General features: G+C 57.0%; 53 protein-coding genes and 7 tRNA genes (1 of these 60 running past the window's edge). 46 read left to right on the top strand and 14 right to left on the bottom strand.

The window, feature by feature from the left end:
- From lon to AEAC466_RS30795, 3 genes are all read left to right on the top strand, one after another.
- On the top strand, positions 1-531 hold the 3' portion of the coding sequence (lon, locus tag AEAC466_RS30805) for an endopeptidase La (protein WP_023457650.1). Its footprint begins 1,863 nt before the window's first position; the window shows 531 of its 2,394 coding nt (coding positions 1,864-2,394); its start codon lies off the left edge, out of view; the stop codon is at positions 529-531.
- A gap of 377 nt (positions 532-908) precedes the next feature.
- A complete protein-coding gene (locus tag AEAC466_RS30800; RefSeq protein ID WP_081714588.1) occupies positions 909-1,187 on the top strand; it encodes an HU family DNA-binding protein in 279 nt (92 codons plus the stop codon).
- Positions 1,188-1,330: 143 nt separating this feature from the next.
- A tRNA-Val gene (locus AEAC466_RS30795) sits at positions 1,331-1,406 on the top strand.
- 231 nt (positions 1,407-1,637) lie between these two features.
- Here the strand turns inward: AEAC466_RS30795 and AEAC466_RS30790 are convergent.
- A complete protein-coding gene (locus tag AEAC466_RS30790; protein ID WP_023457648.1) occupies positions 1,638-4,883 on the bottom strand; it encodes an autotransporter outer membrane beta-barrel domain-containing protein in 3,246 nt (1,081 codons plus the stop codon).
- Between the two features lie 399 nt (positions 4,884-5,282).
- Positions 5,283-5,359: transfer RNA gene (locus AEAC466_RS30785), tRNA-Asp, on the bottom strand.
- A gap of 349 nt (positions 5,360-5,708) precedes the next feature.
- Here AEAC466_RS30785 and ndhC point away from each other — a divergent pair.
- The 20 genes from ndhC (at position 5,709) to AEAC466_RS30685 (ending at position 24,762) form a co-directional block, all read left to right on the top strand.
- Entirely contained in the window at positions 5,709-6,086 is a 378-nt protein-coding gene (gene ndhC / locus AEAC466_RS30780; protein WP_023457647.1) for an NADH-quinone oxidoreductase subunit A, read from the top strand.
- Entirely contained in the window at positions 6,056-6,637 is a 582-nt protein-coding gene (locus AEAC466_RS30775) for a NuoB/complex I 20 kDa subunit family protein (protein ID WP_162148937.1), read from the top strand. Before ndhC ends, AEAC466_RS30775 begins: the two co-directional genes overlap by 31 nt.
- Before the next feature lie 11 nt (positions 6,638-6,648).
- A complete protein-coding gene (locus AEAC466_RS30770) occupies positions 6,649-7,251 on the top strand; it encodes an NADH-quinone oxidoreductase subunit C (protein WP_023457645.1) in 603 nt (200 codons plus the stop codon).
- A 24-nt stretch (positions 7,252-7,275) separates the two neighbouring features.
- Complete coding sequence (locus AEAC466_RS30765) at positions 7,276-8,490, top strand: NADH-quinone oxidoreductase subunit D (RefSeq protein WP_023457644.1); 1,215 nt, start codon at positions 7,276-7,278, stop codon at positions 8,488-8,490.
- Positions 8,487-8,846: a hypothetical protein gene (locus AEAC466_RS30760; RefSeq protein ID WP_023457643.1), complete on the top strand. Its 360-nt coding sequence runs from the start codon at positions 8,487-8,489 to the stop codon at positions 8,844-8,846. Before AEAC466_RS30765 ends, AEAC466_RS30760 begins: the two co-directional genes overlap by 4 nt.
- Positions 8,846-9,277, top strand: a complete 432-nt coding sequence (locus AEAC466_RS30755) for a hypothetical protein (protein ID WP_235074212.1) — start codon at positions 8,846-8,848, stop codon at positions 9,275-9,277. The genes AEAC466_RS30760 and AEAC466_RS30755 overlap by 1 nt, the downstream gene beginning before the upstream one ends.
- An 85-nt stretch (positions 9,278-9,362) precedes the next feature.
- On the top strand, positions 9,363-10,043 hold the full coding sequence (gene nuoE, locus AEAC466_RS30750; protein ID WP_023457641.1) for an NADH-quinone oxidoreductase subunit NuoE: 681 nt from the start codon (positions 9,363-9,365) through the stop codon (positions 10,041-10,043).
- 1 nt (position 10,044) lies between these two features.
- Entirely contained in the window at positions 10,045-11,358 is a 1,314-nt protein-coding gene (nuoF, locus tag AEAC466_RS30745) for an NADH-quinone oxidoreductase subunit NuoF (protein ID WP_023457640.1), read from the top strand.
- Positions 11,359-11,372: 14 nt separating this feature from the next.
- A complete protein-coding gene (locus AEAC466_RS30740) occupies positions 11,373-11,807 on the top strand; it encodes a TM2 domain-containing protein (RefSeq protein ID WP_023457639.1) in 435 nt (144 codons plus the stop codon).
- 72 nt (positions 11,808-11,879) lie between these two features.
- Complete coding sequence (nuoG, locus tag AEAC466_RS30735) at positions 11,880-13,940, top strand: NADH-quinone oxidoreductase subunit NuoG (RefSeq protein WP_023457638.1); 2,061 nt, start codon at positions 11,880-11,882, stop codon at positions 13,938-13,940.
- 51 nt (positions 13,941-13,991) lie between these two features.
- Entirely contained in the window at positions 13,992-15,011 is a 1,020-nt protein-coding gene (gene nuoH, locus AEAC466_RS30730; protein ID WP_369794500.1) for an NADH-quinone oxidoreductase subunit NuoH, read from the top strand.
- Positions 15,008-15,499 carry an NADH-quinone oxidoreductase subunit NuoI gene (gene nuoI, locus AEAC466_RS30725; RefSeq protein WP_023457636.1) on the top strand — a complete coding sequence of 164 codons (492 nt, stop codon included), beginning with the start codon at positions 15,008-15,010 and terminating at the stop codon, positions 15,497-15,499. Before nuoH ends, nuoI begins: the two co-directional genes overlap by 4 nt.
- Before the next feature lie 24 nt (positions 15,500-15,523).
- A complete protein-coding gene (locus AEAC466_RS30720; RefSeq protein ID WP_023457635.1) occupies positions 15,524-16,138 on the top strand; it encodes an NADH-quinone oxidoreductase subunit J in 615 nt (204 codons plus the stop codon).
- Positions 16,135-16,443, top strand: coding sequence for an NADH-quinone oxidoreductase subunit NuoK (nuoK, locus tag AEAC466_RS30715; RefSeq protein WP_023457634.1), 309 nt, complete (start codon positions 16,135-16,137; stop codon positions 16,441-16,443). The genes AEAC466_RS30720 and nuoK overlap by 4 nt, the downstream gene beginning before the upstream one ends.
- Before the next feature lie 86 nt (positions 16,444-16,529).
- The gene (nuoL, locus tag AEAC466_RS30710; RefSeq protein WP_023457633.1) at positions 16,530-18,590 is read left to right on the top strand and encodes an NADH-quinone oxidoreductase subunit L; all 2,061 of its coding nucleotides are present in this window, start codon (positions 16,530-16,532) and stop codon (positions 18,588-18,590) included.
- Between the two features lie 18 nt (positions 18,591-18,608).
- Positions 18,609-20,111, top strand: a complete 1,503-nt coding sequence (locus AEAC466_RS30705; protein WP_031238498.1) for an NADH-quinone oxidoreductase subunit M — start codon at positions 18,609-18,611, stop codon at positions 20,109-20,111.
- A 12-nt stretch (positions 20,112-20,123) separates the two neighbouring features.
- A complete protein-coding gene (gene nuoN, locus AEAC466_RS30700; RefSeq protein WP_023457631.1) occupies positions 20,124-21,551 on the top strand; it encodes an NADH-quinone oxidoreductase subunit NuoN in 1,428 nt (475 codons plus the stop codon).
- A 6-nt stretch (positions 21,552-21,557) separates the two neighbouring features.
- Positions 21,558-22,316 (top strand): biotin--[acetyl-CoA-carboxylase] ligase, encoded by a 759-nt coding sequence (locus AEAC466_RS30695; protein WP_023457630.1) that lies wholly within the window; start codon positions 21,558-21,560, stop codon positions 22,314-22,316.
- On the top strand, positions 22,300-23,079 hold the full coding sequence (locus AEAC466_RS30690) for a type III pantothenate kinase (protein WP_023457629.1): 780 nt from the start codon (positions 22,300-22,302) through the stop codon (positions 23,077-23,079). Before AEAC466_RS30695 ends, AEAC466_RS30690 begins: the two co-directional genes overlap by 17 nt.
- Positions 23,080-23,091: 12 nt before the next feature.
- Positions 23,092-24,762 carry a ribonuclease J gene (locus AEAC466_RS30685; protein WP_023457628.1) on the top strand — a complete coding sequence of 557 codons (1,671 nt, stop codon included), beginning with the start codon at positions 23,092-23,094 and terminating at the stop codon, positions 24,760-24,762.
- A gap of 237 nt (positions 24,763-24,999) precedes the next feature.
- Here the strand turns inward: AEAC466_RS30685 and phaC are convergent, their stop codons facing one another.
- Positions 25,000-26,895, bottom strand: a complete 1,896-nt coding sequence (phaC, locus tag AEAC466_RS30680) for a class I poly(R)-hydroxyalkanoic acid synthase (RefSeq protein ID WP_235074211.1) — start codon at positions 26,893-26,895, stop codon at positions 25,000-25,002.
- A 19-nt stretch (positions 26,896-26,914) separates the two neighbouring features.
- Between phaC and AEAC466_RS45000 the strand changes: the two genes are divergently transcribed.
- The 11 genes from AEAC466_RS45000 (at position 26,915) to AEAC466_RS30625 (ending at position 33,286) form a co-directional block, all read left to right on the top strand.
- Positions 26,915-27,091 carry a hypothetical protein gene (locus AEAC466_RS45000; RefSeq protein ID WP_235074208.1) on the top strand — a complete coding sequence of 59 codons (177 nt, stop codon included), beginning with the start codon at positions 26,915-26,917 and terminating at the stop codon, positions 27,089-27,091.
- 163 nt (positions 27,092-27,254) lie between these two features.
- The gene (locus tag AEAC466_RS30670; RefSeq protein ID WP_023457625.1) at positions 27,255-27,665 is read left to right on the top strand and encodes a hypothetical protein; all 411 of its coding nucleotides are present in this window, start codon (positions 27,255-27,257) and stop codon (positions 27,663-27,665) included.
- 133 nt (positions 27,666-27,798) lie between these two features.
- Positions 27,799-28,806 (top strand): class II fructose-bisphosphatase, encoded by a 1,008-nt coding sequence (gene glpX / locus AEAC466_RS30665; RefSeq protein WP_023457624.1) that lies wholly within the window; start codon positions 27,799-27,801, stop codon positions 28,804-28,806.
- A 77-nt stretch (positions 28,807-28,883) separates the two neighbouring features.
- On the top strand, positions 28,884-30,731 hold the full coding sequence (gene recJ / locus AEAC466_RS30660; RefSeq protein WP_023457623.1) for a single-stranded-DNA-specific exonuclease RecJ: 1,848 nt from the start codon (positions 28,884-28,886) through the stop codon (positions 30,729-30,731).
- A 132-nt stretch (positions 30,732-30,863) separates the two neighbouring features.
- Positions 30,864-30,938 (top strand) — tRNA-Glu (locus AEAC466_RS30655).
- 259 nt (positions 30,939-31,197) lie between these two features.
- Positions 31,198-31,764 (top strand): cold-shock protein, encoded by a 567-nt coding sequence (locus tag AEAC466_RS30650; RefSeq protein ID WP_023457622.1) that lies wholly within the window; start codon positions 31,198-31,200, stop codon positions 31,762-31,764.
- Positions 31,765-31,877: 113 nt separating this feature from the next.
- Complete coding sequence (locus AEAC466_RS30645) at positions 31,878-32,405, top strand: DUF192 domain-containing protein (RefSeq protein WP_023457621.1); 528 nt, start codon at positions 31,878-31,880, stop codon at positions 32,403-32,405.
- A 122-nt stretch (positions 32,406-32,527) separates the two neighbouring features.
- A tRNA-Pro gene (locus AEAC466_RS30640) sits at positions 32,528-32,604 on the top strand.
- 28 nt (positions 32,605-32,632) lie between these two features.
- Positions 32,633-32,709: transfer RNA gene (locus tag AEAC466_RS30635), tRNA-Pro, on the top strand.
- A 181-nt stretch (positions 32,710-32,890) separates the two neighbouring features.
- The gene (locus tag AEAC466_RS30630; protein ID WP_031238495.1) at positions 32,891-33,196 is read left to right on the top strand and encodes an ETC complex I subunit; all 306 of its coding nucleotides are present in this window, start codon (positions 32,891-32,893) and stop codon (positions 33,194-33,196) included.
- Positions 33,197-33,209: 13 nt separating this feature from the next.
- Positions 33,210-33,286 (top strand) — tRNA-Arg (locus AEAC466_RS30625).
- 16 nt (positions 33,287-33,302) lie between these two features.
- Here the strand turns inward: AEAC466_RS30625 and sseA are convergent.
- Together sseA and AEAC466_RS0122290 are read right to left on the bottom strand one after the other, a co-directional pair.
- A complete protein-coding gene (sseA, locus tag AEAC466_RS30620; protein ID WP_023457619.1) occupies positions 33,303-34,145 on the bottom strand; it encodes a 3-mercaptopyruvate sulfurtransferase in 843 nt (280 codons plus the stop codon).
- Between the two features lies 1 nt (position 34,146).
- Complete coding sequence (locus AEAC466_RS0122290; RefSeq protein ID WP_031238494.1) at positions 34,147-35,604, bottom strand: cryptochrome/photolyase family protein; 1,458 nt, start codon at positions 35,602-35,604, stop codon at positions 34,147-34,149.
- Positions 35,605-35,656: 52 nt separating this feature from the next.
- On the opposite strand from AEAC466_RS0122290, the gene AEAC466_RS30615 reads away from it, so the two are divergent.
- The 3 genes from AEAC466_RS30615 (at position 35,657) to AEAC466_RS30605 (ending at position 38,570) form a co-directional block, all read left to right on the top strand.
- Positions 35,657-36,439, top strand: a complete 783-nt coding sequence (locus AEAC466_RS30615) for a glycosyltransferase family 2 protein (RefSeq protein ID WP_031238493.1) — start codon at positions 35,657-35,659, stop codon at positions 36,437-36,439.
- A gap of 3 nt (positions 36,440-36,442) precedes the next feature.
- The gene (locus tag AEAC466_RS30610) at positions 36,443-37,360 is read left to right on the top strand and encodes a lysophospholipid acyltransferase family protein (protein ID WP_031238492.1); all 918 of its coding nucleotides are present in this window, start codon (positions 36,443-36,445) and stop codon (positions 37,358-37,360) included.
- Between the two features lie 97 nt (positions 37,361-37,457).
- Complete coding sequence (locus AEAC466_RS30605; RefSeq protein ID WP_023457615.1) at positions 37,458-38,570, top strand: DUF3089 domain-containing protein; 1,113 nt, start codon at positions 37,458-37,460, stop codon at positions 38,568-38,570.
- On the opposite strand, the gene recG is transcribed toward AEAC466_RS30605, so the two are convergent.
- Complete coding sequence (recG, locus tag AEAC466_RS30600) at positions 38,567-40,633, bottom strand: ATP-dependent DNA helicase RecG (RefSeq protein ID WP_023457614.1); 2,067 nt, start codon at positions 40,631-40,633, stop codon at positions 38,567-38,569. The two genes, AEAC466_RS30605 and recG, sit on opposite strands and share 4 nt — an antisense overlap.
- Positions 40,634-40,699: 66 nt before the next feature.
- On the opposite strand from recG, the gene AEAC466_RS30595 reads away from it, so the two are divergent.
- Both AEAC466_RS30595 and mfd read left to right on the top strand, forming a co-directional pair.
- The gene (locus AEAC466_RS30595) at positions 40,700-40,993 is read left to right on the top strand and encodes an FAD assembly factor SdhE (protein WP_023457613.1); all 294 of its coding nucleotides are present in this window, start codon (positions 40,700-40,702) and stop codon (positions 40,991-40,993) included.
- Entirely contained in the window at positions 40,994-44,482 is a 3,489-nt protein-coding gene (gene mfd, locus AEAC466_RS30590) for a transcription-repair coupling factor (RefSeq protein ID WP_023457612.1), read from the top strand. It abuts the gene before it with no gap.
- Between the two features lie 8 nt (positions 44,483-44,490).
- On the opposite strand, the gene AEAC466_RS30585 is transcribed toward mfd, so the two are convergent.
- Complete coding sequence (locus tag AEAC466_RS30585) at positions 44,491-45,819, bottom strand: GGDEF domain-containing protein (RefSeq protein ID WP_023457611.1); 1,329 nt, start codon at positions 45,817-45,819, stop codon at positions 44,491-44,493.
- Between the two features lie 124 nt (positions 45,820-45,943).
- Positions 45,944-46,213 carry a sulfurtransferase TusA family protein gene (locus AEAC466_RS30580; RefSeq protein WP_023457609.1) on the bottom strand — a complete coding sequence of 90 codons (270 nt, stop codon included), beginning with the start codon at positions 46,211-46,213 and terminating at the stop codon, positions 45,944-45,946.
- A 42-nt stretch (positions 46,214-46,255) separates the two neighbouring features.
- Here AEAC466_RS30580 and AEAC466_RS30575 point away from each other — a divergent pair, with 42 nt between their 5' ends.
- The gene (locus AEAC466_RS30575) at positions 46,256-46,930 is read left to right on the top strand and encodes a hypothetical protein (protein ID WP_023457608.1); all 675 of its coding nucleotides are present in this window, start codon (positions 46,256-46,258) and stop codon (positions 46,928-46,930) included.
- Here the strand turns inward: AEAC466_RS30575 and AEAC466_RS30570 are convergent.
- Complete coding sequence (locus AEAC466_RS30570) at positions 46,927-47,832, bottom strand: LysR family transcriptional regulator (RefSeq protein WP_023457607.1); 906 nt, start codon at positions 47,830-47,832, stop codon at positions 46,927-46,929. The genes AEAC466_RS30575 and AEAC466_RS30570 overlap by 4 nt on opposite strands.
- A 108-nt stretch (positions 47,833-47,940) precedes the next feature.
- Here AEAC466_RS30570 and AEAC466_RS30565 point away from each other — a divergent pair, with 108 nt between their 5' ends.
- Complete coding sequence (locus AEAC466_RS30565) at positions 47,941-48,795, top strand: pirin family protein (RefSeq protein ID WP_023457606.1); 855 nt, start codon at positions 47,941-47,943, stop codon at positions 48,793-48,795.
- A gap of 69 nt (positions 48,796-48,864) precedes the next feature.
- On the opposite strand, the gene AEAC466_RS30560 is transcribed toward AEAC466_RS30565, so the two are convergent.
- The 4 genes from AEAC466_RS30560 to AEAC466_RS30540 all read right to left on the bottom strand — a co-directional run bounded on the left by AEAC466_RS30560 (position 48,865) and on the right by AEAC466_RS30540 (position 52,908).
- Complete coding sequence (locus tag AEAC466_RS30560; protein WP_023457605.1) at positions 48,865-50,244, bottom strand: glycoside hydrolase 5 family protein; 1,380 nt, start codon at positions 50,242-50,244, stop codon at positions 48,865-48,867.
- 336 nt (positions 50,245-50,580) lie between these two features.
- On the bottom strand, positions 50,581-51,471 hold the full coding sequence (locus AEAC466_RS30555; protein ID WP_023457604.1) for a class I SAM-dependent methyltransferase: 891 nt from the start codon (positions 51,469-51,471) through the stop codon (positions 50,581-50,583).
- A 330-nt stretch (positions 51,472-51,801) separates the two neighbouring features.
- Positions 51,802-52,515, bottom strand: coding sequence for a hypothetical protein (locus AEAC466_RS30545; RefSeq protein WP_023457602.1), 714 nt, complete (start codon positions 52,513-52,515; stop codon positions 51,802-51,804).
- Between the two features lie 303 nt (positions 52,516-52,818).
- A tRNA-Ser gene (locus AEAC466_RS30540) sits at positions 52,819-52,908 on the bottom strand.
- A gap of 238 nt (positions 52,909-53,146) precedes the next feature.
- On the opposite strand from AEAC466_RS30540, the gene AEAC466_RS30535 reads away from it, so the two are divergent.
- The 5 genes from AEAC466_RS30535 (at position 53,147) to AEAC466_RS30515 (ending at position 57,182) form a co-directional block, all read left to right on the top strand.
- Positions 53,147-53,830: an SPOR domain-containing protein gene (locus AEAC466_RS30535; RefSeq protein WP_023457601.1), complete on the top strand. Its 684-nt coding sequence runs from the start codon at positions 53,147-53,149 to the stop codon at positions 53,828-53,830.
- Positions 53,831-53,905: 75 nt separating this feature from the next.
- Entirely contained in the window at positions 53,906-54,562 is a 657-nt protein-coding gene (tmk, locus tag AEAC466_RS30530; protein WP_023457600.1) for a dTMP kinase, read from the top strand.
- Positions 54,562-55,563: a DNA polymerase III subunit delta' gene (locus AEAC466_RS30525; RefSeq protein WP_023457599.1), complete on the top strand. Its 1,002-nt coding sequence runs from the start codon at positions 54,562-54,564 to the stop codon at positions 55,561-55,563. The genes tmk and AEAC466_RS30525 overlap by 1 nt, the downstream gene beginning before the upstream one ends.
- Positions 55,564-55,581: 18 nt before the next feature.
- Complete coding sequence (locus AEAC466_RS30520) at positions 55,582-56,373, top strand: TatD family hydrolase (protein ID WP_023457598.1); 792 nt, start codon at positions 55,582-55,584, stop codon at positions 56,371-56,373.
- Entirely contained in the window at positions 56,370-57,182 is an 813-nt protein-coding gene (locus AEAC466_RS30515; RefSeq protein WP_023457597.1) for an MBL fold metallo-hydrolase, read from the top strand. Before AEAC466_RS30520 ends, AEAC466_RS30515 begins: the two co-directional genes overlap by 4 nt.
- A 64-nt stretch (positions 57,183-57,246) precedes the next feature.
- Here AEAC466_RS30515 and AEAC466_RS30510 read toward each other — a convergent pair whose 3' ends face one another.
- Positions 57,247-57,480, bottom strand: coding sequence for a hypothetical protein (locus AEAC466_RS30510; protein ID WP_023457596.1), 234 nt, complete (start codon positions 57,478-57,480; stop codon positions 57,247-57,249).
- Positions 57,481-57,671: the final 191 nt, after the last annotated feature.

Raw genomic sequence — 57,671 nt, 5'->3', positions numbered from 1 at the left:
ACCGGAAACCTGAAGGAAGTGATGAAGGAATCCGTCTCCGCGGCCAATTCCTACGTCAAGGCGCTCGCGCCCAGGTTCGGCATCCTGCCGCCCGTATTCGACAGAACGGACGTCCACGTGCACGTTCCGGAAGGCGCAACGCCAAAGGATGGCCCTTCGGCCGGCGTCGCCATGGTCACGGCCATGGTCTCGGTCCTGACGGGTATTCCGGTTCGCAAGGACCTCGCCATGACGGGCGAAATCACCTTGCGTGGTCGCGTGTTGCCGATCGGCGGGCTTAAGGAAAAGTTGCTGGCAGCTCTGCGCTCCGGCATCAAGACGGTACTTATCCCGAAGGAAAACGAGAAGGATCTCGTCGACCTGCCGGCAAACGTCAAATCCGGCCTGGAGATCATTCCGGTCAGCCAGGCGGAAGAGGTGCTTAAGCATGCTCTGACAAAACCATTGACCCCGATTGACTGGATAGAGCCGGTCATAGCGGCAGGAACGACGGCTCCGGCCGATGATTCGGATGCCGCCACCGCTCACTGAGCGGCTATGTGACGAAATGAAGCGCCCCGGTGATAAAAGTCACCGGGGCGTTTGTTTGTGTGCCAGTTGCATTTCAGCGACTCACCTGGTTGAATCAGTTCCTTTATCCACAAGGCTTTGCGGAGCATCGGTTCGTTTTTACCGTACAGTCTGGTTCAATTTTGGGTGGCAAGCGGTTTTAGGCCGGTCAAAAGGCCGTGAAAATGCGCAAACCCTTTAAAAAACACGGTTTGCAGTGCAAAAAACGGCATTTATTGCTTTGACGCACGTGTGTTTTTGTAGTCTCTATCTGGCTCACCCGTTAACGAGTCATGGCCAGAGTGCCTGCCGTTAGGGGTAAGCTTAGCAACTGACCCCAAGACGGGTAAGGGAGAGAGATTATGACGAAAGCTGAACTCGTGGCCGCCATCGCCGATCAGGCCGGTCTGACCAAGGATCAAGCCAAGAAGGCCCTCGACGCCTTCACAGACAGCGTGGTAGGCGCCCTGAAGAAGGGGGACGACGTGCGCCTCGTTGGCTTCGGCACCTTCCTGGCCGTCAAGCGCGAAGCCGGCACGGCCCGCAACCCGCGCACGGGTGAAACCGTCCAGCGCCCGGCTTCAGTGACCGCGCGTTTCCGCGTCGGCGAAGGCCTGAAGGGCGCGCTGAACGGCTAATAGCCGCTCAAAGGCATACAAGGGTGCTATCGCAACCTTGAAGACGTTAGAGGCGTTTCCGTGTCAGGTATTTTTATGCCAGGACATGGAAACGCCTCTTGACTTATAGGAGCAGTCTTGGCACATGAGGCGCTCCCTGGAAGGGGCGATTAGCTCAGCTGGCAGAGCGGCTCGTTTACACCGAGTAGGTCGGCGGTTCGATCCCGTCATCGCCCACCATTTTTTCCACACTTGTATTCCCCTAACGGACGCGGTTTCAGCGCCTGCCGGAGCGCGTACGGCACCACGTCTTACATCTCGATGCGAGTGGGGGCGAATGGCCTTGTAGAGCGCTGCCTGGAGCCTATAGAGAATAAGGGCCTTTCCTAGGACACCCAATAACAAAAGCCGCCCCGGACAACGTCCGAAGCGGCTTTCATTTTGCAATCCACACAGATCAAACCATCCAGATCAGAACTGGAAGCGAGTCCGCAAACTGACTGAGTAGTTGGTGTAGGCATCCTGCTTTTCGTATTCACCTTCGAGCGAGAAGTAGCTGTACTGGTTATCTGCCGAAATGCGGAAGCCTGCCACAGGACCGCCGCCCTCGATATTTCCGCCATTGAGCGTGAAGGGCGTCACACCCTTGAAATTGGACACCGTGTCGGCGATCTGTGCCGATACATTCTGCTTATAGCCAACCCAGACTTCCGGCTTCACGAAGAAGCGGCTGTAGCTGACATTCAACAAGGCTGAAGAGGTCAGCAGATGGCTGTCGCGCTTGCCTACAGTCAGGTCGAAATAATCACCGCCCCCCGTTTCCGTGTGCGCATTTTCCTTCAAACCATAATAGCTGGCCATGATCTGAGGCGTAACACCGAAATAGCCGGCCTTGAAGTCATAGGATGCGCCGAGGCCCGCGCTGTACGAATAGCCATTCCATTTGGCCGTGGCGATGTGATTAACGGTCGACGTCAGTATGTTACGTGTCGTCTCGAACGAGGTGTAACCGGCACCGGCCTGAGCCCAGCTCTTCAGGGCACCGGTACGCAGGCGCCAGTAGCCCCCCAACGTCAGGTCGGAGTTGACCATATCTTCCTTGGCGATGGCGAAGGTATCCAACGGCGATGACGAGTTATAGGACAGATACAGGCCGAGCATCTGATTGCCATATACTTCGCGTTCGCGGCCGCCGGCAAAATTGAAGCCAGTGGCCTTGAAGCCGGCGGTTTCGCCGTAATCACGCTGCACTTGGTAGCCATGCTCCTGGAACCACCACTGGCCCTGATTGTTATCCGGAACGAGGGTCAAGGACCCAAGCGTACGGTTCAGGGCTGAGGGGCCTTGTGCCAGCGCCAGCAGGTTTTCACCCGAATAGTCAGGCAGGTATTGGTTGTATATCTGATCGAACCCGGCCTTGGTCAACTGCACCATTAGCGACGCCGTAGCACCGGAATCCTTACCGACAACGGACAGCACAGGCGCAAGCGCCGAATACTGGTTATCCGACAGCTGAGCTTCCTGCTGATTCTTCAGGCGGAAATTAGCATAGAGTTCGGTTTTGCCGGCATTGGTGGCCAAATCGGCATGGTAGAGATAGGGTATCTTGCCATCCAGGCTGGTCGTCGCGAGATTACCCAGGCTGATATTCGAGGCCGTCATGACGGTGAAAACCGTAGGCGTAACAATCAGGTTGTTGAGCGCCAGATTCACCGCCGCGCCGTCGTCGAAGATGGCTGTCCCCGAGTTGGTGAAGATCGGCGTCGTCGGGTGAGCGGTATCCAGCGTCAAAGACAAGGTGCTGGTCGCGCCGACGTGCAGATTGGTCAGGTTGAGTTGCGACCCTGAATATAGAGCCAGGTTTCCAGAAGCGATATCCATCGCAACCGTGCCGCTACCGGTCATCTTGCCTATATAGGACGCTTTGTCAGTCAGCGTGAAGCTGTTGGCACCGCCGCCAAAATCGATATTCCCGGAGATCAGACCACCCGACGAGGAAATAGAATCGTTCCCCGAACCGAGCAGGATGTCGCCGAGTATATAGGGCGCAGGGATGGCCAGATCGGCGGCGCTATCCGTAGGGGCGGTATCGACCTGTGTAATCGTCAGACCGACTGAATTGGTCCGCGTATCAATAGCGATACCGCGGTTGACAATCGTATCGGCAACGCCGTCGCCATTGTCGTCTGACGCCGTGATCGTGGCGCTGATGATATTCTTGTTGGTGATCGTCGTCAGGGTGTTGGATTGGTCCTGAATGGCGATGGCATTTTGTGTCGATCCCGTCGCGGACGCCGCGATAGTGCCCCCCACGGCGACGTTGATGGCCGGCAGGCTGGCGCCCGACTGAATACCAAGCGCCAACGCCGTCTTGTTTCCGACCGTGGAATAGGTGGTCGTACCGTTGGTCGTCGTCGAGGTTGTGGCGGAGTTCGAGACGCCACGGAGCGTACTGCTGACATCAAGCAGCGGCGTAGAGGCTCCCGATTGCAGCGACAAGGCCGTTCCGTTGCCGCCAAAACCGGTGGACGTCACCACACCTTTGATGCCGATACCGTTGGCTATGTTGACCGCGTGCCCCAGACCGCCCAGTTGGATCGCCACACTATCGATGTTCTGATATACGCCAACGCCGGACACATTGCCGCGAATCAACAGTCCATAATTGATGGCCGGCGGGCTAAGCGCCGTCGAACCGTAAACCACGCCACCCAGTGTGATATCCTGGCTGGCGGAGCCGACGAGGAGTGCAGGGGCCGCGCCGTAATTGGTCAGGGTCGCGGTCTTTTGTGTCGAGTCAGGATTGCCATCGCCATCCTGGTCCGTATTGTTTTTGTTGGCGTCGCTGGTGTCTATGGTAACCGCCGAACCGATCAGCAAGCCATGCGCCAGATTGCCGCCAACCGTAATCAACGGCCCAGCCTGATACATGTCTTCCGGCGTTGCCAAGACTTTCGTCAGCGCATCGCTTGTCAGGGAATTGACCGTGGCGTAGCCCGTACCTGTATAGGTACCGTCGATGACGACATTGCCATCGAAGTTGCCGGTCAGATTAACCGCCTTGGAATTTTGGCCGCGCGCGTTGATGGCCCCGGACAGATACACATTACCCGATGCGCCGTTTTCCAACGAGACGGCCGTGCTGTTATTGCCGTTGAGCGTAATGGTCCCCGCCATCGAGACATTGCCCTGGACCCGATTCTCAAACCGGATGCCGTAGGAATTGTCGCCGTCCACGGCAATCGTGCTTGTACTGGCTATGGCTACATTACCGATAAACGGCGTTGTACCCGTGGAGTGGATGCCGTAGCGCGTCTTACCATCAGAGAACGGCCCGTCCAAAATGCCGTCAGCGTTTTTGGTGTCCGTTTCCGTATAGTCATCCGTCACAGTGATATTGGCGGCAACGGTCAGATTTCCGGTGTGGCCTCCGCTGATCAGTACGCCCGTTGATCCATCGGTAGACTTCAGCATGTCTACTTTACCGTTCAGCGTTACTGAATTGTCCGAATCGACCGTGATGGCGTTTCCGCTGGTGACCGCAATAGAACCGGCCGAATCAACCGTCAGATCCCCCGTTACGGACGTCTTGACCGGCGCAGTCGTCGCCGTCGAAATCGTGGTGGCGGCAAATGCCTGACTGCCCGCGCCAACGGCGGCGATTACCCCCATAGTCAAGGTGAGGGCGGTAGCGGTCAGAAGTTTGTTTTTGCGCATTTGGTAAGCTTCCTGGGATGCTTTGGATCACTGTGGATGGAGGCGGGACCAGACGGCCCTCGATTATATGCAGTTCGCTTGGACTCTCGTCACCTATTAACCTTTATTTCAACGGGCGAAAAGGTGGCAAACCTGTTTAACAAGCGCCAAAATCCCCCAAAGCGGACACATGTTCCCCATTTGGGCCGCAAACTCAGAAACAAAGAGGGCTTTATTATGTCCGCAGACGTCGGCAACGCCACGATTCCCAACCGTTGGTGATGGCGAATGAGGGGTGAGACGGGGCGCAGGCACGAAAAAAACGACGAGCGTAAAACCGCTGCGCCGCAATCGTGTAATTAAGTTCTACAGAAAGGAAAAAGGGAGAAATGCGGTGCCACCTTTGCTTTAAAGCAAGGGTGGCGCGAGTGACGGGGCTCGAACCCGCGACCTTCGGCGTGACAGGCCGACACTCTAACCAACTGAGCTACACCCGCATTCCCTTATCTTCGCTGGCCGCCCGTTGCCGTGTGGCCGTTGAAGAGGTGCGCTTAGTAGTTCGGCAGGCAGGGGGGTGTCAACACATAAAAACACGAAAACATCGAAATTATGGGCAAACCTCTGGATAACTTCGTCTGCACCGCAAATATCTGCGAACGATTTTCATTGTCTCAATTCTATGCCTTTAAAGTGAAAGAAAGTGGGCAAAAGAAGGCATTTTTGCGCTGCAAAGGTTTGAAGCTTTCAACAGACTGGTCTAATAGCCATGTGAAACGAGTCCCTTTCCGTAGTTAATGGCGACGGACGCGTTCTGTGTCTTATTAGTGAGGGGTTGAGGCGAGCCTTATGAACGCATTTCTTTTGCAATATCTCCCCGTCATCATCTTCATAGTCATAGCCACCGTCCTGGGGCTGGGCTTTATGATCGGCGCCCTGGTTATTGCGCCCAAGGCGCCGGATACGGAAAAGCTGTCCGCCTATGAGTGCGGCTTTAATGCTTTTGACTCGGCGCGCCAGAAGTTCGACGTACGTTTTTACCTGGTGTCGATTCTCTTTATCATTTTCGACCTGGAAGCCTCCTTCCTGTTCCCATGGGCCGTGTCATTGTTCGACATGCCTAATGGCGGCATGCACGTGGCCTTCTGGTCGATGGTCACCTTCCTGGTCGAACTCGGCCTTGGTTATATATATGTGTGGAAAAAGGGAGCCCTCGAATGGGAATAGTCCTTCCTGCCGGATCCGCCGGGCGTTCTTCGGTTGAAGGCTACGATCCCGCGGTCCACGACAAGTTTTTCGAGCAGGTCTCGATGGAGCTCAATGAAAAGGGCTTTCTCGTCGCTTCGGCCGATGACGTCATCACCTGGGCCCGTACGGGCTCTCTGATGTGGATGACGTTCGGCCTGGCCTGCTGCGCCGTCGAAATGATGCAGGCGTCGATGCCGCGTTACGATATGGAACGCTTCGGCATGGCTCCGCGCGCCAGCCCACGCCAGTCCGATCTGATGATCGTCGCCGGCACGCTGACAAACAAGATGGCGCCCGCCCTTCGTAAGGTCTATGACCAGATGCCGGACCCGCGTTACGTCTTGTCCATGGGCTCGTGCGCCAACGGTGGCGGTTACTATCACTATTCATATAGCGTCGTACGCGGATGTGATCGCGTGGTGCCCGTGGATGTATATGTCCCTGGTTGCCCACCGTCCGCTGAAGCGCTTTTGTACGGTCTTCTGCAATTGCAGAAGAAAATTCGCCGTACCGGCAGCATCCGTCGCTAAGGGGAGGGGTTATGAGTATCGAAAAACTACAAGCCCTGGCCGAACGCGCCGCCGGTGATTTCAAGGAAGCGATTCTGGAATCGGTTCTGGCCTTTGGTGAACTGACCCTGACCGTCGATCGCGAACGCATCGTCGAGATCATGACCTGGCTTAAGGCCGAGCCTTATCGTTTCCATCAGCTGATCGATGTGTGCGGGGCCGATTACCCGAAGCGCGCGGAGCGCTTCGACGTCGTCTATCACCTGTTGTCGCTCACGCAGAATATTCGTCTACGCGTTAAGGTTCGCACGGACGAGATTGTTCCCGTGCCGTCGATTCGCAGCGTCTATCCGAATGCCGACTGGTACGAACGCGAAGCGTTCGACATGTATGGTATGCTTTTCTCGAACCACCCGGACCTACGCCGGCTGCTGACCGATTACGGTTTCGAAGGCCATCCGTTGCGCAAAGACTTCCCGATGACGGGCCATGTCGAGGTCCGTTACGACGAAGAGCAAAAGCGCGTGATCTACGAACCCGTAAAGTTGGTTCAGGAATATCGTAAGTTCGACTTCCTGTCGCCGTGGGAGGGCGCGCAGTACGTGCTCCCGGGCGACGAGAAGGCGAAAGTTTAAGTTTACCTCTAAAGGTTTGATTTCATGGCAGATGGTATGACGCCGCCTCCGGTCGAAAAAGGCGATGATGATCGCAAGTTTACGATCAATTTCGGTCCGCAGCACCCTGCGGCCCACGGGGTTCTGCGCCTTGTGCTCGACCTCGATGGTGAAATGGTCGAGCGCGTAGATCCGCACATCGGGCTTCTCCATCGCGGCACCGAAAAATTGATGGAGTCGCGCACCTATCTTCAGAACGTGCCCTACTTCGATCGCCTGGACTACGTCGCGCCGATGAACCAGGAGCACGCTTTCGTGCTGGCCATCGAAAAGTTGCTGGGTCTCGAAGTCCCCAAGCGCGCGCAATATATCCGCGTCCTGTTTTCCGAAATCGGCCGTATTCTGTCGCACATCCTCAATGTCACCACTCAGGCGATGGACGTCGGCGCTTTGACGCCACCGTTGTGGGGCTTCGAAGAACGCGAAAAGCTGATGGTGTTCTACGAACGCGCCTGCGGCGCGCGCCTGCACGCCAACTATTTCCGTCCAGGCGGCGTTCACCAGGATCTGCCGCCGGAATTGATCGCGGACATGGTCACATGGTGCCGGGAATTCCTGCCGGCTCTGAAAGACATTGAGTCGCTTGTCACCGAAAATCGGATTTTCAAGCAACGTAACGTCGACATCGGCGTGGTGTCGAAACAACAGGCTTACGACTGGGGCTTTACCGGTGTTATGATCCGTGGGTCGAACATCGCATGGGATCTGCGCAAGAGCCAGCCCTACGAATGCTACGCCGAACTTGAGTTCGACATCGTTCTGGGCAAGAACGGCGACTGCTGGGACCGGTATCTGTGCCGCGTCGAAGAAATGAAGCAGTCCGTCAAGATCATGGAACAATGTCTTGAAAAGCTTAAGACAACTTCTGGACCAGTGCTGTCGACAGACCACAAGGTAACACCGCCGCGCCGCGCTGAAATGAAGAATTCGATGGAAGCTTTGATCCATCACTTCAAGCTGTATACCGAAGGCTTCAAGACGCCGGAAGGCGAAGTTTATGCCTGCGTTGAAGCGCCCAAGGGTGAATTCGGCGTCTATCTCGTGTCCGATGGCACAAACAAGCCGTACCGCTGCAAAATCCGCGCGCCGGGCTTCCCGCACCTTCAGGCTATGGACTGGATGAACCGCGGGCACCTGCTGGCCGACGTCTCTGCCATCCTTGGCTCGCTCGATATCGTGTTCGGGGAAATCGACCGATGAGTGACAGCCCACTCATTGGCGTCCTGATCGCCTCGGCTCTGCTCATCGCCATGCTGGCCTTGAGCATCGGGATGTCGCGGCCGAACTGGCCGTTTCATCCCAGGGGCAGCCGCGGCTTCATTACGGACATGCTGATCTATTTCTTTCTGCCTGTCCTGCCCATGCTTATCTGTGTCGCCGGCTTCAGTATTGCGACAACTGTCAATCCTGCGCTTGAAAATGAAACCGCACGTTACGTCCTTCTCGGCATCGCTGTCATGGGCCTGCTCGGTATGCGACGACTGCCGTTCGTGGCGGCAGCGCAAAACCGCGTTCGCGCTGCCCGTAATGCGCGTTACGAATCGATGAGGCCGTGATGCAGCACATGACCCCAGCACAACAACAGGCGGCCTCGCTAGCTTGGCAACACAGTCACCCGCTATTGATGGTGTTGTTTTCCACCATTGGCACCCTGGTCGTTGTCACCTTCATCGTCATGATCCGTTGGCTGGTCAGTCAATCCGCCTGGAAATACCATCCCGGCGGCGCCGGCGGCTTTCTGAAAGATGAATTTGTGCGCTGGGGCGCCATTTTGATCCCGTACCTGGCCTTGTCTATCGGTTTCAAAGTTTTTGTCTACGATCTGCACCCCGAGCTCAATAAGCCGGAAGTGTGGGGTGGTTTTGTCATTTGCGCTATCGCTTTCCGTATGGTTTTGCGGCGGCTGCCTTTCGTCGTGGCCATGGGGCGCCATATTGACGCCGCCAAGGCGCAGGCGCGGGCCGCCAAAACGGGGGCTGCACGATGAAACCTGTGAAGTCCGTATTTTTTCGACTGTCTTTAATCGGTTTCGGGTGTAAAGCCCGGCCGGTCTGTAATTGTAGAGGGGTCTGATGGCTGTTCGTCGTCTCGCCAAGGAACAACCGGCCAGTTTCACTTTTTCCGCTGAAACGCTGGAAAAGGCCAACTGGTGGATTGCCAAGTATCCGGTATCGCGCCGCCAAAGCGCGGTCATCCCAATATTGTGGCTCGTGCAAAAGCAGGAGGGCTGGGTCAGTGAGCCGGCCATCACCGCTATCGCAAAGCTGCTTGGGATGCCGCAAATCCGCGTCTTCGAAGTTGCGACCTTCTATACCATGTTCATGCTGGAACCGGTCGGTTCGGCGGCTTTGATTCAGGTGTGCGGCACGACGCCGTGTATGCTGCGCGGATCAGACGCCCTGATGAAGGTATGCAAGGACAAGATCGGGCCCAAGGACAAGCTGTCCAAAGACGGCAAGTTCACGTGGCAGGAAGTGGAATGTCTGGGCGCGTGCTGCAATGCGCCGATGGCCCAGATCAACGACTACTTCTACGAAGACCTGACGCCGGAAAATCTGGCCCAGATCATCGACGATTTCGCTGCAGGTAAATCACCCAAGGCTGGCCCGTACAACGGCCGCCACACCTCGGAGCCGTTAGGCGGCGCCCAGACGCTGCTGGATCCGAAACTGTATGATGGCTCGGCCGCCAAGGCAGTGAAAATTCCGAACGCTCCCGAGGCGGCTAGCCCGGGCACGGAGGTGAAGGCTTAACATGGTCGGTATTCTCGAAGACAAAGATCGCATTTTCACCAACCTGTACGGTTTCCACGATTGGGGCCTGGAGGGGGCGAAGCAGCGCGGCGCGTGGAACAGCACAAAGGACATCCTGTCCTATGGCGCTGAATGGATCATAACCAATGTGAAGAATTCCGGCCTGCGTGGTCGCGGCGGCGCCGGCTTCTCGACCGGGTTGAAATGGTCCTTCATGCCGAAGGAAGTCAAGGATCGGCCGCACTATCTGGTGGTCAATGCTGACGAATCCGAACCCGGCACGTGTAAGGACCGCGAGATAATGCGCCACGATCCGCATCTGCTGATCGAAGGCTGCCTTATCGCCTCCTTCTCCATGCAGGCGCACGCCTGTTATATCTATCTGCGCGGCGAATATGTCCTCGAGCGCGAACGCATGGAAGCCGCCGTCAAGCAGGCCTATGAGGCCAAGCTGATTGGCAAAAACAATGTGCATGGCTGGGACTTCGACGTCTATATCCACCATGGCGCCGGCGCCTATATCTGCGGTGAAGAAACCGCGCTGCTCGAATCGCTTGAAGGCAAGAAGGGGCAGCCCCGCCTGAAGCCGCCATTCCCGGCCGGTTCTGGCCTTTATGGTTGCCCAACCACCGTAAATAACGTCGAATCGATCGCGGTTGTTGGCACCATCCTTCGCCGCGGCGCGGCCTGGTTTGCTTCTTTCGGCGCACCGAACAATGCAGGCACCAAGCTGTTCTGCGTATCCGGCCACGTCAACAAGCCGTGCAATGTCGAAGAAGCCATGTCTATTCCGTTCCGCCAGTTGATCGAAGATCACTGCGGCGGTATTCGTGGCGGCTGGGGTAACCTTAAGGCTGTTATTCCCGGCGGTTCGTCGGTGCCGATGATCACCGCCGAACAGTGCGAAAACCTGCCCATGGATTTCGACAGTCTGCGCAATCTCAAGTCCGGTTTAGGCACGGCGGCGGTCATCGTCATGGACAAGTCCACGGACCTTATCCGGGCCATCGCCCGTCTGAGCTATTTCTACAAGCACGAGAGCTGCGGTCAATGCACCCCGTGCCGCGAAGGCACCGGCTGGATGTGGCGGGTCATGGAGCGTATGGTAAAGGGCGATGCCGATCCTTCGGAAATCGACACCCTGCTTGAAGTCACGACCCAGGTCGAAGGCCACACCATCTGCGCGCTCGGCGACGCTGCGGCATGGCCAATCCAGGGACTTATCCGCCACTTCCGTCATGAGATCGAGGATAGAATCACGCTCTACCGCTCCAGCAAGGGTAACTTTGCCGGCCACACGATCGCGGCCGAGTAGGGGATAGAGCACAGATGCGCGGCAAGGTTCTCTCATTCAATGGTTCGACTGGCCTCATCAGCGGTGATGATGGCAAGCGCTATACCTTTAGCGTCAGCGACCTAATGGGGGATACCGTTTACGTTCCGGCCGGATCGACTATCGATTTCGAACCGGCTGGGGACACGGCTGTCAGCATTTACGTCATTGCGACAGCTATTGGCGAAAAGAACAAATGGATCGCTGCGATCCTGGCGTTTTTTTTCGGCGCGCTGGGGGTTCACAAGTTCTATCTGGGCAAGAATACCGCTGGCATCATCATGTTGTTGTGCGGAACCATCGGCTGGGTTCTGATTGTTCCCGGTGTATTGGTTTGTTTCATCGCCTTCATCGAGACGATCATCTACCTCGTCAAGACGGACCAGAGCTTTTACGAAGATTATGTCGCGGGAGACAAATCGTGGTTTTGATGCACGAATTAAAGTGCGAAAAAGCTATATTTTCTCGAGGCTTATTTACAATTGTTAAGGGTATGAAGACACATGGCTAAGGCAAAAGTCAATGGTGTGGAGGTCGAATTCGACCCCGGCATGACCGTGCTCCAGGTGGCGGAGTTGGCGGGCGAGGAGATTCCGCGCTTCTGCTATCATGAGCGCCTGTCGATCGCCGGCAACTGCCGCATGTGCCTGGTGGAAGTAAAGCCAGGACCGCCGAAGCCGCAGGCCTCGTGTGCGCTGCCGGCTGCCGAAGGTCAGGAAATTTTTACCAATACACCGATGGTCAAGAAGGCCCGCGAAGGCGTGATGGAGTTTCTGCTCATCAATCACCCGCTCGATTGTCCGATCTGCGACCAGGGCGGCGAATGCGATCTGCAAGATCAGAGCGTCGCCTACGGCAAGGGAGATTCGCGCTACGGCGAGAATAAGCGCGCCGTTGAAGAAAAGAACCTCGGGCCAACGATCAAGACGTTCATGACCCGCTGCATTCAATGCACGCGCTGCGTCCGCTTCACGACGGAAGTCGCAGGCGTCAATGAAATGGGTATGATCTCTCGCGGCGAAAACGCTGAAATCACCAGTTATCTGGAAAAATCCGTGTCGTCGGAATTGTCAGGTAACGTCAATGACCTGTGCCCTGTCGGCGCATTGACGCACCGCCCCTGGTCTTTCAACTACCGTCCGTGGGAACTCACCAAGACGGAAACGATCGATGTTCATGACGCGCTTGGCGCTCATATCCGCATCGATAACCGTGGCCCTGCGGTGCTTCGCGCCCTGCCGCGCCTGAAAGAAGAAATCAACGAAGAATGGCTGACCGACAAGTCACGCTACGCTGTCGACGGGCTGGCGCGCCAGCGTCTCGACAAACCCTATGTCCGCAAGGATGGCAAGCTGGTCCCGGTGTCCTGGGACGAGGCTCTGACCACTGTTGCGGCTAAAATTAAGGCAACTGATACCTCGCGCGTCGGCGTCATCGCCGGCGATCTGGTTGATGCGGAAGCTATGAAAGCGACAAAGGACCTATTCTACGGTCTGGGTGTCACCAATCTAGACTGCCGCCAGGAAGGCGCGAAAGTCGGACCGGTTACGCAAACCACGCCGCGTGAGGCCTGGCTGTTCAATACTGGCATCGCCGGGTTGGAAGAGGCTGATGCCATCCTGCTGATCGGCACGGATCTGCGCGCCGAAGCGTCGCTTATCAATGCACGCATTCGCAAATCATGGCTCAAGGGCAAGGTCCAAGTCGCCGTCATCGGCGAAGCCACCGACCTGACCTATGACTACGCCCATATCGGCGTCGGTCCGAAGGCGCTCAAGGATCTCAAGAAGCACGCCTTCCGCGACATCCTGAAAAATGCCAAGAAGCCGGCTATCCTCGTTGGCTCCAATGCCATTTCCGGAGAAGACGGCGCCGCCGTTCTGAAAGAAATTTCCATTATCGCCGATGATTACGATGTGGTTCGTGACGGCTGGAACGGCTTCAATATCGTTCACACCGCGGCGTCGCGCGTTGCCGGCCTCGACCTCGGTTTCGTGCCGGTCGGTGAAGCCAAAGACGCTGCCGCCATGCTGAACGGCGGGGTAGACCTGCTGGTCCTGCTTGGGGCAGACGAGATCAACACGGCTGGCCTCGACAAGACCTTTGTTGTCTATGTCGGGTCGCACGGAGATGTTGGCGCCTCCGCCGCCGATGTCATACTGCCAGGCGCTGCTTATACAGAAAAGTCCGGCATTTACACCAATCTGGAAGGCCGGGTTCAGATCGCCGAGCGCTGCGTATTCCCGAAGGGGGAGGCCAAGGAAGATTGGGCTATCATTCGCGCCCTGTCCGGATATCTCGGCCAGACCCTGCCTTACGACAGCCTCAATGCGCTGCGTGAAAAGCTGATTACCGATCACCCGGTCTTCGGTCGCGTCGACGTCAGACCCGCGACAAAAGCCTTTGATGTCAAATCGATAGGCGTAAAAGGTGAGATCAAGGATCGCCTCTTTGTCTCGCACATCACCGATTTTTATCTGACCAACCCTATCGCCCGGGCTTCGGTGGCGATGGCGGAATGTTCGGCGGCCCGTAAACCGGCCCTGAACCTGGCGGCGGAGTAAGGAACTAACATGGCTGAATTCATGTCAACGTGGTGGGGCTGGCTGATCGCCATGATCGGCGCGACGCTCGCTGTTATCATGGGCGTAATGGTCTCGCTGGCCTTCCTGCTGTGGGGCGACCGCAAGGTGTGGGCGGGCGTGCAGATGCGCAAGGGGCCGAACGTGGTCGGTCCATTCGGACTGCTGCAATCCTTTGCCGACTTCTTCAAGTTCCTGTTCAAGGAAGTGATTATTCCGGCCGGGGCCGATAAGCCGATCTTCCTGCTGGCGCCGCTGATTACCTTCGTTGTCGCCTTCCTGGCCTGGGCCGTCATTCCGTTTGCGCCTGGCCTGGTGGTGGTCGACATCAATGTTGGCGTTCTTTATCTCCTCGCCATTTCGTCTCTGGGCGTCTACGGCATCATCATGGGGGGCTGGGCCTCCAATTCGAAATATCCGTTCCTGGGTGGCCTGCGTTCCGCCGCGCAGATGGTGTCCTACGAAGTCTCGATCGGCTTCATCATTGTCAGCGTCATCCTGCTGTCCGGCTCCATGCGCCTGACCGATATCGTCACGGCACAGGGCGGCGGCTTCTGGAACTGGAACGTATTCGGCGGCGGACACTGGCCGCTGGTCGTGATCATGATCCCGATGATGGTGATGTTCTATATCTCGGCGCTCGCCGAAACCAACCGCCCGCCGTTCGATCTGCCGGACGCGGAATCGGAACTGGTCGCCGGCTATCAGGTCGAATATTCGTCTACGCCCTATCTGCTGTTCATGATCGGCGAATACGCCAACATCGTCCTGATGTGCGCCATGATTTCGATACTGTTCTTCGGTGGTTGGAATGCGCCTTACCCGACGGCGGGCCTGTTTCCCGAAGGCAGCGCAATCGCCGCAATCCACGGCCTGATCTGGTTTATCCTAAAGGTCGTGTTTTGGTTCGTCATGTTCGCCATCGCCAAGGCTATCGTACCGCGTTACCGCTATGACCAACTGATGCGCCTGGGCTGGAAGGTCTTCCTGCCGATGTCGCTGGTGGCCGTTATTATTGTTGCCGCTTACCGCGTTTATGGAGGTGCCCTATGATTTCGCGCATTATCTCAGGCATCAAGGGCGCCATGCTGCTTGACTTCGTCGGGGCTACAGGCCTGGCGGTCAAGTACATGTTCAAGCACAAGGCCACGATCAACTATCCGTTCGAAAAGGGCCCGATATCACCACGTTTCCGGGGTGAGCATGCCCTGCGCCGTTACGAAAACGGCGAAGAACGTTGCATCGCCTGCAAGCTGTGCGAAGCGATCTGCCCCGCGCAGGCCATCACCATCGAGGCCGAACCGCGCGCCGACGGTTCGCGCCGCACGACCCGATACGATATTGACATGGTGAAGTGCATATATTGCGGCCTGTGTCAGGAAGCGTGCCCGGTTGACGCCATCGTCGAAGGACCGAACTTCGAATTTGCGACCGACACGCGTGAAGAACTGCTCTACGACAAGCAACGGCTTCTGGCCAACGGCGATCGCTGGGAACGCGAAATTGCCCGTGCGCTCGAACTCGATGCACCCTACCGGTAAGAAGGCACAGAAAGAAAAAATGTCATGACCTTGATTGCCATCGCCTTTTACCTCATGGCCGCAGTAACCTGTATTTCCGGCCTGCTTGTCATCACCGCCAAGAACCCGGTACATAGCGTGCTGTGGCTTATCCTGGCCTTTTTCTCGGCGGCCGGCCTGTTCATTCTGCTGGGTGCCGAATTCCTCGCCATGTTGCTGGTTGTCGTCTATGTCGGCGCTGTCGCCGTCCTCTTCCTATTCGTCGTCATGATGCTTGATGTCGATTTCGTCAAACTGCGCCAAGGCTTCGCCAACTACCTGCCGATCGGCATCGCAGTCGGCGCGGTCCTGTTGTTCGAGCTGATCATGGTCTCGGTCGCCGTGGCGCAAAAGGGCGCCGCCGCCGGGAATGAGCCGCAGGCCTTCACGGCCAATGAATCGAACATCCGCATGATCGGTCACGCCCTCTATTCAACCTACATCTACCTGTTCGAAGCTGCCGGTTTCGTGTTGCTGGTCGCCATGGTCGGAGCCATCGTGCTCACCCTGCGTACCCGCCCGAACGTAAAGCGCCAGGATATTTTCAGCCAGGTCACACGCCGCCGCGACGATGCGGTCGAGATTGTACCTGCCAAGTCCGGAGAAGGAATCTCGGAATGACCATCGGGCTCGTCCATTATCTATCGGTATCCGCCATCCTGTTCACCATCGGCACCTTGGGCATCTTTCTCAATCGCCGTAACGTCATCATCATCCTGATGTCGATCGAACTGATCCTTCTGGCGGTCAATATCAACTTCGTGGCCTTTTCGAGCTACCTGCACAATGTGGAGGGCCAGATTATGGCCATGTTCGTCCTGACCGTTGCTGCGGCTGAAGCCGCCGTCGGCCTGGCCATTCTCGTGACCTTCTTCCGTAATCGCGGCGACATCGCCGTCGATGACGCCAGCATGATGAAAGGATAAGCATCGTGCTAACTGCTCACGTCGCCGAAACTGCCCACAGCCTGGCTCCTGCCGCTCACGCGGTGCTAAGCCCGCTGTCTTCCGGCATGGCCACCCTTGTCACCCTATGCGTGTTCGCGCCGATCGTCGGTGCAGCCATTGCTGGTTTCTTTGGCCGCCGTATCGGCAATATACCATCGCAATTCATCACGACGGGGCTGCTTTTCGTAGCCTGCGCCTGTGGCTGGTACACTTTCATCCAGCATACGTGGGGCGGCATGGCGGACTTCACGGTCCAGATTTTGCCGTTCATTAATATAGACGGCTTCCAGTCGGCCTGGTCGATACGCATCGACGCCCTGTCATCGACCATGCTCATTGTTGTGACGACCGTATCGTCGCTCGTGCACCTCTACAGCTGGGGCTATATGGCGGAAGATCCGTCACGTCCGCGCTTCTTCAGCTACCTGTCGCTGTTCACCTTTGCCATGCTTATGCTGGTGACCGCCGCTGATTTCATGCAACTGTTCTTCGGCTGGGAAGGGGTCGGTCTGGCATCTTATCTGCTGATCGGTTTCTGGTTCCACAAGGACAGTGCCTCGTCTGCCGCCATTAAGGCCTTCGTCGTCAACCGCGTCGGCGATTTCGGCTTCGCGCTTGGCATCATGACGGTCTACTGGCAGTTCGGCACGATCAACTTCCATGAACTCTTCCCAATGATTGCGTCGCATCAGGGCCAGACCTGGGAATTCCTCGGTCAGACCTTCTCGGCGCTCGATCTCGCGGCGTTCCTGCTCTTCATCGGCGCCATGGGGAAATCTGCCCAGTTCTTCCTGCACACCTGGTTGCCGGACGCGATGGAAGGCCCGACCCCGGTCTCGGCCCTGATCCACGCCGCCACCATGGTGACCGCCGGCGTCTACATGGTCTGCCTTCTGTCGCCGCTGTTCGAATACGCGCCCGTCGCCAAGATGATCGTCGCCTATGTCGGCGCCATCACGGCCATCTTCGCCGCTTCGATCGGCTTCACACAAAACGACATCAAACGCGTCATCGCCTATTCTACCTGCTCGCAGTTGGGCTACATGTTCTTCGCGGCGGGGGTAGGGGCCTATCAGGCCGCCATGTTCCACCTGTTCACGCACGCCTTCTTCAAGGCGCTTCTGTTCCTGGGTGCCGGTTCGGTCATTCACGGCATGCATCATGAACAGGACATGCGTAAGATGGGCGGCCTGTGGAAATATCTGCCCGTGACCTATGCGGTCATGACCATCGGCACCATCGCCATTACCGGCCTTGGCATTCCCTTCACGGAAATCGGTTTTGCCGGCTTCTTCTCGAAAGACGCCATCATCGAAGCGGCATGGACGCAACACAATACGCCGCAAGGCATGTTCGCCTTCATCATGGGTATTGCCGCTGCCTTGCTGACCAGCTTCTATTCCTGGCGTCTTGTCGCCATGACGTTCCATGGCAAGAAGCATTGGGAACATGCCCACGACGATCATCATCATGACGTGCCCCACGGCCATGCCTCATCAGAACCCGATGCCGATCATGCCCACGCGCATGACGACCATGGTCACCACGGCCATGATCACACACCGCACGAAAGCCCCTGGGTCATGCTGACCCCACTGGTCGTGCTCGCTTTCGGCGCCGTATTCGCTGGCCTCATCTTCGCGCCGTACTTTATCGGCGAAAAAGCGCATGAATTCTGGGGTCACGCCATCTTCACCGGTCCGCACAACGAAGTGCTGCATGAAATGCATCACATAACGGAAACCTGGGTGAAACTGCTACCGCTGATCGTGACTCTGCTGGGGATGGCGCTCGCCTGGTACTACTACATCCTGCGTCCAAACCTGCCCAAGAAGATGGCTGCCAACGATGGTCCGGTATACAACTTCCTGTATCACAAGTGGTATTTCGATGAGATCTATCAGGCAACCTTCGTCCGTATGACCAAGATCCTCGGTGACTTCTTCTGGAAAGTGCTGGATATCAAGATCATCGACAACCTGGGCCCCAACGGGGCTGCCTGGTCGGCGTTGAAGTCCGCCAAGAATCTGGTCAAGACGCAGACCGGTTACGTTTATCACTACGCTTTCGCTATGTTCCTCGGTGTCGTGGGTCTCTTGACCTATGTCTTCTGGATGGTCCGATAAGGGGAGATGGATTTTATAATGACACCCGCTATCCCCAACTTGCTCAGTATCATTACCTTCGCACCGCTCTTCGGTGCGTTGGTAATCACTGTGCTGCGCTTCATGGCTCGCAAGGACGATGAAGCGATCATCGCCAAGAACGCTAAATGGATCAGTTTGTGGACCACCCTGATCACGCTGGCGCTGTCCGTCGTGATGCTGGCTGGTTTCAACCGCGCAAATCCCGGCTATCAATTCGAAGAACACTATTCTTGGTTCGGACCTATCTCATACCACATGGGGGTCGATGGAATTTCCATCCTCTTCGTCGCTCTGACTGCCTTCCTGATGCCTCTGTGTATCCTGGCCTCCTGGGACTCGATCAAGGAACGCATCGCGGAATACATGATCGCGTTTCTTTTGCTGGAAACCCTGGTCATCGGCGTCTTCACGTCGCTCGACATGTTCCTGTTCTACATCTTCTTCGAAGGTGGCCTTGTCCCTATGTTCCTGATCATCGGTATCTGGGGCGGCAAGGACCGGATCTACGCATCGTACAAGTTCTTCCTCTACACCCTGTTAGGCTCCGTCCTTATGCTGGCGGCCATGTTGTACATGGTCAATGTCGCCGGCACGGCCGATATTCCGCTTCTGACCAAATTCGCCTTCGCGCGTGAGGTTCAGCCCTTCCTGTGGTTTGCCTTCTTTGCGTCCTTTGCGGTGAAGATGCCGATGTGGCCGGTGCACACCTGGCTGCCCGATGCTCACGTTCAGGCGCCGACTGCCGGTTCGGTCATGCTGGCCGGCATCCTGCTGAAACTCGGCGGCTACGGTTTCATCCGCTTCAACCTGCCCATGTTCCCATATGCGTCGGAAATGTTCGCGCCGCTGGTCATGGCACTGTCTGTCATCGCCGTGGTGGTTACCTCGCTGATCGCCTTCCGCCAGACGGACATCAAGAAGCTGATCGCCTATTCGTCGGTCGCACACATGGGCTTTGTCACCATGGGTATCTTCGCCGGAAACAAGCTCGGCGTTGAAGGCGCGGTCTTCCAGATGATCAGCCACGGTCTGATCTCAGGCGCGCTCTTCCTCTGCGTCGGTGTTGTTTACGACCGGTGGCACACCCGTGAAATCGCCTTCTATGGCGGTGTCACCAAGCTTATGCCGCATTACGCCTTTGTTTTCCTGCTGTTCACCATGGCCAATGTCGGTCTGCCGGGTACATCGGGCTTCATCGGCGAAATCACCTCACTCACCGGCGCCTACAAGTGGGGCACCTGGGTGGCCTTCGTGGCGACGTCGGGCGTCATCTTCTCCGCCGTCTACGCCTTGACGCTGTTCAAGCGCGTTATGTTCGGTGAAGTCGTCAATGACGAACTCAAGAAATATCCCGACCTCAGTGTACGTGAAATCATCATTTTCACGCCGCTGATCATCGGCACGATTGCGCTGGGGATTTATCCGGCCTTCGTATTCAATATTACCACTGCCAGCGTAGATCAGGTCGTTGCGACCTATCAGGCGATCATCGGCGGATAAGGACGAGCAAAAATGGACTTCAATCTCGCTCTTAACCTGGCACTTCCGGAAGCAATCCTCGCGATTTCTTCCCTGCTGATCCTTGTTTTCGGCGCATTCCGCGGCGATAAGGGCATGACTTCGGTCAGCGCACTATGCGGTGCGGCCCTTATTGGCGCCGCCTTTGCGGCGGCCTTCTCCCATCAAGGTTCTGCCTTCTCCGGCTCGTTCATCGTCGATGGCGTCGCCCTGTTCGCTAAGGTCGCCATCTATGTTGCCGCCGTCTTTGTCATCGTTTTAGGCCAGGGCTATTTCGATCGCCTGGGCGCCCGCCGCTTCGAGTTTCCGATCATCATCCTGCTCGCCGCCCTCGGTATGAGCATGATGGTGTCGGCTGGCGACCTGATCGCGCTATATGTCGGCCTGGAACTGCAATCCCTGGCATTGTACGTCCTGGCGGCCTTCCGCCGTGACGATGCCAAATCATCGGAAGCCGGTCTTAAATACTTTGTGCTGGGCGCTCTGTCGTCAGGCCTTCTGCTTTATGGCGCGTCGCTGATCTACGGCTTCGCCGGTTCAATGAACTTCCACGTCATCGCGGAAACAGCGACGACGAACCTCAATGTCGGTCTGGTTTTTGGTCTGGTCTTCCTGATCTGCGGCCTGGCGTTCAAGGTCTCTGCGGCGCCGTTCCACATGTGGACACCCGACGTGTACGAAGGTGCGCCGACGCCGGTCGTCGCCTTCGCTGCCGGCGCCCCCAAGTTCGCGGCCATGGTTCTGTTCGCTCGCGTTCTTCAGACCGGTTTCGAAGCGCAAGCCGACCAATGGCGCCAGGTTATTCTGGTCCTGTCGGTTCTCTCCTTCCTCGTCGGCGGACTTGGCGGCCTGATGCAGAAGGATATCAAGCGACTTCTGGCCTATTCCTCGATCGCGAATATGGGCTATGCCCTTCTGGCCGTTGCTGCCGGTCTTGGCGGCATCCCGTCGCTATTGATGTTCTTCGTCCTGTACATGGTCGATACACTGGGCCTGTTCAGCGCGCAGATGTCGCTCAGCCGCAAGGGTGAGCCTGTCACGCGCATCGACAGCCTGGCGGGTCTTTCCAAGACCAATATGCCTTTGACCATCGCCATCACCATTCTGGCACTGTCGGTTCTCGGCATGCCCCCGTTTGGCGGCTTCTGGGCCAAGTACTTCGTGTTCGGCGCCGCGATTTCTGCCGGCCTGTGGCCTTTCGCGGCGGCCGGTCTCGTCGCCTCGGTCATCTCCGCCTTCTATTATCTGCGCATCATCAAGCTGATGTGGTTCGATGCGTCGGGTGGCGAGATGGACAAGTCGCCGCGCGAAGCCAAATGGATTGCCTACGCCGCCGCCGCTTTTTCGTTCCCGGTCGTCATCGCCTTCCTGATCTTCGTCTATCCGTTGGCGCAGACAGCGGCACAGGGTTTCGGAAGCTAACGGGCTGTGGCCGACTTCGAAATTTTCGACTCCTTGCCGTCAACCCAGGACCTAGGGTTGGCGCGGGTGCGGGCAGGGCGGTCCGGCTCAGGCTGGATTCTGGCGAAGGAACAGACCAAAGGTATTGGCCGGCACGGCAAGACCTGGGTTGGCACCAAAGGTAATTTCATGGCTTCCCGCTGGGAAATCATGGAGATCGATGTGCGGTCGGTGCCGCAACTGTCTTTCGTAACCGCCTTGGCCGTGTATGAGATGTTGCGGCCCCTTATTCCCGACACGGACGAGAGTCTGCGCATAAAGTGGCCTAACGATATCCTGCATCGTGGACGCAAGCTGTGCGGCCTCATCGTCCAGACCGAAGCTTTCGAAAAACCCGGGCATCTGGGCATTGTCATCGGTATCGGCATCAATATGCGCGCCGCACCGATCATTGAAAACTACCTGACCGTTTCCCTGCGCGATATCAGTCCGGAAGCGAAAAACCTTGATCCTGTCGCCCTGCTGCACAAGCTGAACGGCCATCTTGATGGTGTGCTCGATCTGTGGCGCAACAAGGATTTTAGCGATATCGCCAAGGCGTGGCTCAAGCGTGCCTATGGTCGTGATCGTATCTTGAACGTCACGCACGAACGCAGGACGGTTTCCGGCCGTATAAAGGGCCTGGATGAATTTGGTGGCCTACAAATAGAAGCGGCTGACGGACAGATATATACCGTTACCGGAGGCGACATTGTCTACGGAGATGCACATGCTTCTGGCCATTGAACAAGGCAATACCAACACCCTTTTCGCCATCCATGATGGCACAGACTGGGTCGCTCAGTGGCGCGTCGCAACGGAAAGCACGCGCACGGCCGATGAGTACGCGGCCTGGCTTTATCAATTGATGCAGATGCAAGGCCTGGACTTCAAGTTTATAAGCGATTGCATCATTTCATCTGTGGTGCCGCAATCCCTGTTCAATCTGCGCAAGCTGGCCCAGCGGTATTTTGATCGCCAGCCGTTCGTCATCGGTGAGAACACGGCACTTGGTATCGAGATCCGTATAGACAAACCCAAAGAGGCAGGGGCTGACAGGCTGGTCAACGCCATCGGCGGTCATATGAGCTATTCCGGGCCGCTTATCATTATCGATTCCGGTACGGCCACAACGTTCGATGTTGTGGCGTCCGATGGCGGTTACGAAGGCGGGGCTATCGCGCCCGGAATCAACCTGTCGCTTCAGGCCCTACACCTCGCGGCGGCCAAGCTCCCACGTATCGCCATAGAACGCCCGGCCAGACGGATCGGCAAGGATACGGTCAGCGCGATGCAGTCCGGTATCTTCTGGGGCTATATCGGTCTGATCGAATATCTCATCTGCGCCATTCAGTCTGAGTACGGACAAAAGATGACGGTTGTCGCGACGGGGGGCGTGGCATCGCTGTTTGAAGGCGCAACGGACAAGATAGACCATTTCGATCACGACCTGACCTTGCGCGGCCTCTTGGAAATCTATAAGCGAACGCTTGCGCAACACGCGCGGTGATTTGGCGTACATATGAAAAAGCACAAGAACGAACTGGTCTTCCTGCCGCTCGGCGGATCTAACGAGATCGGCATGAACCTGAACCTTTACGGGTTTGGGCCGGCGGATAACCGCCAGTGGATCATCGTCGACGTCGGCGTCACCTTTGGCGATCTGACGACGCCAGGTATCGAAGTGATCGTACCTGACCCGGAGTTTCTGGTCGGCGAAAACATTCTCGGTATCGTGCTGACCCATGCCCACGAAGATCACATCGGCGCGCTGGGCTGGCTGTGGGACAAGATCAAGGCGCCGGTTTTTGCGACGCCATTCACCGCCTTCCTGGTTCGCGAGAAGCTGCGCGAGGCGGGCGTTTTGGACGATGTCAACCTGACCGAAGTGCCGCTCAACGGTAATGTCAAACTTGGTCCATTCGACATAGACTATATCACCCTGACCCATTCGATCGCCGAACCCAACGGGCTGGCTATTCGTACCGAACTGGGCACGATTTTCCACACCGGTGACTGGAAATTCGACGAAGCGCCGATCACCGGCAGCCCAACCGATATCCCCGCTATTCGCAGGTTGGGCGACGAAGGCCTGCTCGCCATGGTCTGCGACTCCACCAATGTGTTCGTCGAAGGTCGCGCGGGGTCCGAAGACGACGTCCGGGTCGAACTGGCCCGCGTCATCAGGGGACTGAAAAAACGCGTCGCCGTTGCCTGTTTCGCCTCCAATGTGGCGCGGGTGGATTCGGTGATGCGCGCCGCCATGGAAGCTGGACGTAGTGTGTGCCTGGTCGGGCGGTCGATGCATCGTATTACCGCCGCGGCGCGCCATGTCGGTCTCTTGCACGGCATTCCCGACCCGGTCAGCGAAGGCGAGGCCGCCAATCTCAAGGCAAGCGAGGTGCTTTATCTTTGCACCGGTTCACAAGGGGAGCCGCGCGCCGCCTTGTCGCGCATCGCCGATGGCAACCATCCGTTGGTGAAGCTCAGGGAAGGCGACGCCTGCATATTTTCGTCGCGCGTCATTCCCGGCAATGAAATCTCGATCCGGTCGCTGCAAAATCGCCTGTCGGACCTGGGCGTTGAAATTCATACCGAACGCGATCACCCGGGCATACATGTGTCGGGTCACCCTTGCCGTGACGAGCTCAAGGAAATGTACGCCCTGGCGCGCCCGCGCGTGTCCGTGCCAACTCACGGTGAGCGTCGTCACCTTCTGAAACACGCAGCACTGGCCGCGGAAGTCGGCATCGATGAGCAGATTACGCCGCGCAATGGCGACATGGTGCGTTTGGCGCCGGGCCGGGCTGAAATCATAGACGAGGTGCCGTCAGGTCGTCTGTTCGTCGATGGCGGGCATCTGGTTCCGGAGGCGTCTGACGCCCTGCGCGAACGCCGTCATGCCGCACACAATGGCATGATGTTTGTCGCCTTCGCTCTGGACAGCAAGAACCGCCTGTCTTCAATCGTCGAGGTGAGGGGGCTAGGGCTCGCGTTCGAGGATGACGATATCATCTCCGATCAATTGGAAGACATTTGCAAAAGTGTTGAAAAAGCGATCAAGGCCATTCCATCCGAAGGCCGCGACGAAGATGAAGCCGTCGAGATCGTCGTCGCCCGTGTCGTGAAGAAGGCGGCGCAGGCTATATGGGGTCGCCGCCCCATCGTCGAAACCATTATATTGCGCACCTAAGCCGTCCTGATGGCCAAGGATGTCATGTCAATATTGACAACTGCGGCGCGGAATGACACCGTCTAGCCCAAAACCTATCCTTAATCGGATATCTCTTTGATAAAAAAAATAAAAAACAAATCACCCGCAGAAAATCAATATTGACTCTCTACGGGTGATTTGCATTTACACACTCAATTCGAACACAAAAAATTTCCAATAAGCACTTGATATTTTTGTTATTTAAATCGTTTCAAATCACGATTTGACCAGAACATAGGCCCCAGGCGCATCCATTATGGGTTTTAGTTTGCCCTTTGACGGATCGCGAGCGGGGACCATCGGGCCTGAGCGTTCGTTAAGCCACCCGGCCCAATGCGGCCACCACGACCCTGGATGTTCTTCCGCGCCTTGCAGCCACTCGCCTAATGTGGCCGGATGATTGTCGTTGAGCCAGTGCATGTACTTTTTGGCATCTGGATGATTGACGACGCCGGCGATATGGCCTGATCCCGCCAGCACGTAGGTGACGGGGCCGCCGAACAGTTTTGAGCCCTTATAGACCGACCCGGGCGGTGCAATATGGTCTTCGCGTCCCGCCTGTTCGTAAATTGGAATGGTAACGTTTTTCAGATCAATATCGACACCCGCGAGGACCAGATTGTGGTTGGTCAAGGCATTCTCGCCATAGAATTTGCGCAAGTAGAACAGATGCAGTGCCTTGGGCATGCGCGTCTGATCGGCATTCCAGCATAACAGATCGAACGGCGTCAGGTCTTTGCCCATCAGGTAGTTGTTGACAAAGAACGACCAGATCAGATCGTTAGCACGCAAGGAGTTAAACGTATCTGCCATGGCTGAACCCGGCAGCACCCCGCCCGCCGCATCCATCTGGCGCTCAAGCTCTTTCAGCCAACTCTCGCTGGTGAATAACAACAGGTCGCCCGCTTCTGAAAAATCGTGCTGGGCCGTGAAAAAGGTCGCCGCCGATATCGTCTTGTCACCCTTGGCCGCCATATGAGCCAGAGTGCACCCCAACAAGGTGCCGCCGATACAATACCCGACCGCGTTGACCGATTTGGCACCTGTCTGCTCGATAACCTTTTGCACGGCTTCGTAAATCCCGCCGAACATATAGTCCTCGAAGGTCGTGTCCTTCATCGATACGTCCGGGTTGACCCATGCCACGAGAAATACGGAAAAACCCTGATCGACCAGCCACTTGATCAGCGAATTCTTGGTCTGGAGATCGAGAATATAGAACTTGTTGATCCAGGGCGGGAAAATGAGGAGCGGAATTTCGCGGACCTGCTCCGTTGTTGGATTGTATTGCAGCAGCTCGAAATAGGCGCCGCGATAAATGACCTTTCCGGGCGTTGTGGCGACGTTCTTGCCAACAACGAAGCTGTCATAGTCCGCCTGGCTGATTTTAAGCTTACCGTCGCCGCGCGCCAGATCTTCGGCAAACTTCTCCATACCTTTGACCAGGCTTTCGCCGTTGGTCTGCTGCAAAGCCGCCAGCGCCGCCGGATTGGACAACAGGAAATTGGATGGCGACATGGCATCGGTGAGCAACTTGGTGAAAAACTCAGCGCGGCGTTTGACCATAGGGTCTACGTCGTCCGCCGAACTGATTAACTTATTGATCCAGTTCGAGGACAACAGATACGACTGCTTCATCATGTCGAACATGGCATTTTCCTGCCATTTCGGATCTGCGAATCGCTTGTCCGACGGCTTGCCCGTCTCGACCGGCTCGGTACCTAAGGTTCGCCGGGTCATCTTGCCCCACAATTCCATGTAGCCCGTCAGCAACTCGGTCTGCGCCTCGACCAGTTTGTCTGGCTTCTGAGCCAGTGAGCCCGCGATCTCGCTCATGGCCGGTCCAACCTGGAACGGATCGGGTGGAGGGGCACCGGCGCCCATATTAGGCTGGGCAAAAACCGTCTTGGCCAGAGCGCTTTGCGCCGTCATGGCCGCCTTGGCGATATTCACCGACAATTGCTCAAGGTTTTTAACGGCTTCGGTATTGAACCCAGGCGCGTCCGTGCCCGGCAGTTGCACGTCTGGGGTAACTTTCGGCTTTATGTCGGGGGCAGGCGGCGGAGGTGACTTTGCCGCAGGCTTCGCCGCCGTCTTAGGTCCAGCCTTCACGGCAGTCTTCGCGGCGGCCGTGGGAACTCTGGCCTTTGCAGCGGATGCCGGAGGCGGAGGTGACTTTACCGAAGGTTTAGCCGCAACTTTCGAGGCCGCCTTAGTGGTGGTGGATTTTGGCGCCGCGCCGCTCGCCTTTTTTGCCGGTGTCTTTGGGGTTTTCGTCATGACGGGCATCTCCACTTTTTTCGCATAACCGGATATATAGGGCTGCGCCGGGTCGATCCACCAACTAAAATTATATTTCTCTTGTCTTGTCCCTGCTCATGGACGTAAATTTGCGCCGACTTGGCAAACGTCAGATTTGTGTCGCAAAGGTCTGATGTCATGAGACTCCGTCGTGGAGAGACAATATAAATATGACCATCGCGCAACGCCTTCTTATTCCGGCCGCCACAGTGCTTCTGCTGGCCGGTGCGGCGCAGGCCCAAACTCAGCCGTCGACGCCCGCAACCATGCCGTCGCCCTCAGTCAATATAGGCGACATGCCTAAGTGGTCCGAATTTCCGGTACCGCCGGCCCACGTGCCGACGCCCGCCGATATTCGGCGCAACGTAGGCGAGACCGATGCCAAAGGTCAGCAATTGGCGACGGAAATTCGCGCCCTGGTTTGGGACAACAGCAATCCCGAAGCCTTTGCCGCCAATGCGCTCAATCGCCTCGATCAGAATTTTTCCAAGCCTATTGAAGGCGCAATGTCGCCTGCCGAAATAAGCGCCTTCGCCAACGACCTACGCCGTCGCGCCGCGCCGCCGCCGATTGCCAACTAAACCCACGCCGCCGCCTTCCGGCAGCGTTCGGTGTCCCTGCGAACGGCCGCAATGGCCGTTCACCCCCAAAGCAAATGCGGCGCTCGTATAAAAAAAGCCGCTTGCCTAACCTTTAGAGCCAGAAGATAGCCAAATGCCAGAAACCTCCGCTTTCACCAACACCGCCGCTCACGCTGCCAAGGATTTCGACCTGAGCCTCGATATTGTGCGCGTCGCCGAAGAGGCCGCAATTGCGTGTTACGCGCAAATTGGGGGCGGCGATGAAAAGGCCGCCGACCAAGCCGCAGTCGATGCCATGCGCACGGCGCTCAACGCTATCGACATGGACGGCCGTATCGTCATCGGTGAAGGCGAACGCGACGAAGCCCCTATGCTCTATATTGGTGAGAAGGTCGGCACCGGCAAGGGTCCGGCCATAGACATCGCGCTCGACCCCCTCGAAGGCACCACTCTGGCCGCCAAGGCCATGGCAAATGCGCTGGCCGTCATTGCGTTTGCCCCCCGCGGAGGCATGTTGCATGCTCCGGACACTTATATGGACAAGCTCGCCATCGGGCCGGGCTATCCGCAAGGCGTTGTCGATCTCGACTGGACACCGGAAGAAAACGTCCGCGCCCTGGCCAAGGCCAAGGGCGTCGATGTGTCCGAAATCGTTGCCTGCGTGCTCGATCGTCCACGTCACGACGGCATCATCAAGAGCCTGCGTCAGGCCGGCGCCCGGGTACATTTGATCACCGATGGTGACGTGGCCGGCGTCATCCACACCGCGCAACCGGAAACCGGCATCGACATATATATAGGGCAGGGTGGTGCCCCCGAAGGCGTTCTGGCGTGCGCAGCGCTGAAATGCGTGGGCGGGCAATTTCAAGGACGTCTTGTGTTCCGCAATGCCGATGAAAAATCCCGTGCCGAACGCTTGGGGCTGACCGACTTCGACCGCAAATACACGCTCGACGATCTGGTGTCGTCCGACGCCGTTTTCATCGCCACCGGCGTCACGCACGGCGCTTTGCTGCGCGGTGTGCAAAAGGAAACCACCACGCGTGGTGAAGTTTTCGTCACCACGGAAAGCCTGGTCATGGTGTCCAAGACGCATACGGTCCGCAAGCTCTCGATGCGCCGCCCGTTGGTAAAGGTCTAGAGGCTTCCTGGTTCGTTCTGTTTCTACGCACTTTGACGCGAAAAGTGCGCCACACTTTTCGGAAAATGCCTTAAAAAATGGATACGCTTTCTCCCGTCCGCGACGTGCCGCCCTATCTTGGTGTAGGTGCATCTCTGAGCGGACGGGTGTGGCGTGAACGGATCGCCGCCCGCGGCGTGTCGGCGGACACGTTGCGTGACATCACGCATCGTCTGGGTCTCATGAACGTCGCCGAAGCGGATTTTGTCGATCCCTTGGCGCGTTTCATCGCCGGCCGCGGTGTTGCTCCCGACGATTTGCAGGATTTTCTCTTTCCAACGCTCAAGGCACTATTTCCGGAACCGTCATCCTTTATGGACATGGACACGGCCGTTTCGGCTATGCTCGACGCCTTGGAGCGCAAGGCGAAAATCTGCGTCTTTGCCGATTACGATGTTGACGGCGCCACCAGCGCCGCACAGCTGGTCCGTTGGTTCCGCCATATGGATCATGATCTGACCGTGTACGTGCCGGATCGCGTTACCGAAGGATACGGCCCTTCCAATGCCGCTTTCGACAGCCTGAAGCGTCAAGGTGCCGATCTCGTTATTACAGTCGACTGCGGGGCCATGGCCCACAAGGCCCTTGATCATGCCGCCGCCATCGGGCTCGATGTGGTCGTTATCGATCACCACCTGATGCGCGAAGAACCGCCCAAAGCCCTGGCGGTCGTCAATCCCAATCGTCCGGGCTGTACATCCAAGCAGGGCAATCTGGCTGCGGCAGGCGTCGTCTTCGTCGTTCTGGCGGCACTCAATCGCGAGGCTGAAAAACGCGGTCTTTTCACTGAGCGGCCGAAGCCGGACCTGAAACAGTGGCTGGACCTGTCGGCGCTTGGCGCCATCTGCGACGTGACTGCCCTGACCGGATTTAATCGCGCCCTGGCCGCACAGGGCTTGAAAATCATGTCGAAGCGCCAAAATGCCGGCATCAAAGCATTGATGGACGTGGCGGGCGACAAAATTTCGGCCGTCAATTTGATGAGCACCTTCCATTCCGGCTTCGTCATTGGTCCGCGTATCAATGCCGGCGGCCGGGTAGGGCGGTCTGATCTTGGCGTGCGCTTGTTGTCGACCGATGACGCCGACGAAGCCGCTGCACTGGCGCAGGAGCTTGACGAACTCAATCGCACCCGTCGCGATATCGAAGCCCAGGTGTTGGAAGACGCTGTTCATATTGCGGAAACCCAGGGCCTGTGGCCGACCGAAGACCCGGTCGTCATTGTCGCTCACGAAGACTGGCATCCCGGTGTGATCGGCATCGTCGCCGGACGTCTGCGTGAACGGTGGCATAAGCCGGTCATCATCATAGGCATCGATCCGATAAGCGGCATGGGTAAAGGGTCAGGCCGCAGCCAGGCCGGCGTCAATCTCGGCGAAGCCGTCGGCGCGGCCTTCGAATCGGGCGTTCTTTTGTCAGGCGGCGGTCACGCCATGGCAGCTGGCCTGAGCGTAGAACGTGAACGGATTCCTGAACTGCGCCGTTTCATAAACGACTATGTGACGTCACATGTCTCGGAGGCGGATCAGGTCGAAGCCTTGGAGGTCGACGCTATCCTCAGCGTTAAAGCGGCTTCGCGCCGGCTGTACGATAAGTTGGACCTGCTGGCCCCCTATGGTCAGGGCAACCCGGAACCGCTTTTGGCGTTTGCCGATGTACGTGTCGCTTATGCTCAGGTCATGAAAGGGGGGCATGTGCGATTCGAGCTGCAAGATGACTCAGGCGCCAAACTCAAGGGAATTGTCTGGCGCGCGGAGGGCACGCCAGTTGGTGATGCTCTTCTGCGCCCCACAGGGCGCATTCACGTACTGGGACGCCTAAAGGCGGATGATTACATGGGACGAAACGGCGTCCAGCTGGAAATAGAAGATATCGCCCAGACCTAAACTCACAAGGTAATAAAAGCGGGGTGACAAAGGCGGGCCGGTTTCGGCCCAAAGTGGAAGCGTCTGTGCAAAAAACAAAATTCCGCTTGCATCGATGAATCAGTACGGTTATCAAGCCCACCTCTTGAACGCGGTCCCTTCGTCTATCGGTTAGGACGTCAGGTTTTCAACCTGAAAAGAGGGGTTCGACTCCCCTAGGGACTGCCATTCAAGACGAAATTTTCCCGATACCTGCTGCTCGATGTGATTGATATCTATCTCACATTAAAAATTATCCACAGAAAATTATCCGTTGTTAACGCTTGAATGCGCAACCGTGATCACAATTCTACTCGCCTAAAGCGATTTTTTAGCGTATTTTCTCAATCCGTGCGAATATTTTCTCTTTTTATCTCCCAATTTGAGATATCCGTGTTATGATAACGAATGTCACTTGATCTGTTTCATGAGACATGGGTGAGGATAGATGAGTTTGTTTGATTACAATAATAAAAGCGACGCCGACGAGTTAGTAACGATTTCAGGTCATGTAAAATGGTTTGACGGTGCCAAGGGTTACGGCTTTATCGTTCCGCAGGATGCCACGTTGACAAGCATGCGTGATGTCTTGCTTCACATTTCCAGTCTCCGCGATATGGGACGTGATAGCGCACATGAAGGTGCAAAGATCACGTGTAAAATCGCCAAGCGCGCCAAGGGATGGCAAGTCATCGAAATCGACGACCTCGAAGTCGTCGCCGATGGCACTGCGCCCCGCGCCGAGAATCATACAGCGCTGCGGGCTTCGCGCTCAGTCCCGGAAAATGTCCGCGTTGGCGAACTGGAAACGGCGACCATAAAATGGTTCAATCGCACGAAGGGCTACGGGTTTGTGGTTCGTGGCGATGACCCGACCGATATTTTCATTCATATCGAAACCCTGCGCCGCTACGGCCTAGAAGATGTTCAGCAGGGCGACACCATCATGGTGCGTTTCGGTGAGGGCCCGAAGGGGCTGGTCGTAACCGAAGTTCAGCCGAAGGCACTGGTTTAATACCGCCTCCTCGTTACAGGTCAAAAAGCGGGCAGTCCTTGGGCTGCCCGCTTTTTTGCCTTGAAAACGCCATCGCTCAAGATCATGGTCCATGCGTGTGATATGAGGGCTTCATGACAGTCATTTATGTAAAAACGGCGCTGATCGCCGCCATGGCGGCGACGCTTTTATCTTTTGGTGTCTCATCGCCGGGTATCGCAGAAGTTTCAACCAAGGCGATTCCTGCGCAATGCCTGAGCATGGACGTCTCACCCTATTCGCCACCCGAACTCCTATCGATTCGCCACGGTAAGGCTGAAACCCGTTTTCAGGTGGAAATCGCCAACACCGATGAAACGCGTGAGCAAGGGTTGATGTGTCGCCCAGAGCTGGCGGTCGACCGCGGCATGCTCTTTGAGTTCAAGGACATGAGGGAGCGGAATTTCTGGATGCAAAATACGATTGTCGGCCTCGATATCGTCTACATCGCGCAAAATGGTTCCATCGTATCGATTCAAAAGAACGCCAAGCCGTTCGACCGCACGCCTTTGCCGTCGCATGGCGCGGCCAGCGGCGTCCTGGAGATCCAGGCAGGGCTGAGCGACAAGCTTGGCTTGAAGCCCGGCGATAAGGTTATCCACCCCTTTTTCCATAAGCCTTGAGCTGAAAACGAGAAAAGTCAGTCAGTTGGTGATTTTTCCGTACACGGGGGCTTGCAGAGGCCAATCTAAAATGGCAATAAGCGCGCCTCTCAGTCTGTGGCTTCGGTCGCAGCGCCGGGTTTCGGGGTGTAGCGCAGCCTGGTAGCGCAGCTGTTTTGGGTGCAGCAGGTCGGAGGTTCGAATCCTCTCGCCCCGACCAAACAAGGCCACGGTAGAGATTTAAAAGTCGGGGCGTAGCGCAGCCTGGTAGCGCGCCTGCTTCGGGAGCAGGAGGCCGGAGGTTCGAATCCTCTCGCCCCGACCATTTAAAAAGCCCGAGGCCTTAGGTCTCGGGCTTTTTAAATGCCTGGCGGCACATTGCGGCTATCTCCAAAGTGTCTTGTGTCTCCGGAGATGCCGTCTTTCCTCTTTACCCGGCCGGGCCTTTGGTAGTAACAGACGATGAAGCATGGACCGACGAATCCATGCGGCTCAAGGAGACGACGATGTTTGCGCGTATTTTCAAACCCGCCAAGACCGCCATGCAATCCGGCCGAGGCAAGACTCATGACTGGATCCTTGAGTTTGAACCGAAATCCGCCCGTACGCCTGATCCGTTGATGGGCTGGACGTCATCTTCCGATACCGATGCCCAAGTTCGGCTCACTTTCGAGACGAAAGAGCAAGCTATGGCATTTGCCGAACATCACGGGATTCCCTTCCGCCTCCTGGAACCAGAAGCGCCGCCGAAAATTATCAAGGCCTATGCCGATAATTTCGCGTTCGGCCGTCGGCAGTCCTGGACACACTAATCTCGCGCTTCAAGGCTCCGTAGCTCAACTGGATAGAGCATCCGCCTTCTAAGCGGACGGTTACAGGTTCGAGCCCTGTCGGAGTCGCCACTTGTTGCCGCGCGAGTTAGATCTGCGCAGGCCCTGTCACCACGGGCGTAGTCAGTGCTTCCTGCCCCCATTCAGACCACGATCCATCGTATAGCTGCGCCGCTGTATGACCGACCTCAGCCAGAGCCATGCTGATGATGGCCGCTGTGACACCTGATCCGCAAGACGTGATGACGGTGTAGGCCTCATCCACCCCCAAGCTCGCAAAAATCGCTTTCAATTCGTCACGCGGCTTCAGCGCGCCGTCGCGGATCAAATTCCCAAACGGCAAGCTAAGACTGCCCGGCATATGGCCGGATCTCAATCCAGCCCGCGGCTCAGGTGCTGCGCCCTCAAAGCGGGCCTGGGATCGGGCGTCGAGCACACAATAGCCAGCGGTTCCCAACATCTTTTGCAAGGTGCCGCGATCGATGATCTTTTCCTGTCGGAATGTGGACCGGTAGGTCGCGGGGACCGGTGTTTCGACCTCGGCCGTTACCGGCAACCCCGCTTCTCGCCACGCAGGCAACCCACCGTGCAGGACCTGCACATTTTCATGCCCCATCAGCTTGAATGTCCACCATACACGGGCGGCAGAAAACAACCCCTGCCGGTCGTAAATGACGACATGGTCTGTCTCGCATATTCCCATCAAACCGACCGCATTAGCGAATTGCTCGGGTGAGGGCGCCATATGAGGCAATTCCGTCGCATGATCGCTTATGGCTTCGATATCAAAAAACTGCGCGCCTGGGATATGATCATGGCGGTACAAATCGAACATGTCTGTGCCATCAAGCGCCCAGCTGCCATCCAGAACCTTTACGGCCCCGGCGTCGATGAGTTTTTGCAAGTCGATGGGGCCAATCTGAGTTGTCATATTAATCGGCCTCCTGGCCGCGGTTGCGATAAGCTTCCAATGCGCGGTCGCGGGCAAACGCATGATCGACGATGGGTTGCGGATAAGCCTTTGCGTCAAGGCTAAACAGATCACCTGTCGCCGTTTTGGCCTTCGGAAATGCCCCTTGGTAGCCGGCAATATAACGCGCGCGATAACGCGCCTGGGGATCGAATTTTTCCGCTTGGCTAATCGGGTTGAAGACCCGGAAATAGGGCGCCGCGTCGGCACCGCACCCAGAAACCCATTGCCAGCTTGCCGTATTATTCGCCGGATCTGCATCGACGAGGCAATCCCAAAACCATTGTTCCCCGCGTCGCCAATCGATCAGCAGATGTTTGACGAGGAAGGACGCGGCAACCATGCGCACGCGGTTGTGCATATATCCTGTCTGCCAGAGCTCTCGCATTCCGGCATCGACCAGTTCGTAACCGGTCTCGCCCCGACACCAGGCGCGGAATCCTTTTTCATCTGTACGCCATTCGAAGTCATCAAAATCGCGGCGGAAATTGACCTCATGAAGCCTGGGTTGTTGCGCCAAAAGCCCATAGGAAAATTCGCGCCATGCCAATTCTGATCGAAACTTGGCCGCTGATACGGCGAGACTGGGCTTAGATCGCACCGCCACTGCAAGATCGTGCAGAACGCGTTGCGGGCTGATCTCACCAAAACGTAGATGCGCAGACAAATGCGACGTCAGATCGAGGTCCGGCCTGTCACGGCCACCGGCATAGTCCGCCAATCCATGGTTTATGAAATGCTGCAATGCCGCACGTGCACCGTCTTCTCCGGGGGTGAAGCGACCGAACCCCTTTGACCAATCTTTTCCAGATGGCGTCAACGACGGTGTCAGCTTCAAGTCGGAGAGTGCCCGCGAACCCGGCCAAACTCCGGGCGACGGCCAAGCTTGGTTGGGGTGGAGGGCGAGGGCATTAACATCTAATGCCCCAGACGCCTCCAGCGCCCTGTAGAAGGGCGTGAACACCCGAAATGGTGTCCCAGACTTGGTAATCAAGGCATTCGGCTCGGTCAGCAGAGTCGCGTTCACGCGTTTCAAATCGACACCGAGCTGCGCCAAAGCATGTGCAGCCTGACGGTCACATTCCTCATTCTCGGGATCAAATGTTCTAGAACATATAACTGTTTTTACAGAATATTCCTTAGCTAATGCGCCCAAGACCACAGAGGCCTGTCCACGCTCAATAATCAATCTTGATCCGCGAGCGACCAAATTTTCATGTAAAACCTCAAGAGAATGATGCAACCACCATCTTGACGCCGCGCCCAGCGGCCGCGTGGCAAGGCTTTCATCCCATATGAAGACTGGTAAAATCGTCGCTCCAATCCTCAGCGCTTCCGCAACGCCCGGGTGGTCGTTGAGGCGCAAATCGGTACGGAACCATAAAATGACGGGCGGCGGAGAAGTGGTTTTTTCGGTCATGCACTTAAAAGTAAGCTTGCTTGAGTCAGGCGTCTTGGGCACAAAGGCTAGCATGAACCACGGAACGCCAACACCCTTAAGCTGCTGTATTATCGCCAAGAATGAAGGCGACCGGATTGGCGATTGTATACGGGCGGTTCAGGGACTGGTCAGCGAAGTGGTTGTCGTCGATAGCGGTTCGACCGACGATACAATCGCCGTGGCAGAGGGGTTGGGCGCCCGCGTCGTCCATCATGACTGGCCCGGCTACGGGCCACAAAAGCGATACAGCGAAGACTGCGCCGCCAATGACTGGATACTCAACCTCGATGCCGATGAAATCGTCACACCGGAGTTATTCTCTGAAATAAAGGCATTAATGGCGTCGGGACCGTCGCTCAATGCCTATCGCTTCAAGATCAAGAACGTTTATCCGGGCCAAAAAAAGCCGCGCCTATGGGCTGACTATCACAATTATGTCAGGCTCTACGATCGCCGTGTCGTCCGTTTCCGTGAAAGTCAGGTGCATGATACGGTCGATACCCGGTCGGAACCGGTGGGCCAGCTCAAAGGCGCCGTGATGCATTACTCCGCGCGGTCCTATGATCACATACGCGCCAAGCTCGATTCGTACACCAATTTGCAAGCCAAGGTGCTGAAGAAACCTGCCTGGACAATATGGTTGCGTCTGCCATTCGAATATCCCTTCGTCTTCATTCGCTATTTCTTTTTCCGGTGCCACTTCACGGGCGGTTGGGATGGCATATATAGCAGTCACCTGGCGGCTGAAGCGCGTGCGAAGCGACTTCTCAAAATCCTGGCGGCGCAGAAAAACGCCGATCTAACGGCGCGCTGACCAATGGCAGATCGCACCCCTACATTCATGCAAAAGGTCGGTTGGCGCATTGAAGCCATATTTTACGATCTGTTTGTCGCCATCACCCGCGCCTTGCCCGTCGACACGGCCTCCGACCTGGGAGGCTGGCTCTTTCGGCATATAGGACCATGGACCTCTACGCAGAAAACCGTGTTGAGGAATTTCGAACTGGCCTTCCCCAATATGCCGACCGAGGAGCGGGATGCTTTAATCCGACAGCAATGGGAAAACACCGGTCGCACCACCGCCGAATTTCCGATCATGGACCGCATTGTTTTCGACCCCGCCCGTGTCGAGATAGAGAACTTCGAGCGGCTGGAAGCGATCGCGCAGAGCGGCAAACCGGTAATCTTCATCTCCGGTCATCTGTCGAACTGGGAAGTGATGAATGCCGCGATCCTTCAGGCCAAGGTGCCTTATATGATTACCTACCGCGCAGCGAACAATCCCTACGTCGATGCCCGAATTAAATCTGGCCGCGCCGCCTATGGCGTGAATATGTTCGCTCCAAAGGGCGGCGATGGTGCCAAAGAGTTGTTGATCGCCCTGCAAAAGGGTGAGTCGGTCGGGCTGATGAATGATCAGAAGTTTAACCGCGGCGTTCCCACACCGTTTTTTGGCCATATCGCCGAAACCGCGCCCGGACCGACCAAATTAGCGCAACGATTTGGAACGGTCTTACAGCCCCTGACCATTCGCCGCCTGCATAAGGCGCGTTTTCGCGTCACCGTGCACGACGCTATTCCCGTAGATGACACCGGACATAAAGGCCAGGACGTCGATTCCACTGTGTGCAAAATCACAGCCTTCATAGAACATGCGGTGCGTGACAACCCAGCCGAATGGTTTTGGGTACACAAGCGTTGGCCTACCTCACTTTACAAGTCCACGTCGCAATGACCTGTTATTAAAAGTGAAGCTTCGCGCACTTTCCAACCGTCTCAGACCCCCGTAAGCTTGTACTCGAATGTGGAAGCAGATTTTACAAAAGCGTAGGTTGAGCCTGCTGATAGGCGCTGTCGCGGGGGCATTTCTAGCCGTAGCCTTTCTTTATCTGCAAAACGACATACATCGTAATTATCTCGATCCGAAAATTCCGTTTCAGATTTATAACCCACCGCCAGCACCCAATTACGATCAACCCGACAGCTGGTTCCTAAATCCGGCGCTGGCCAAGTTTTATGCCGATCCCCGCAAGGTGGATGTCTTTTTTGTCCATGGTACAAGCTACAATGGCGGTAAGGACTGGCTGGGTTCCACATCCAGCAACACTATCCAACAGGAAGTGCAGCGTGTGCAACTGCCCAACTATGCGGGCCCCTTCGCCATCATGGGCAATATCTATGCACCAAAGTACCGCCAGGCCAGTCTCTATACCCAGTTGACCCTCCGTGACGACGCTCGCGAAGCGCGGCAATTCGCCTACCATGACGTTTTGGCCGCCTTCACCCACTTCCTAAAAACACGCCGGGGCGGTCATGGTTTTATGATTGTCGGCGTGGAGCAGGGCGGACTTCTGGCCGAACGGTTGTTGCGTGACGTCGTCGTCCCTAACCCGGACCTGCGCGGGCAACTGGTCGCTGCCTACTTGCTTGAAACCCTGGCGCCGGAAAGTCAGTTCGGCAATCCCAGCCCGTGGGTGCCCGCCTGCATGTCGCGGCAACAGACGGGATGCGTGGTCAGCTATCTGAGCATAAATTCCGGCCGGCCGGATATCGCTCTCCAAGTCCTGCAAAAAGCAGTCTACTGGCAAGGGGACAGTCTGGAAGGTCTGGGCTCCCAAAAGGGTGTGTGCGTCAATCCGTTGATTGGTGCTGCGACGAATGAGCCAGTCGATGCCCGGCGTTCGCTCGGCGCCACCAACGCGACCGATCTGGAATGGGGGACCGAACCCGCGCGGATTGCGCGCAAAGTATCGGCGCATTGCCTGGGCGGCTTGCTGTTCGTCGACAAGCCGAAATCGCCGTCATTTGACGATGGTGGAACCTGGGAAGACAAGCGGAAAGTCAATTCGTACAATCTGTTCTATGGCGATCTTCAAGCGGATATGCAGGCGCGTTGGCTGGCCTTTCAGACCCTGCCCAAGTCTCCCACTCAGGCCAAACCTTAATCCTGCTTATCCGCGATATCCGGGCGCCAGTCGAACAATTGCTTGAGCACCTCTATTGCCTTTCGCCGCGGCTCAGGCAGGGCGTTACCGTGGTCCAGAATATAGACAGCGTCGCGAGCCGCTGTGGCAATCAGCCGGCTATGGGCGACGGGATCGACAAACCGGTAATCCGGAAAGCCCGACTGGCGCGCGCCCAGAATGTCGCCTTCACCGCGCAACTTCCAATCCATTTCGGCGATCTTGAAGCCGTCTTCGGTATCCCTCAACAATTCCAAACGCGCCTTGGCATTGTTGGACAACGGGGTATCGTAGAGTAGGATACACGCGCTCTTGTCGCGCCCCCGCCCAACGCGACCGCGCAACTGATGCAGTTGCGCCAGGCCAAAACGCTCAGCCTGTTCGATGATAATGATCGACGCCGTAGGCACGTCGATGCCGACTTCCACCACCGTGGTAGCGCAGAGAATCTTCACCTCACCGGTGGCAAATCGGCTGATTACTGAGTCTTTTTCTTCCGACGGCATCCGGCCGTGCACGAGACCGATTTCGATCCCCAGAGCCTCCTGAAGCTCGCTGTGGCGAAGCTCAACGGCAATCAAGTCTGATTCCGCCGTGTCTTCGACCAAAGGACAGATCCAATAGGCCTGAGAGCCTTCCGCCACAGCACTCCGCAGTCGCGCGATCACATCGGCCAGGCGCTGACGCGGCAACACCGCCGTATGAATAGGCTGACGTCCCGCAGGCTTTTCATCCAATATGCTTAGGTCCGCCTCACCATATTGCGTCAGCGCTAAGGTGCGGGGGATAGGCGTGGCCGACATCGACAGGTAATGGACTGCATCGCCTTTTGAAAACAGCTTCTGCCTCTGCCCCACACCAAATCGGTGCTGTTCGTCAATGACGGCGAGTTGCAACGCCTTGAAATCGACCCCATCCTGAAAGACAGCATGGGTCCCGAAGATGATCGTGACCTCACCATTAGCGACGGCGGCACGTTTTTCCTCACGCGCCTTGCCCTTGTCACGTCCTGTCATGAGTATCGACCGAATGCCGACGGCCTGAAGAATCGTCAGGCTTTTCTCGTAGTGTTGACGCGCCAGAATTTCGGTCGGGGCCATCATGACACTCTGGAACCCGCCTTCGGCCAGGTCGATCATGGCCGCCAGCGCGACAAGCGTTTTGCCCGCTCCGACGTCGCCCTGGATCAGGCGGTTCATGCGGTGACCGGAGGCCAGGTCAGCCCGTATATCGGCAATGGCGCGGTCTTGCGCCCCGGTCAGCGCGAAGGGCAGGCTTTTCAGCGCCAGGTCCCACCAGGTGCGATACACGACCACACGCGCCGGCGTCGCTTGGCGGTGTTGCTTTCGCGCCTTGAGCGCCAGTTGGTGCGCCAGGGCTTCGTCATAGGCCAAGCGCAGGCGATGCGAGGCATCTGCCGACTGATCGAGGTCGCTTTCGGGACTGTGGCTGCGCGTGAGCGCGTCATTAAATGACGGCCAACCGTGCTTTTCCAACATGTTCTCATCATGCCATTCCGGCAGGACGGGCAGGGCCGCCAACGCCGTCTGGACGAATTTCCGGATCATCCGAGACGACAAATCTAACGTCGCCGGGTACACCGGTTCGCAGGGCGGGATATCTTCCGCGCGTGCCTCATCGACAATATAGTCCGGATGGGACATTTGAAGGTATTGGCCGAATTTTTCGACCTTGCCGCTTATCAATCGCCGGGCGCCGACCGGATGCTGCTGTTCAAACCCGCGTATGCGATGAAAATAGGTCAGTTGCAGCCGCCCCGTGTCGTCGAACACATCGACGCGCTGCGGTCCCTTGGGCGGCGAGGGCGGGTATCCGCCGATGGTGACAGCGATCGTCTGGACCTCGCCGACACGCGCCTGGCTTACACTTACCAATGGTCTTTTTATCAGTCCCGATGGCAGGAAGAAGACCAGATCGCGAACATGGCTCCCGACATGCGCGCTCAATGTCGGCGCAAGCTTCGGCCCGACGCCCTTGAGGCTAGTCACCGGCGCGTAGTAGGGAAACAAAATTTCTGGTCGCATGGGGGCTTATCAAGCACCAAAAATGCTTTATGAGAAGGCCCTGAATACGCTTTGGAGACTAAACCTGTGCCCAATATCGAAACCGATCAAGAGCGGCATGAGGCGCGCCTGAGAAAGCTGTCCTTTCGGGCGTGGCGTCGTGGCTTCAAGGAAGCAGATATCATCCTGGGCAATTTTGCCGACGATATGATGACACAAATGAGCGCCGAAGAGTTGGATATCTTCGAAGCGCTGCTGGAAGTCCCTGACCAGGACCTGTACGGCTGGATCATCCAACGCGAACCGACTCCGGTCGAGTGGCAGTCCGAAATAATGAATAAACTCAATCAATACTATAAGATAGCTTACACGAAGATATAAATGTTCGACCTGAACGATATTACGCGTCCCGACCATGCCCTGACGCTGAGCGGCGCGCCGGAAGGCTATGAAAGTCTGATAGCGGCCGATCTGGCGAAAAGCGAAGGCGTCAGTGTATTCGTGGCGCGCGATTTCGCACGGATGAATGCGGTTGCTGAAGCCCTGAAATTCTTCGCCCCCGGTCTGGATATCCTGCATTTCCCGGCGTGGGATTGCCTGCCTTACGACCGCATGAGCCCGACGCCTGGTATAGTGGCGCAACGCATGTACGCCCTGTCGCGTCTGGCTGGCCTCAAATCTCGGCGTCCGCCGGCGCCGGTCCTGCTGCTGACAACGGCTGCGGCAATGATGCAGAAGGTCCCGCCGCTCAACGTCATCGCCGAAGGCCGCCTGACTCTGAAGCCCGGCCAGACCATGGATATCGCCGACCTGGAGGCCTATTTCCTCAACCACGGCTATACCCGCGTCTCGACTGTATCAGAAAAGGGCGAATTCGCCGTTCGCGGCGGATTGCTGGACGTTTTCTCTCCCAGCCATGAAGAACCGGTTCGTCTCGATTTCTTCGGTGACAGCCTGGAATCGATCCGCAGTTTCGATACGGAAACGCAACGCTCGCTGAAGCAGATCAGCAGTCTCGATTTTACCGCCGTGTCGGAAATCCGCATGGATGAGACGAGCATCAAACGCTTTCGCCAGCATTACCTGGAAACCTTCGGCGCCGCGGGTGAAGATCCGATATATGCCGCCCTGTCCTCAGGTATCCGCCGTCAAGGCGTCGAACACCTTCTGCCGCTATTCTACGATGGTCTGGACACCGTGTTTGACTATCTGGCGCCGCAGTCTCTGGTCATGCTGGATGCGCTGGCCGATAATGCCTTTGCCGAGCGCGCCGAGACTGTTCGCGATGCCTACAGCCTGCGGGCCGACGCCGCGAAAGAGAAGGGCGGTTCTGCCTACAAGGCCCTGCCGCCCGAAAAGCTTTATCTTGATGACCGGCACTGGAAGGCCGCACTCTCCGGCCAGCGTGTGCGCCGCTTTGAGCCGTTCCAGCGCGAAGGCGCTGATGTGATCGATCTCGGCGGACGACTGGGGCGAAATTTCTCCGAAGCGCGTCTGCTTGATTCGACGAACCTATTCACCGCGGTTACCGATCACGCCAAGGCGCTGTCCAAACAAGGCAAGCGGGTGTTGTTCGCATCCTGGACAGACGGTTCATCCGACCGTCTTGGGGTCATGCTGGCCGATCATGGTCTGACCGGTATGCGGCTGGCCGCAAACTGGGCCGACGCACAAAGCTTCGGCATAGCCGGCACCAAGGTCAAGCCGATCCAGCGCGTGGTATTGCCGCTCGACCACGGCTTTGAAACCGAAAGCCTGGCGGTGATTTCCGAAACGGATATCTTAGGCGATAGGTTAGCCCGTCCACGTAAACGTCGGCGCGCACAGAACTTTTTGGCGGAAGCCTCCGCCTTGTCGCCGGGCGATCTCGTCGTGCATATCGAACACGGCATTGGCCGTTACGACGGCCTTAAGACGCTGGACGTCAATGGCGCACCGCATGACTGCCTCGATCTGCAATATGCAAATGACGCCAAGCTGTACCTGCCGGTCGAAAACATCGATCTGTTAACACGCTACGGGGCCGATAGTGACAGTGCGCAACTGGACCGTCTGGGCTCCGCCGCCTGGCAGAGCCGCAAGGCGCGCGCCAAGGAAAAGCTGCGCGAAATGGCCGACGGGCTAATTCAATTGGCTGCCGCCCGTGCCCTGAAACAGGGCCAGACCATCGATCCGCCGGCCGGCCTGTATGACGAATTCTGCGCTCAGTTCCCCTACGAAGAAACCGACGACCAACTCAACGCCATCGCCGACGTTCTGGAAGACCTGGGCAAGGGCCAACCGATGGATCGCCTGATCTGCGGCGATGTCGGCTTTGGTAAGACAGAAGTGGCCTTGCGCGCCGCCTTTGTCGTGGCGATGTCCGGTCAGCAGGTTGCCATTATCTGTCCGACGACGCTGCTTGCCCGTCAGCATTTCAAGACGTTCAGCCAGCGCTTCCAGGGTTGGCCGATTCGGGTCCGGCAATTGTCGCGCCTTGTCACCAAGAAGGACGCCGACGACACCCGCGCGGGCTTGAAAAACGGCGAAATCGAAGTGGTCATCGGCACGCACGCCCTTCTGTCGGAACAGGTCGGTTTCAAGGACCTGGGGCTCGTCATCGTCGACGAAGAGCAGCATTTCGGCGTCAAGCATAAGGAAAAGCTGAAGACCTTCCGTGCCGACGTCCACATGCTGGCTCTTTCGGCCACACCGATTCCGCGTACGCTCCAGATGGCGCTGTCCGGCATTCGCGACATGTCGATCATCGCCACCCCGCCGGTCGACCGCATCGCGGTCCGGACCTATGTATTGCCCTATGACCCTGTGGCCTTGCGCGAAGCCTTGCTGCGCGAAAAATATCGTGGTGGCCAAGTCTACTACGTTGTACCACGTCTGAGTGATCTACCCGATGTGGCGGATTTCCTGCGCACCCAGGTGCCGGAGGTTAAATTTGTCACCGGTCACGGCCAGTTGTCGCCGACGGCGTTGGAAGACGTCATGAATGCGTTCTACGAGGGGCAGTATGATGTCCTGCTGTCGACAACCATCGTCGAATCCGGTCTGGACGTGCCGACCGCCAACACCCTGATCGTTCATCGCGCCGATATGTTCGGCTTGGCACAACTCTATCAGATACGCGGGCGTGTGGGCCGCTCCAAGACGCGCGCCTACGCATACCTGACGACACCCCAGCACAAAACCTTAAGCGTCGCATCAGAAAAGCGACTTAAGGTTCTACAATCCCTGGACAATTTGGGGGCAGGCTTCCAGTTGGCCAGCCACGACCTGGATATTCGCGGCGGCGGCAATCTGCTCGGCCACGAACAGTCAGGCCATATTCGCGAAATAGGTGTCGAACTCTATCAGCAGATGCTGGAAGACGCTGTCGCTGAGCTTCAGCAGAAGAATGCTCAGAATATGTCTGATCAGCGCAGTTGGTCGCCGCAGATCAATGCCGGGGCCGCCGTCATGATACCGGAAAGCTATATTCCGGACCTGAACATCCGTCTGTCGCTTTACCGCCGTGTATCGGAAGCCGAAAAACTGGCCGATCGCGAGGCGTTGGCGTCTGAACTGATCGATCGGTTCGGCCCAATTCCCGAAGAAGCGGAACAACTGCTCAAGGTCGTTGGTATCAAGGGATTGTGCCGCGAAGCCAACGTGTCCAAGCTGGACGTCGGCCCCAAGGGTGCCGTTGTAACCTTCCGCAACGACAGCTTCGCCAATCCGTTGGGCCTGGTCAGGTTCACCCAGTCACGGCCTGACTGGCGCCTGCGCCCCGATCAGAAGCTGGTTGTGACCGGTGAATGGTCGGAAGCCTCGCAGCGTCTGGCGGCGGCTGAAAAGATCGTCAAGGAACTGGCGCGTCTGGCCGTGGAAAACGCCTAAGGGAGCGCTTAGACCGCTTCACGATCCGGATTGCCGACCGCAGCCGCCGCCCGCGTCAACGCGGCGGCGGCGGGTTCGCCATCCTGAATTTGAGCGGCGCCGACGATAAATTCGACGACATAGGGCGGTTTTCCCTGCCCGGAATCGAAAGCCGTGCAGCTGACCACGGCTGATATGCGTTCGCCGACACTGCGGGCGGCATCCAACGAGGTGGCGGGGAGGGCCAGCGCAAATACGTCATTGGACAGACGCCCGCCGGAATCTTCGGCACGGACGAGACGGGCAACCATGGAACCGATCTGAGGCACAGCCTTGTCCAGCATCTTTCGCGAACGGGCGCGAGCCACATCCGGCGTTTCGGCGATTTTCAAGACGCAGATGCTCAGGGTACGATGACGCTCGGTCGCCGCCTTCGACAATCTTGCCAGGTGCGCAGCGAACAGATCACGGCCGAACAGGCCGGTGCCCTTATCCATTTCGGCATGATGCCGCATGTTTTCGAGCGTCTTGCGAATGGTTAACTGACGGCGATGCGTCCGGGCCAGCCGCACCAGTCGGTCAGCAATTTCGCCCACCTTGGCATTCGGATTGGCTATATCGTTGACGCCCCGCATGAAGGCATTGCCCAAATCGACCTCTACCAGTTTGTTGAGGCGCAGCAGGACGGGCGTATGATAGAGCCGTGTGTTGCGGCGCATACCTGCGGCAATCGACAGGGATTCAGACGGTTGGTCACCGCCCCACAACAATACGGCATCAAATGTCTTGTCATGCAGATAGTCGAAAGCACTGTAAGAAGACAGAGCGGCCGTAACATCTACGCCTTTTTCTCGCAGAGAATGGGTGATGGCCAGATATTCCGGATCGGGCTGACCGATCGACAGAATAGCCAGAGGGTCCTGATTTTCCAGAACGATTTCCAGATCTTGCAGGTCTGCATTGAAGGTTTCGCGGCGTGTGTCGTACTCTTCTTCGGCAATGCAGGCGCGCACCAGGTGCTCGATGCTGACCACGATCTGTTGTGGATGGGCCTGGCGCGTAAACACCATGTCCCAACCGTCGGGCACCCGGTAATCATCATCGTGACGCATCAATATAACGGGAATACGACGCGGCGAACACGCGGCCCGCAACTGAGGTTCGATATCCTTCCAATCCCCCTGTCCGGTCTCATCGACCAGAACAGCCTCTATCGGCAGGTCGGCCAGGGCGGCATAGGCTGCATCAGGTTCGCGCGCGATCAACGTACGCATCCCAAGACGATCCAGCTCATCCCCCATGGTATGCAGCCAGCTTTCATCACGACTCAGCAACAGTAAACGCGCCTGAAGGGTCAAGATGTCAGCTCCTCTTGGGCGGATACGGGGTAGGCAACAGTCGTCATAAGCATGTACTTTGTGGGCAGGCGATTCATAAAGAGCAACAGTAAAGATTGTTGTAACATATCAGGCCACCACGCCATCACCCCATCGCGCGGGCGACGGTAAATATCCACATTTCATCCTTCGCCTCAGACGACACCAAGACGAAATTGTTTTGATTGCAAAAGTGCGGCACATCAATCTGCGCCATCGGATCATTGGCGTACAATATGACACCTTGGCCGGCCTGCGCCGCTTCCATGTGTCGGCGCAGTATCAAGGTCGGCACCGGGCAACGATGGCCGCGCGCATCGACCACGGTGAATTCGCCGGGAGGCGTCAGATCGGTGGTGCTTAGGATAGGTTTCATACGCGAATCTTGCCATAAGCAAGTCGAACTTGGGAGTCGGAAATGACAACCGCCTGGAAAGCCTGTCTGGCCGCCATAGCGATCTTAGCTGCCTGTCCGGCGCAGGCGCAAAACGACATTTCTGGCCACGTCGATCTGTACGCCCGCGTGCGTGTGGCCGGCTTTGCCTTGCCGGTGGATATCCGGCAATCCGGCGCACGCACGCGCGTTGACGTCAATACCGGCGGTATCGTTCAAACCTATATTGCGGATCGCGAAAAGGGTGTCTTGATTAGTCTCCTGACGGCGGGACAGACACGTACGGCCCTGGTTTTTCCTCTCGATCGCGCCGATGGCATTATTCCACTGCCGCTTGAATTACCTGTGGTTACACGGCAGGCTGCGGTCAAGATCGTTGGCGCCTCTCTGGTGAACGGTAAACCGTGCCGATTGATGGAATTTTCCGGCTATCTCAACCAATCGGGCCTACTGTGCGCCACGGGCGACAACATTATCTTGCAGATGACAAAGCAGGGTCGCAAAGACCCTTTGTTTCAGGTTATGGACCTGACAATTGGCGCGCAGGATGCGTCATGGTTTCGTCCGCCCGCCGGCTATACGGTGACAGCGGTTCCGGCCATAGGCGGGGCATCGGCGTCAAACGACGGGCCGACATATACCACGCCAACGGCACCGCCCGTCGCGCCAAAACCCAGGACCACTCCGACCAAGCCTTAGCCGAATTTGTTGTGAAATTTGAGCACCAGGAAGTCCACAAGGCTGCGGACGCGCCGCGTTGCATTCCGGCCTTGCGGCAGGATAAGACTGACATCGGTAAGCCCCCAATCGTAGTCGCCGAGCACGATGTCAACCTCACCGGATTGTATTGCTGCCCCCGCAATATAGACCGGCATCACCATGACACCGACACCGGCCTTTACCGCCGCCATGAGCATGTTGGGGCTGTTCGAGCGCATATGCGGGCGGACCTTCAGCGAATGGGTCTCTCCCTGATAGGTATAACGCCAGAGGTCCTGCGTGTGGACGCCATTGTAATGCAGGATGACGTGGTCATCCAAATCTTGCGGGCAAGAAATGGGGGAGTGCGATGCCAGATATTCCGGGCTGGCGACAACAACACGGCCCGACTGACACAGACGTCGCGCGGTCAGGCTGGAATCGTCCATGGACCCGACGCGAACGGCCAGATCGAAGCCGTCACCGATCAGATCCACCTTTTCGTCACTGAAATCGACATCCAATTCGATGCGCGGGTAGTGCGTGACGAATTCCGCCAGAACGGGCGCCAGGTAATCACGACCGAATGACACAGGCCCCGTAAAACGGATTGGCCCGGCCAGGTCGGTGGTGGCCTCTATCAGGCTTTCCGCCGCGCATTCCAATTGCGTCATCGCCTGCCGCGCCTGCTCGTAATAGAGTGTTCCGGCTTCGGTTAAATGTGTGCCGCGTGCGGTTCGCTGCAAAAGCTTGGCAGACAACATGGCTTCCAACCGCGCCACCCGGCGCGAAATTATGGATTTGGATGATTCCAGCCGTTGCGCCGTTCGGGCAAAACTACCGGTCTCGGCCACCAGGAAGAATGCCTGCAAATCGTCGAAGTCCAGCCTGTGCTGTTCCATATTATGCAACACCGTGATGCGAGAACTGCGTCTTCTGGAAACGAGCCTAATCCACTATATCGCGGCCTACAAGGGTTAATCCGGCGCGCGTTCCGGAAGGGCAGCCAAATGTTCATGCAATCTCAACCTCAGCAATATCGCGCGGCACGCGTAGTGCGGATCGTCCGCGCCATTCCGGCCAATGCCGGCGCCGGGGTGACTCTGAATCGCGTAATCGGCAGCGATGGGTTGCCCGTACTCGACCCATTTCTGACATTCGATGAATTGCGCGCCGAAAATCCGCTCGCCGCTATGCCTGGCTTTCCGGATCAGGCGCACCGCGGTTTTGAAACCATAACCTATATGGTTCGCGGCCGCCTGCATTACAGCGATAACAAGGGCAATACGGCGCTTATAAATGCCGGTGAACTTCAGTGGCTGACCAGCGGGTCAGGCTTGGTCAATTCGGAAATGCCGGAACAGGTCGATGGCGAAATCCAAGGCTTCCAGATCGCCTTGAACCTGCCCGCCGCCGCAAAAATGCAACCGTCCGTCTACCGTTCGTTCGCGGCTGACGATGTTCCTGCCGTTATTTTCAAGACCGCGGAGGTTCGCGTACTGGCTGGCCGCTATCATGGCCTGATAGGGCCAATCACGTCGCCTGTCACCGATCCCTTCATCGTCGATATCCTTCTCAAGCCGGAAGGGGACGCAACCTTACCTTTGCCCGACGGTTATCAAAGTTTTGTCTACGTCGTCGACGGCACAGTAGCGATCGGCCAAAGCCTCGTCAGCCGCGGCCAGGCAGCGATCCTAGATGCCGGCAATGTGCTGAAGCTGGCGGCAGGGCAGGGCGACGCCCGCGTTCTGGTCGTGAGTGGCCGGCCACTAAACGAGCCCGTCGTACGTCACGGGCTCTTTGTGATGAATTCCACTCAGGACATCAAACAGGCATTTACCGATTATCAGAACGGCCTCTTCTGATAAACCTTGGCCGCGTCGCATATTTCTATTGATGCGACGCGGTCATTTTTTTATTTTCTATACAATGCGTTACGACGTTGTCTTGAGAGACTTCAAATGACTCGCATGAGTCTTGATCAAGGCCTGAGTCGATGTGTCGGTGTTGAACACACTATACCAGCCTTGCGGTTCGTGCGGCGGATCGCCGACATAGGCGGTTTCCCCGCGCAGCATGTGATAGGTGCCCTTGTGCAAGGCGCGTCCGGCGCCACCCCAAGCCCAGAAGTTTGAGCCGGCGACCGGCGTATTGTGCTCAATGGCATCTTCGACCGCCTTATAGATCAGACCGTAGAACCTGTCCTTGTAGGTGGTCGGCGTCCCGGCTTCGTAGGCAATATTATCGCGCGGAAACCCGAACTCTTCGAAGACGAGCGGCTTGTTGATCTTTTTGGCAATGGCGATGTGGGCGTCGATATAGGCCTGTACCTTCTTCGCACCGGCATCGAAACTGCCGCTCAGATCGTCCTTGTCAACCCAACTCCAGTTCTGCGGCCAGATATGGGCCGTTAGATAGTCAATATGCTCGTGCGCGTGGATGACGATGTCTTCCTGTCCGTTGGCGCCCATCAGACCTTCGTGGCCCAGCGACACCAGGTGGTTCGGCGCCAGGGACCGGATCAGAGCGGCAGAGTCCTTGATCCAACCATAGTAGTTGTCGACGTTTTTCTTGATGACTGCTTCGCTGCCGCCCGGGCGGGGCTCATTCGACAACTGCCAGGCCATGATGGAGGTTTCATCCTTGTAAGCGACGCCGCTGATCGAATTTGTGCGCCCGAGAAGCATCCTGATATAGTCGTAATAGGCCTGCTTGGCCGCGCCGCTGGCGTAGAACTGGGAAGAAAAATCGGCGAACTCCGGCCACGGGTGCGCGGGATCGCCCATATTGATGTAGTTGCCGCCATTGGTCCAATATTGATAGGTGACCATACCGCCCGACCATTCCCAGAAATTGGTCAGGTACAGCACGGCCTTCATGTCGCGCTTGGCCATTTCCGCCAGCAGGAAATCCAGGCCGGTCAGAAGGTCCGCATTGTAATCGCCCGGCTTATTGGAAAAAGCCGGATCCAGCGAATTGATCAACGGCGACAATTCAGAAGACCCCAGTACCCGCAGGTTGGAAACTCCCAACGCCTTCAGATCGTCCAGTTCCTTCACCAGGCGCGTGCGATCGCCAAAACTGGCGGCGGAGCCCAGATAGGCGCCGTACCAAATATTTGCCCCGACATACCGATAGGTTTCGCCCCTGAGCTTGAAATGAATGCCATCAACCGTGACAAAGTCCGACACCTTCTGGGGCTTTGGCGCAGGGGCCTTTGCCCGCTTTTTGGCAGCCATGGCAGGGGTGGTGAGGGCGAGCCCTAAGGCGCCCAGGCCAGCGCCCATAAGGTAGCGACGTGAAACATATGACATGATGCGTTCCTTCCCATTCGTGCTTGTTCTCCTTTTATGCCCGCAAACGGACCGGAACAAGCGATGGCTCAGGCTTAGCGCAAATTAAAGAAATTTGAAATAAGTAATGTAGCAAAACGCCCAAAATGCTTGGCACTACTTGGCCATACCCAGTTTACAAATCCGGCCATACCGAAAGGGAAATCAAAGACATACTCAATATGCCTGCGACGCCGAATCAGGGTCGGCGTCATATAGCCATGAGCTTAGGCGCGCCCACCTTAATGAAGCGTAAACAGCCGGCACAGCATGTTGATTTAATAGATAAAAGAGGGCTGTGGCTAAGACTAAACCTTATCAATCTTCGAGATTGATGCGCTTCCGCCCTTTTTGCATAAGCGCATAGCCATTCATGCGGCGATAGGGGCGCAGCCGTGCCTCGGGCGCGAAGCGCATGAATTGCCGCATTATCCAGTTGGCGGGCAGATCCCGCCCCAGTTTCAGGCCTTCTTCACCGATATAGCGCATATCAGCGACTTCCCAGCCCGTATCGGCAAAAAACCTCACCCAATCATTGGGTTGATCCCCGACATTAAAGCGGAATGGCGAATTCTTAGCCAATTGCCGCTTCACACTCCCGCGCGCAGACATTGTATGAAAAAAGGGGGAAAAATAGTCTGTAATCCAATAGACTATACTGTCACGCTGACAAAGATCATTAGCCAGATCGGCGACATCCGCATTTGTCAGATAGGGTATTACACCTTCGGTGAGTACAAGTGTTTGCCCACCACGCTGATCAAGCGCGTCAAGCAATTGCCTGCGGGCGTCGCCTTGCGATAGGTCACAAGCGATCCGCTCAAGCTTGCACCGAGGCGTGTCCGCACTCAGAGCGTCATTTTTGTAGTCGATCATGTGAGCGAAATCGACCTCGACCCAATCTATGTCCGGTCGCAAATCGAGCCGGTAGGGGCGGGTGTCGAGCCCCGCGCCCAGATTGACGATACGCACCACGCCCTTGGCTACGGCGTCCAGGATGTAGTTATCTATGATGTAGGTCCGCAGGGACATGGACCACGCCATGGCCCTCTCAATCCCCATGACGCCGGCCAGCGCCTTGCCGCGATCGCCAACCAGTTTTCCCGCGAGCGGATCATGGAAGAGGGCGTCCGGCCGCTGCGTTTCCAGCCAGCGATAATAGGCCACCCAAAAGGCCGTATCCGATACATGCTCGATGCTGTCGCTCATTTGCGCCTCCGCTCAGGCGCGGACTGTGGAAGCAAAGCCGCTAAAAAGGCAAGGCTTGGTTTTGTTCGATAAGGCAGTCATTGATGCTGTGGTAGCCGGGATTGATACGAATGCCCACAATGTAACAGGCAAGACAACCCAAGCCCTATTTCAGCTCCCCACTAGCGGTCGCCATTGGCTTGAGGCGGAAAGCGTACTAGCGATGGCCCACCGGATACGCGCTGTCCAGCTGGGTCACGGCTTGCTGGTGTATCAGCGCCAGCTATAAGATGATGCCGTTGAGCCAGCTCTGCAAAAGTCGGGGATATACGAGACTGCAAAGCTGAACGGTCAAGTCTCTTTAGCGGGCGGCTTTGTGTCCTCCAGTTGAGCGTCATGCGCTTCAATCCAGCTTTCTAAGTTTTCAAACCGTGCAGGCCAAATATTGTCATACTCCGTATTATACAAATCCATGCACGACATCATCAAATCGGCGTGCCTCGCTCCGTAAATATCCGACCACTTATTTGAGAACGTGGTGACGTAATTTTCACGGTCAGCTGTGGAGTAACCTAGCAGCATACCTTCATAGTTCGGATGTGCACTTTCTGAAAGGTCAGCGTAGAGGTCATAGAGGCCGGGATATTGCTTATTGGCTTTCTCTAGAACTGTTACGATATTGATCGCCTTTATGTTTGTGTCCGCGTTTCTTGAACCCAACAGTAAAGTCGATGTCTTATCGCTAAACAGGTGGAAGTCTAGGGAGCCATCCAGCACCGCCGCAGTTATCTGATTGAGATAAATAAGAACAGCTAGCGTCTCAAAGGCACTACGGAGCAAAATACGCGCGCCAAGCGCCTGCTTTCCTTGATGCAAGATATACGACTGCGAAAGCAGGTCATGAATGCGCCAATATGAAGCCTCGCGCAGCAGCAAGCTACGCCAAGGTGCCTTCCATTTATGGACTATCTTGTTCCGAGTGAATAAGCCTCCAACGTCTAATTTCTTATAAAGGGACTGCTGCCAGCCCTCTAACATCTGCTCTACAGCCCGCTCTGAATTCATTTGGCGTTACCCGTGCTGGTGTTTGATAGAGCATATCAGGCCCCGTAGCGCCGCGTACAGGACCTCATTGCCGTTTGCTCACCTTTGCCGCTTCAACACGTCAATAGCGGTCGCTTCCCGAAGGAGAGATACTTTCGCTATCACACTGCAAAATAACGGGAAATGGCGGACAAGGTGGGATTGGCTGCGCTTCGCTACGCCGAAACCTTCGCTGCGCTCGGTTTTCGAACCCGCACTATCCGTGGGTTCAAGTCCCCACCTGCATTACTAAAAAGCCGGCCAAGAGGGCCGGCTTTTTAGTAATGGCGGACAAGGTGGGATTCGAACCCACGGTAGGCTTCCACCTACGGCGGTTTTCAAGACCGCTGCCTTAAACCACTCGGCCACCTGTCCGCGCTCGAGGGAAGGCGCTTGTAGCGTGCTGTCGGTTCGGTGCCAAGTCCAAAATCAGACTTAATGCGCTTTAACCAAGATTTTGCAAATTGGGCGCACAGTGGCATAAAAGAGTACCGTCAGTCAGCGAAAAACGCCCATGTTCGAGCTAAAAAGCTCACATATAAGCTCAGGCATAAGTTCAGGAACAAAGCTTTTAGCGCTTGTTTCTCTTATAGTTTTGTCCGGATGCGCCACAGTGCGCTCCGACGGAGACTTGGTTGGGCCGCGCGTCGCTAAGGACCCGCATTACAATTCCGGCACATCACGACCCTACACGGTTCGCGGCAAGACCTATTACCCCCGCGTGCCCGATGCGGGCCATAGCGAAACCGGCGTCGCCTCATGGTATGCCGGGGAATCACCTAATCGCACGACGGCGAACGGCGAAGTTTTCGTACCCGACGGCATCTCCGCCGCCCACAAGACCTTTCCGTTACCCAGCATCGCGGAAGTCACCAACCTCGATACGGGTAAGACAATGCGCGTCCGGGTAAACGATCGCGGTCCATTTGTCGGTGACCGTGTTATGGACCTGTCGCGCGGCGCGGCGAAGGCCCTGGGCGTCTATGCCAGCGGCACTGCGCACGTCCGGATCACCTGGCTTGGCCCCGCCGATCCGATGACGTCGACGCCGGTATTTGTCGCGTCCGCGCCGTCCAGCGACGACCGGCGGCGCTACATTGTCCAATTGGGCGCATTTTCCGTCAAGGACAACGCCGAGACGGCACGTGACCGGCTAGAGACCGCGCGCATAGACCAGCGCGGCGCGCTCTATATCGTCTATACCGGACCGTTTGCCAGCGCCGCGGCCGCTGAGGGCCACCGGCAGGAAGCCATAGACGCCGGCTTTAGCGGCGCCATACTGGTCCGCGCCGAATAGCCTTCACAATCGTCTTCCGTGGCCTTGCGCCAAATTTGACTTGAGAATTGTGGCGAAGACGGTCTATTTCGCAGCGTGAACAAATTATCCGCACATCAGGGCCGCTTTATCGTCTTCGAAGGCGGTGAGGGCGCCGGCAAGTCCACCCAGGTCAAGGCGTTGGTCGCCCGGTTGCGCGCCCAGGGGCTGGAAGTGGTCCAGACGCGTGAACCTGGCGGATCGCCGGGGGCCGAAGCTTTGCGCGACCTGCTCGTACGCGGCGACGCCACGCGGTGGTCGCCCATGAGCGAACTGTTGATGATGTATGCCGCCCGGGCCGACCATTTGGAAAAGGTCATCCGGCCGGCCCTGGAACGGGGGGCGTGGGTGGTATGCGATCGCTTCGCCGACTCCTCACGGGCTTACCAGGGGGCGGGCGGTGGTGTGGCTCCGGCCTTTATCGAGCAGGTTGACGAGGCGGTCGTCGGCCATACTCAGCCTGACCTGGTGCTGGTTCTGGACATGCCGGTCGAAGCCGGCCTGCGACGCGCCCATGGTCGGGGCGACGCCGAAAACAGATTCGAATCGAAAGGCGTGGTCTTTCACGAACGCTTGAGGGCCGGATTCCTCAAACGGGCCGCCCAGGCGCCCGACCGCTACCGCGTCATCGATGCCGATCGCGAGATCGAAGCAATCTCCGCCGAAATATGGTCGCACGTGCACAGCGCGTTCGCCGATTTGCGGGGCGCGTGATGGCCGAATCCGTCGCCTTGACCACGCCACGCGAAAGCTTTGCCTTCGAACAGGGCGATGCGCCCGACGAAGCCTTTCTGTCGGCCTATCAGAAAAACCGCCTGCATCACGCCTGGCTGCTATGCGGACCGCAAGGCCTAGGCAAGGCGAGTTTCGCCTTCCGCTGCGCGCGGTTTTTGATGGGCAAGGACCGGGACCCGAGCCACGGCGCATTGGGCATGTCGCCCGACGACGCGGATGTACGCTTGATCACGGCGGGGTCTCATCCGGACCTGCTCGTGCTCGAACGCGAGATGGGCGAAAGCAAGCTGAAGAAAAATATCAGCGTCGATGCCGTGCGTGAAATCGGGGAATTCTTTTCAAAGGCGCCGTCGCGTTCGCCTTACCGGGTCTGTATCATAGACTCCGTTGATGACTTAAACATCAACTCCGCCAATGCCTTATTGAAAATACTTGAGGAACCACCTCGCAAAGGCATTCTGTTTTTGATCTCGCATTCGCCCGGGCGGCTGTTGCCGACCATCCGATCACGGTGCCGCCGGTTGACCTTCGCACCCTGGACAGACCAGGCCGTCAGCACCTTCCTCAGGGCCCGAACCGAGATTGACGACGAGCATCAGGCGCGCTTGGTGCGCTTGGCGCACGGCGCACCGGGCAAGGCGCTAACCCTTATGGAAGAAGGCGCTCTGGATATGGACGCCTTCGCGGGGCGCCTTCTGGAACGGCCTCTGCCGCCGCGCGCCGAGCTGATGCAGGCGGCGGCCATGTTCAAATCGTCGTCGGCAAAAAACGATGGCGCCAAGAAATTCGCCACCTTCATGGCCTGCCTGACAGACCGTCTGCATGACCGCTCCCTGAGCGCAGAGACGTCACAAAAGGGCCAAACCTATTCGCAATTGTGGTCGCGGCTCAATATGGCGGTCGGAGAGGTCGAATCCGTCAATCTTGACCGAGGCGACTATTTCTGGTCTATTTACAATGAATTGGCAAATCTATCTTAATGTATGAAGTGAGCTTTTATGGTTGATTGCCGATATATTGATTCCCACGTGAACCTGCACGCGCCGCAGTTCGACGAAGATCGCCCGGAAGTGATCGGACGGGCGAGGGCGGCGGGCGTCGATTTGATGATCAACATCTGCGACCGCGTGTCCAATTTCGATGCCGTGTACGGCATTGCCGACGACAACGCCGATATATGGGCCACGGTCGGTACGCATCCGCATGAATCGCGTGAAAATCCCGATTTGACAGCGCAGACCTTGATCGACCTGGCGCAACGCCCGAAAGTCGTCGGTATCGGTGAATGCGGGCTCGATTTTCATTACGACCTCAGCCCACGTGACGTACAGGCCCAGGTGTTTCGCCAGCACATCATCGCCGCCCGCAACACCGGTCTGCCACTGGTCGTTCACACCCGTGAAGCTGACGATGTCATGGCGCAGGTCCTGACCGAGGCGCATGCCGAAGGTCCATTCAAGCTGCTGCTCCATTGTTACACCAGCGGACCGGAACTGGCAAAAACCTGCGCCGAAATGGGCGCCTGGTTTTCCGTATCCGGCATAGCGACGTTCAAGGCCGCCCAGGATGTACGCGACATTATCAAGGACATGCCGGCCGACCGGATCATCATCGAAACGGATTGTCCTTACCTGGCCCCGATCCCGATGCGCGGGCGCCGTAACGAACCGGCTTTCGTCCCCCACGTCTATGACAAGCTGGGCGAAATTCGCGACTGGAGCCTGGACGAGGTGAGGGCGCGCACTCATGATGCGTTTTTTGCCTTGTTCGACCGGATCCCCAGATCATGAGCAAAACCCTCATTGTCAAAATCCTGGGGTGTGGGTGTTCGACCGGTGTACCGCGGATTGACGGATATTGGGGCGCCTGCGATCCGACCAATGCGAAAAATCGGCGCTCCCGATGTTCGGCCTGGTTTGGGTTGCACGACGATACGACACCGGATGCGCTGACGTCCGTTGTTATAGACACATCGCCTGAATTCCGCAGCCAGATGATCGCCGCCGGTGTCGAGTCGATTGATGCCGTCCTATGGACGCACGATCACGCAGATCAATGCCATGGCATAGACGATATGCGGGCCTATACGTTTGCTCGTGGTCGGCCGATCGATGGCTATTTCGATGCCGCAACCCGCGAAACGTTGGAAACGCGTTTCAAATATGTGTTTACCGGCAATCTGGGGTATCCACCGGTATGCGAGCCGAATTTAATACCGCCGCACGGTCAGGGCTGGCATATAAACGGCGCGGGCGGAGCCATGCCGGTTATGACCTTCGACCAGATTCACGGTCCGATACGGTCGGTTGGATATCGCATCGGTGACGTAGCATATTCGAGCGACGTGTCGGATGTGCCGGAACACAGCTTTAATGCGCTTAAAAATCTGAAGGTCTGGATTGTCGATTGCCTGCGTTATAAGCCGCATCCGACGCATTCGCATTTGGAAAAGACATTGCGATGGATCGAACGCGTGAAGCCCGAGCGAGCGATCCTGACCAATCTGCATCAGGATATCGATTACGAGGCGCTAGCTAGGATATTGCCGCCCGGTGTCGAGCCAGCCTACGATCAACTTGAGCTTAAGGTTTCACTTTAATAACGTTTTCAGTTACATATGTACGTATCTGAATTTTTCACATCAGGCTGTTCACGTCCTGATATCAATCGTAATCCAGCACAACGCCTTCATAAACCGATGGCTGAACGTGGCTCGGGGTGAACACGGCCTTATCGAAAGCCGCAAGGCCCATCAAGCCAAAGACGAAGACAGCAATAAAGGCCACGACCAGCAGAAAATTAATCGGCAAGGCGCGCATGCCGCGCTCGGCATGAAGCGTCAATTGCCCAAAGCTGTCGGTCGTCGGTTGAAAACGAGCGGCGGTCGTGGTGGCCATGGTGAACTCCTTTACGAGCTACATAAACGACGCCATGCAAACGGCGTTGTCTCGAACCTATGCCGTCTGCCGTAAGGGGTATGTGCCGAAGGATGTTTCACCGCATAAGAAACGCATAAGGCGCCAGGACGTCGCCAAATTCGTCACAGATAAGCATAATTTCCCATAATATTTATTATGCGAGATATATC

This window comes from Asticcacaulis sp. AC466, assembly GCF_000495815.1.
Taxonomy (GTDB): domain Bacteria; phylum Pseudomonadota; class Alphaproteobacteria; order Caulobacterales; family Caulobacteraceae; genus Asticcacaulis.
Note: the sequence above shows the minus strand (reverse complement) of the source record. Positions and strands in the feature narration are given on the sequence as shown.

Coding starts and splice junctions, on each gene's coding strand:
- AEAC466_RS30790 (WP_023457648.1), bottom strand. CDS start 4,883: ATGCGCAAAAACAAACTTCTGACCGCTACCGCCCTCACCTTGACTATG.
- ndhC (WP_023457647.1), top strand. CDS start 5,709: ATGAACGCATTTCTTTTGCAATATCTCCCCGTCATCATCTTCATAGTC.
- AEAC466_RS30770 (WP_023457645.1), top strand. CDS start 6,649: ATGAGTATCGAAAAACTACAAGCCCTGGCCGAACGCGCCGCCGGTGAT.
- AEAC466_RS30765 (WP_023457644.1), top strand. CDS start 7,276: ATGGCAGATGGTATGACGCCGCCTCCGGTCGAAAAAGGCGATGATGAT.
- AEAC466_RS30760 (WP_023457643.1), top strand. CDS start 8,487: ATGAGTGACAGCCCACTCATTGGCGTCCTGATCGCCTCGGCTCTGCTC.
- AEAC466_RS30755 (WP_235074212.1), top strand. CDS start 8,846: ATGCAGCACATGACCCCAGCACAACAACAGGCGGCCTCGCTAGCTTGG.
- nuoE (WP_023457641.1), top strand. CDS start 9,363: ATGGCTGTTCGTCGTCTCGCCAAGGAACAACCGGCCAGTTTCACTTTT.
- nuoF (WP_023457640.1), top strand. CDS start 10,045: ATGGTCGGTATTCTCGAAGACAAAGATCGCATTTTCACCAACCTGTAC.
- AEAC466_RS30740 (WP_023457639.1), top strand. CDS start 11,373: ATGCGCGGCAAGGTTCTCTCATTCAATGGTTCGACTGGCCTCATCAGC.
- nuoG (WP_023457638.1), top strand. CDS start 11,880: ATGGCTAAGGCAAAAGTCAATGGTGTGGAGGTCGAATTCGACCCCGGC.
- nuoH (WP_369794500.1), top strand. CDS start 13,992: ATGATCGGCGCGACGCTCGCTGTTATCATGGGCGTAATGGTCTCGCTG.
- nuoI (WP_023457636.1), top strand. CDS start 15,008: ATGATTTCGCGCATTATCTCAGGCATCAAGGGCGCCATGCTGCTTGAC.
- AEAC466_RS30720 (WP_023457635.1), top strand. CDS start 15,524: ATGACCTTGATTGCCATCGCCTTTTACCTCATGGCCGCAGTAACCTGT.
- nuoK (WP_023457634.1), top strand. CDS start 16,135: ATGACCATCGGGCTCGTCCATTATCTATCGGTATCCGCCATCCTGTTC.
- nuoL (WP_023457633.1), top strand. CDS start 16,530: ATGGCCACCCTTGTCACCCTATGCGTGTTCGCGCCGATCGTCGGTGCA.
- AEAC466_RS30705 (WP_031238498.1), top strand. CDS start 18,609: ATGACACCCGCTATCCCCAACTTGCTCAGTATCATTACCTTCGCACCG.
- nuoN (WP_023457631.1), top strand. CDS start 20,124: ATGGACTTCAATCTCGCTCTTAACCTGGCACTTCCGGAAGCAATCCTC.
- AEAC466_RS30690 (WP_023457629.1), top strand. CDS start 22,300: ATGCTTCTGGCCATTGAACAAGGCAATACCAACACCCTTTTCGCCATC.
- AEAC466_RS30685 (WP_023457628.1), top strand. CDS start 23,092: ATGAAAAAGCACAAGAACGAACTGGTCTTCCTGCCGCTCGGCGGATCT.
- AEAC466_RS30670 (WP_023457625.1), top strand. CDS start 27,255: ATGACCATCGCGCAACGCCTTCTTATTCCGGCCGCCACAGTGCTTCTG.
- glpX (WP_023457624.1), top strand. CDS start 27,799: ATGCCAGAAACCTCCGCTTTCACCAACACCGCCGCTCACGCTGCCAAG.
- recJ (WP_023457623.1), top strand. CDS start 28,884: ATGGATACGCTTTCTCCCGTCCGCGACGTGCCGCCCTATCTTGGTGTA.
- AEAC466_RS30650 (WP_023457622.1), top strand. CDS start 31,198: ATGAGTTTGTTTGATTACAATAATAAAAGCGACGCCGACGAGTTAGTA.
- AEAC466_RS30645 (WP_023457621.1), top strand. CDS start 31,878: ATGACAGTCATTTATGTAAAAACGGCGCTGATCGCCGCCATGGCGGCG.
- AEAC466_RS30630 (WP_031238495.1), top strand. CDS start 32,891: ATGTTTGCGCGTATTTTCAAACCCGCCAAGACCGCCATGCAATCCGGC.
- sseA (WP_023457619.1), bottom strand. CDS start 34,145: ATGACAACTCAGATTGGCCCCATCGACTTGCAAAAACTCATCGACGCC.
- AEAC466_RS0122290 (WP_031238494.1), bottom strand. CDS start 35,604: ATGACCGAAAAAACCACTTCTCCGCCGCCCGTCATTTTATGGTTCCGT.
- AEAC466_RS30615 (WP_031238493.1), top strand. CDS start 35,657: ATGAACCACGGAACGCCAACACCCTTAAGCTGCTGTATTATCGCCAAG.
- AEAC466_RS30610 (WP_031238492.1), top strand. CDS start 36,443: ATGGCAGATCGCACCCCTACATTCATGCAAAAGGTCGGTTGGCGCATT.
- recG (WP_023457614.1), bottom strand. CDS start 40,633: ATGCGACCAGAAATTTTGTTTCCCTACTACGCGCCGGTGACTAGCCTC.
- mfd (WP_023457612.1), top strand. CDS start 40,994: ATGTTCGACCTGAACGATATTACGCGTCCCGACCATGCCCTGACGCTG.
- AEAC466_RS30580 (WP_023457609.1), bottom strand. CDS start 46,213: ATGAAACCTATCCTAAGCACCACCGATCTGACGCCTCCCGGCGAATTC.
- AEAC466_RS30575 (WP_023457608.1), top strand. CDS start 46,256: ATGACAACCGCCTGGAAAGCCTGTCTGGCCGCCATAGCGATCTTAGCT.
- AEAC466_RS30570 (WP_023457607.1), bottom strand. CDS start 47,832: ATGGAACAGCACAGGCTGGACTTCGACGATTTGCAGGCATTCTTCCTG.
- AEAC466_RS30565 (WP_023457606.1), top strand. CDS start 47,941: ATGTTCATGCAATCTCAACCTCAGCAATATCGCGCGGCACGCGTAGTG.
- AEAC466_RS30560 (WP_023457605.1), bottom strand. CDS start 50,244: ATGTCATATGTTTCACGTCGCTACCTTATGGGCGCTGGCCTGGGCGCC.
- AEAC466_RS30555 (WP_023457604.1), bottom strand. CDS start 51,471: ATGAGCGACAGCATCGAGCATGTATCGGATACGGCCTTTTGGGTGGCC.
- AEAC466_RS30545 (WP_023457602.1), bottom strand. CDS start 52,515: ATGAATTCAGAGCGGGCTGTAGAGCAGATGTTAGAGGGCTGGCAGCAG.
- AEAC466_RS30525 (WP_023457599.1), top strand. CDS start 54,562: ATGGCCGAATCCGTCGCCTTGACCACGCCACGCGAAAGCTTTGCCTTC.
- AEAC466_RS30520 (WP_023457598.1), top strand. CDS start 55,582: ATGGTTGATTGCCGATATATTGATTCCCACGTGAACCTGCACGCGCCG.
- AEAC466_RS30515 (WP_023457597.1), top strand. CDS start 56,370: ATGAGCAAAACCCTCATTGTCAAAATCCTGGGGTGTGGGTGTTCGACC.
- AEAC466_RS30510 (WP_023457596.1), bottom strand. CDS start 57,480: ATGGCCACCACGACCGCCGCTCGTTTTCAACCGACGACCGACAGCTTT.